The organism is Streptomyces populi (assembly GCF_002911015.1).
GTDB lineage: Bacteria > Actinomycetota > Actinomycetes > Streptomycetales > Streptomycetaceae > Streptomyces > Streptomyces populi.
Window position 1 is genome coordinate 1 of the sequence record NZ_KZ626863.1, and the last position, 57,671, is coordinate 57,671.

At 71.7% G+C, this 57,671-nt stretch carries 45 protein-coding genes and 1 tRNA gene (1 of these 46 running past the window's edge); 23 read left to right on the plus strand and 23 right to left on the minus strand.

Annotation, left to right across the window (positions count from 1 at the left end; translation table 11 throughout):
- Positions 1-59: 59 nt before the first annotated feature.
- On the minus strand, positions 60-1,559 hold the full coding sequence (gene rpsA, locus CW362_RS14745; protein WP_103549901.1) for a 30S ribosomal protein S1: 1,500 nt from the start codon (positions 1,557-1,559) through the stop codon (positions 60-62).
- Between the two features lie 320 nt (positions 1,560-1,879).
- On the opposite strand from rpsA, the gene CW362_RS14750 reads away from it, so the two are divergent.
- Entirely contained in the window at positions 1,880-2,740 is an 861-nt protein-coding gene (locus CW362_RS14750; RefSeq protein WP_103549902.1) for a class I SAM-dependent methyltransferase, read from the plus strand.
- 168 nt (positions 2,741-2,908) lie between these two features.
- A complete protein-coding gene (gene hrpB / locus CW362_RS14755) occupies positions 2,909-5,500 on the plus strand; it encodes an ATP-dependent helicase HrpB (protein WP_103549903.1) in 2,592 nt (863 codons plus the stop codon).
- Here hrpB and pgfA read toward each other — a convergent pair.
- From pgfA to CW362_RS14770, 3 genes are all read right to left on the minus strand, one after another.
- Positions 5,490-6,482 carry a cell envelope lipid trafficking protein PgfA gene (pgfA, locus tag CW362_RS14760; protein ID WP_103549904.1) on the minus strand — a complete coding sequence of 331 codons (993 nt, stop codon included), beginning with the start codon at positions 6,480-6,482 and terminating at the stop codon, positions 5,490-5,492. The genes hrpB and pgfA overlap by 11 nt on opposite strands.
- A 25-nt stretch (positions 6,483-6,507) precedes the next feature.
- The gene (locus tag CW362_RS14765; RefSeq protein ID WP_103549905.1) at positions 6,508-6,642 is read right to left on the minus strand and encodes an SPW_0924 family protein; all 135 of its coding nucleotides are present in this window, start codon (positions 6,640-6,642) and stop codon (positions 6,508-6,510) included.
- 166 nt (positions 6,643-6,808) lie between these two features.
- Positions 6,809-8,542 (minus strand): lytic transglycosylase domain-containing protein, encoded by a 1,734-nt coding sequence (locus tag CW362_RS14770; protein WP_103549906.1) that lies wholly within the window; start codon positions 8,540-8,542, stop codon positions 6,809-6,811.
- A 243-nt stretch (positions 8,543-8,785) separates the two neighbouring features.
- Between CW362_RS14770 and CW362_RS14775 the strand changes: the two genes are divergently transcribed.
- Entirely contained in the window at positions 8,786-9,640 is an 855-nt protein-coding gene (locus tag CW362_RS14775; RefSeq protein ID WP_103549907.1) for a DUF4184 family protein, read from the plus strand.
- Here the strand turns inward: CW362_RS14775 and CW362_RS14780 are convergent.
- Complete coding sequence (locus CW362_RS14780; protein ID WP_162684082.1) at positions 9,561-10,325, minus strand: hypothetical protein; 765 nt, start codon at positions 10,323-10,325, stop codon at positions 9,561-9,563. The genes CW362_RS14775 and CW362_RS14780 overlap by 80 nt on opposite strands.
- A gap of 152 nt (positions 10,326-10,477) precedes the next feature.
- Entirely contained in the window at positions 10,478-13,204 is a 2,727-nt protein-coding gene (gene polA / locus CW362_RS14785) for a DNA polymerase I (protein ID WP_103549909.1), read from the minus strand.
- 170 nt (positions 13,205-13,374) lie between these two features.
- Between polA and CW362_RS14790 the strand changes: the two genes are divergently transcribed.
- From CW362_RS14790 to CW362_RS14820, 7 genes are all read left to right on the plus strand, one after another.
- Entirely contained in the window at positions 13,375-15,654 is a 2,280-nt protein-coding gene (locus CW362_RS14790; protein WP_103549910.1) for an FdhF/YdeP family oxidoreductase, read from the plus strand.
- Positions 15,655-15,714: 60 nt separating this feature from the next.
- Complete coding sequence (locus CW362_RS14795) at positions 15,715-16,176, plus strand: PaaI family thioesterase (protein WP_103549911.1); 462 nt, start codon at positions 15,715-15,717, stop codon at positions 16,174-16,176.
- A gap of 1,608 nt (positions 16,177-17,784) precedes the next feature.
- On the plus strand, positions 17,785-18,993 hold the full coding sequence (locus CW362_RS14800; RefSeq protein ID WP_103549912.1) for a branched-chain amino acid ABC transporter substrate-binding protein: 1,209 nt from the start codon (positions 17,785-17,787) through the stop codon (positions 18,991-18,993).
- A gap of 196 nt (positions 18,994-19,189) precedes the next feature.
- A complete protein-coding gene (locus CW362_RS14805) occupies positions 19,190-20,122 on the plus strand; it encodes a branched-chain amino acid ABC transporter permease (protein WP_103549913.1) in 933 nt (310 codons plus the stop codon).
- Positions 20,123-20,127: 5 nt separating this feature from the next.
- Entirely contained in the window at positions 20,128-21,909 is a 1,782-nt protein-coding gene (locus tag CW362_RS14810; RefSeq protein WP_103549973.1) for a branched-chain amino acid ABC transporter permease, read from the plus strand.
- Positions 21,910-21,914: 5 nt separating this feature from the next.
- Positions 21,915-23,027, plus strand: coding sequence for an ABC transporter ATP-binding protein (locus CW362_RS14815; RefSeq protein WP_103549914.1), 1,113 nt, complete (start codon positions 21,915-21,917; stop codon positions 23,025-23,027).
- Complete coding sequence (locus CW362_RS14820) at positions 23,024-23,740, plus strand: ABC transporter ATP-binding protein (RefSeq protein ID WP_103549915.1); 717 nt, start codon at positions 23,024-23,026, stop codon at positions 23,738-23,740. The genes CW362_RS14815 and CW362_RS14820 overlap by 4 nt, the downstream gene beginning before the upstream one ends.
- Before the next feature lie 108 nt (positions 23,741-23,848).
- Here CW362_RS14820 and CW362_RS14825 read toward each other — a convergent pair whose 3' ends face one another.
- Positions 23,849-24,505, minus strand: a complete 657-nt coding sequence (locus tag CW362_RS14825; RefSeq protein ID WP_103549916.1) for an ANTAR domain-containing response regulator — start codon at positions 24,503-24,505, stop codon at positions 23,849-23,851.
- A 100-nt stretch (positions 24,506-24,605) separates the two neighbouring features.
- Between CW362_RS14825 and CW362_RS14830 the strand changes: the two genes are divergently transcribed.
- Both CW362_RS14830 and CW362_RS14835 read left to right on the plus strand, forming a co-directional pair.
- Positions 24,606-24,678, plus strand: a tRNA-Leu gene (locus CW362_RS14830).
- Positions 24,679-24,785: 107 nt separating this feature from the next.
- On the plus strand, positions 24,786-25,553 hold the full coding sequence (locus CW362_RS14835) for a transcriptional regulator (RefSeq protein WP_103549917.1): 768 nt from the start codon (positions 24,786-24,788) through the stop codon (positions 25,551-25,553).
- Between the two features lie 59 nt (positions 25,554-25,612).
- On the opposite strand, the gene pyk is transcribed toward CW362_RS14835, so the two are convergent.
- On the minus strand, positions 25,613-27,049 hold the full coding sequence (gene pyk / locus CW362_RS14840; RefSeq protein ID WP_103549918.1) for a pyruvate kinase: 1,437 nt from the start codon (positions 27,047-27,049) through the stop codon (positions 25,613-25,615).
- A gap of 241 nt (positions 27,050-27,290) precedes the next feature.
- Positions 27,291-28,091 (minus strand): SIMPL domain-containing protein, encoded by an 801-nt coding sequence (locus tag CW362_RS14845; protein ID WP_103549919.1) that lies wholly within the window; start codon positions 28,089-28,091, stop codon positions 27,291-27,293.
- Positions 28,092-28,229: 138 nt separating this feature from the next.
- Here CW362_RS14845 and CW362_RS14850 point away from each other — a divergent pair, with 138 nt between their 5' ends.
- Entirely contained in the window at positions 28,230-30,035 is a 1,806-nt protein-coding gene (locus CW362_RS14850; RefSeq protein WP_103549920.1) for a bifunctional metallophosphatase/5'-nucleotidase, read from the plus strand.
- A 148-nt stretch (positions 30,036-30,183) separates the two neighbouring features.
- On the opposite strand, the gene CW362_RS14855 is transcribed toward CW362_RS14850, so the two are convergent.
- The 5 genes from CW362_RS14855 to CW362_RS14875 form a co-directional block, all read right to left on the minus strand.
- Complete coding sequence (locus CW362_RS14855) at positions 30,184-31,635, minus strand: lysine N(6)-hydroxylase/L-ornithine N(5)-oxygenase family protein (RefSeq protein WP_103549921.1); 1,452 nt, start codon at positions 31,633-31,635, stop codon at positions 30,184-30,186.
- Positions 31,632-33,047: a pyridoxal phosphate-dependent decarboxylase family protein gene (locus CW362_RS14860; RefSeq protein ID WP_103549922.1), complete on the minus strand. Its 1,416-nt coding sequence runs from the start codon at positions 33,045-33,047 to the stop codon at positions 31,632-31,634. The genes CW362_RS14855 and CW362_RS14860 overlap by 4 nt, the downstream gene beginning before the upstream one ends.
- 267 nt (positions 33,048-33,314) lie before the next feature.
- The gene (pepN, locus tag CW362_RS14865) at positions 33,315-35,804 is read right to left on the minus strand and encodes an aminopeptidase N (protein ID WP_103549923.1); all 2,490 of its coding nucleotides are present in this window, start codon (positions 35,802-35,804) and stop codon (positions 33,315-33,317) included.
- Between the two features lie 135 nt (positions 35,805-35,939).
- Positions 35,940-36,284: a chorismate mutase gene (locus CW362_RS14870; protein ID WP_103549924.1), complete on the minus strand. Its 345-nt coding sequence runs from the start codon at positions 36,282-36,284 to the stop codon at positions 35,940-35,942.
- 151 nt (positions 36,285-36,435) lie between these two features.
- The gene (locus tag CW362_RS14875) at positions 36,436-37,218 is read right to left on the minus strand and encodes a serine protease (RefSeq protein WP_103549925.1); all 783 of its coding nucleotides are present in this window, start codon (positions 37,216-37,218) and stop codon (positions 36,436-36,438) included.
- Between the two features lie 219 nt (positions 37,219-37,437).
- Here CW362_RS14875 and CW362_RS14880 point away from each other — a divergent pair, with 219 nt between their 5' ends.
- The gene (locus tag CW362_RS14880) at positions 37,438-38,331 is read left to right on the plus strand and encodes a hypothetical protein (protein ID WP_103549926.1); all 894 of its coding nucleotides are present in this window, start codon (positions 37,438-37,440) and stop codon (positions 38,329-38,331) included.
- Positions 38,332-38,404: 73 nt separating this feature from the next.
- A complete protein-coding gene (locus CW362_RS14885) occupies positions 38,405-39,151 on the plus strand; it encodes an ankyrin repeat domain-containing protein (RefSeq protein WP_103549927.1) in 747 nt (248 codons plus the stop codon).
- Between the two features lie 302 nt (positions 39,152-39,453).
- On the opposite strand, the gene CW362_RS14890 is transcribed toward CW362_RS14885, so the two are convergent.
- Together CW362_RS14890 and CW362_RS14895 are read right to left on the minus strand one after the other, a co-directional pair.
- The gene (locus tag CW362_RS14890) at positions 39,454-40,368 is read right to left on the minus strand and encodes an SDR family oxidoreductase (RefSeq protein ID WP_103549928.1); all 915 of its coding nucleotides are present in this window, start codon (positions 40,366-40,368) and stop codon (positions 39,454-39,456) included.
- Positions 40,365-41,165 carry an SDR family oxidoreductase gene (locus CW362_RS14895; RefSeq protein WP_103549974.1) on the minus strand — a complete coding sequence of 267 codons (801 nt, stop codon included), beginning with the start codon at positions 41,163-41,165 and terminating at the stop codon, positions 40,365-40,367. Before CW362_RS14895 ends, CW362_RS14890 begins: the two co-directional genes overlap by 4 nt.
- Before the next feature lie 100 nt (positions 41,166-41,265).
- Between CW362_RS14895 and CW362_RS14900 the strand changes: the two genes are divergently transcribed.
- The 4 genes from CW362_RS14900 to CW362_RS14915 are packed head-to-tail and all read left to right on the plus strand — an operon-like array spanning position 41,266 to position 44,856.
- Positions 41,266-42,018 (plus strand): enoyl-CoA hydratase family protein, encoded by a 753-nt coding sequence (locus tag CW362_RS14900; protein ID WP_103549929.1) that lies wholly within the window; start codon positions 41,266-41,268, stop codon positions 42,016-42,018.
- On the plus strand, positions 42,015-42,878 hold the full coding sequence (locus CW362_RS14905; protein ID WP_103549930.1) for a CoA transferase subunit A: 864 nt from the start codon (positions 42,015-42,017) through the stop codon (positions 42,876-42,878). Before CW362_RS14900 ends, CW362_RS14905 begins: the two co-directional genes overlap by 4 nt.
- 44 nt (positions 42,879-42,922) lie before the next feature.
- On the plus strand, positions 42,923-43,762 hold the full coding sequence (locus tag CW362_RS14910) for a CoA-transferase subunit beta (RefSeq protein WP_240657797.1): 840 nt from the start codon (positions 42,923-42,925) through the stop codon (positions 43,760-43,762).
- Complete coding sequence (locus tag CW362_RS14915) at positions 43,762-44,856, plus strand: NAD(P)H-dependent flavin oxidoreductase (RefSeq protein ID WP_103549932.1); 1,095 nt, start codon at positions 43,762-43,764, stop codon at positions 44,854-44,856. Before CW362_RS14910 ends, CW362_RS14915 begins: the two co-directional genes overlap by 1 nt.
- 286 nt (positions 44,857-45,142) lie before the next feature.
- Here CW362_RS14915 and CW362_RS14920 read toward each other — a convergent pair whose 3' ends face one another.
- Genes CW362_RS14920 through CW362_RS14930 form a run of 3 tightly spaced genes read right to left on the minus strand, consistent with a single transcriptional unit; the run spans position 45,143 to position 47,754 of the window.
- Positions 45,143-46,300: an acetyl-CoA C-acetyltransferase gene (locus CW362_RS14920; RefSeq protein ID WP_103549933.1), complete on the minus strand. Its 1,158-nt coding sequence runs from the start codon at positions 46,298-46,300 to the stop codon at positions 45,143-45,145.
- Positions 46,301-46,329: 29 nt separating this feature from the next.
- Positions 46,330-46,947 carry a TetR/AcrR family transcriptional regulator gene (locus tag CW362_RS14925; protein ID WP_103549934.1) on the minus strand — a complete coding sequence of 206 codons (618 nt, stop codon included), beginning with the start codon at positions 46,945-46,947 and terminating at the stop codon, positions 46,330-46,332.
- Positions 46,948-46,962: 15 nt separating this feature from the next.
- Complete coding sequence (locus tag CW362_RS14930; RefSeq protein WP_103549935.1) at positions 46,963-47,754, minus strand: SDR family oxidoreductase; 792 nt, start codon at positions 47,752-47,754, stop codon at positions 46,963-46,965.
- 58 nt (positions 47,755-47,812) lie between these two features.
- On the opposite strand from CW362_RS14930, the gene CW362_RS14935 reads away from it, so the two are divergent.
- Positions 47,813-48,958, plus strand: a complete 1,146-nt coding sequence (locus CW362_RS14935) for an acyl-CoA dehydrogenase family protein (protein ID WP_103549936.1) — start codon at positions 47,813-47,815, stop codon at positions 48,956-48,958.
- Positions 48,958-50,073 carry an acyl-CoA dehydrogenase family protein gene (locus CW362_RS14940; protein WP_103549937.1) on the plus strand — a complete coding sequence of 372 codons (1,116 nt, stop codon included), beginning with the start codon at positions 48,958-48,960 and terminating at the stop codon, positions 50,071-50,073. Before CW362_RS14935 ends, CW362_RS14940 begins: the two co-directional genes overlap by 1 nt.
- Here CW362_RS14940 and qcrB read toward each other — a convergent pair.
- Together qcrB and CW362_RS14950 are read right to left on the minus strand one after the other, a co-directional pair.
- The gene (gene qcrB, locus CW362_RS14945) at positions 50,045-51,760 is read right to left on the minus strand and encodes a cytochrome bc1 complex cytochrome b subunit (RefSeq protein ID WP_103549938.1); all 1,716 of its coding nucleotides are present in this window, start codon (positions 51,758-51,760) and stop codon (positions 50,045-50,047) included. The genes CW362_RS14940 and qcrB overlap by 29 nt on opposite strands.
- 134 nt (positions 51,761-51,894) lie before the next feature.
- Positions 51,895-52,614, minus strand: a complete 720-nt coding sequence (locus CW362_RS14950) for a vWA domain-containing protein (RefSeq protein WP_103549939.1) — start codon at positions 52,612-52,614, stop codon at positions 51,895-51,897.
- A 213-nt stretch (positions 52,615-52,827) separates the two neighbouring features.
- Between CW362_RS14950 and CW362_RS14955 the strand changes: the two genes are divergently transcribed.
- Positions 52,828-53,748 (plus strand): rhomboid family intramembrane serine protease, encoded by a 921-nt coding sequence (locus tag CW362_RS14955; protein ID WP_103549940.1) that lies wholly within the window; start codon positions 52,828-52,830, stop codon positions 53,746-53,748.
- A gap of 125 nt (positions 53,749-53,873) precedes the next feature.
- The gene (locus tag CW362_RS14960) at positions 53,874-54,773 is read left to right on the plus strand and encodes a chitosanase (protein WP_103549941.1); all 900 of its coding nucleotides are present in this window, start codon (positions 53,874-53,876) and stop codon (positions 54,771-54,773) included.
- Between the two features lie 189 nt (positions 54,774-54,962).
- Here the strand turns inward: CW362_RS14960 and CW362_RS14965 are convergent, their stop codons facing one another.
- Together CW362_RS14965 and gltB are read right to left on the minus strand one after the other, a co-directional pair.
- Positions 54,963-56,423, minus strand: coding sequence for a glutamate synthase subunit beta (locus tag CW362_RS14965; RefSeq protein ID WP_103549942.1), 1,461 nt, complete (start codon positions 56,421-56,423; stop codon positions 54,963-54,965).
- On the minus strand, positions 56,416-57,671 hold the final stretch of the coding sequence (gene gltB, locus CW362_RS14970) for a glutamate synthase large subunit (RefSeq protein ID WP_103549943.1). It continues 3,337 nt past the right edge of the window; 1,256 of the gene's 4,593 nt are visible here — the last part of the coding sequence; the start codon falls outside the window, past its right edge; its stop codon occupies positions 56,416-56,418. Before gltB ends, CW362_RS14965 begins: the two co-directional genes overlap by 8 nt.

The window sequence follows — 57,671 nt, forward strand, 5'->3', positions numbered from 1 at the left end:
GGGCCCGCACCGAATCGGTGCGGGCCCGCTTCTCTCAGCTACTTGCTAGCGGTGAGCCTTCAGCTCTGGCCGCCGGCGAGCTTCTCGCGGAGGGCGGCGAGCGCCTCGTCCGACGCCAGGGCGCCGGAGTTGTCGTCCGACTCCGAGGAGTACGAACCGCCACCGGAGGCGGCCGGAGCCGCGCTCGCGGAGGTGGCACCCTCGGCCTCGGCCTGCGCGTCGGCCTCGCGGGACTTGATGACCTGAGCCTGGTGCTGCTCGAAGCGCTGCTGCGCCTCGGCGTACTGGTTCTCCCACACCTCGCGCTGAGCCTCGAAGCCCTCGAGCCAGTCGTTGGTCTCGGGGTCGAAGCCCTCGGGGTAGATGTAGTTGCCCTGGTCGTCGTACGACGCGGCCATGCCGTACAGGGTCGGGTCGAACTCGACCGAGGCCGGGTCGGCACCGAAGGACTCGTTGGCCTGCTTCAGCGAGAGGCTGATGCGACGACGCTCGAGGTCGATGTCGATGACCTTGACGAAGATCTCGTCGTTGACCTGGACGACCTGCTCCGGGATCTCCACGTGGCGCTCGGCCAGCTCGGAGATGTGGACCAGACCCTCGATGCCCTCGTCCACGCGGACGAACGCACCGAACGGAACGAGCTTCGTGACCTTACCCGGGACGACCTGACCGATCTGGTGCGTACGGGCGAACTGCTGCCACGGGTCTTCCTGCGTCGCCTTGAGCGACAGGGAGACGCGCTCGCGGTCCATGTCGACGTCGAGGACCTCGACGGTGACTTCCTGGCCGACCTCGACAACCTCGGAGGGGTGGTCGATGTGCTTCCAGGAGAGCTCGGAGACGTGCACCAGACCGTCGACGCCACCCAGGTCCACGAAGGCACCGAAGTTGACGATCGAGGAGACGACGCCGGAGCGGACCTGACCCTTCTGGAGGGTGGTGAGGAACGTCTGGCGAACCTCGGACTGGGTCTGCTCCAGCCAGGCGCGGCGGGACAGGACCACGTTGTTGCGGTTCTTGTCCAGCTCGATGATCTTGGCCTCGAGCTCCTTGCCCACGTAGGGCTGGAGGTCGCGGACACGGCGCATCTCGACGAGAGAAGCCGGCAGGAAGCCACGGAGGCCGATGTCGAGGATGAGACCACCCTTGACGACCTCGATGACGGTGCCGGTGACGATGCCGTCCTCTTCCTTGATCTTCTCGATGGTGCCCCAGGCGCGCTCGTACTGGGCGCGCTTCTTCGAGAGGATCAGGCGGCCTTCCTTGTCCTCCTTCTGGAGAACCAGGGCCTCGATCTCGTCGCCGACCTTGACGACCTCGTTCGGGTCGACGTCGTGCTTGATCGAGAGCTCGCGGCTCGGGATGACACCTTCGGTCTTGTAACCGATGTCGAGCAGGACCTCGTCCCGGTCGACCTTCACGATGACGCCGTCGACGATGTCGCCGTCGTTGAAGTACTTGATCGTCTCGTCGATCGCGGCGAGGAAGGCTTCCTCGTTACCGATGTCGTTGACCGCAACCTGCGGGGTGGTGGCGGTGGTCTCGGTGCTGCTCGTCATGTGGGAAAGGGCTCCGGTACGGACAGTGAGTCGTAGGTACTGCTTGCGCCGGGAGCCCGTTTCGCCCTGTAGAAGCCGGACAGCCAAGGAAGCGCCCGACCCGGCACAGCCGGAAGGCGCCTCGAGAACCGAGGGGACATACATACAGATGCGAGCACAGCCTGCTACGTCTGAGGAGCGCAGGCCCGCAGCGCAACTTGTAGCATACGGGGGCAGCCGGGCAGGGTCAATGCGCGAAGGCGCACACCCGGGGCGGATCGCCGCAATCCCGGCACAAGACCTGTCTCACAAGGCCACGCGGGCAGCAGGGCGCCTCTGTCGTGACACGCCCGAGACGGGTTGGACGGAAGAGTACGACGAGGGAGCCGATCATCCAAGAGCCCGAACCGTTCGAACCGGAAGCCACCCGGCGTGACGCGGATCTCATCGAGAGTTCCCGGGCGAATCGGGGCTGGTGGGACCGGAACGCGGACGACTACCAGATCGAGCACGGCACGTTCCTGGGCGACGACCGGTTCGTGTGGTGTCCCGAGGGTCTCGACGAGGTGGAGGCCGAGCTGCTCGGCCCCCCGGAGGACCTCAAGGGCAAGGACGTCCTGGAGATCGGCGCCGGCGCGGCGCAGTGCTCGCGGTGGCTGGCCGGACAGGGCGCGCGTCCCGTGGCCCTCGACCTCTCCCACCGCCAGCTCCAGCACGCGCTGCGCATCGGGGGCCCGGTGCCCCTCGTGGAGGCGGACGCGAGCGCGCTGCCGTTCGCGGACGGCTCCTTCGACCTCGCGTGCTCGGCGTACGGCGCGCTGCCCTTCGTGGCCGACCCGGTGCTGGTGCTCAGGGAGGTCCACCGCGTCCTGCGCCCCGGCGGCCGTTTCGTCTTCTCCGTCACGCACCCGGTCCGCTGGGCGTTCCCGGACGAGCCGGGCCCCGAGGGGCTGTCGGTGTCCGCGTCCTACTTCGACCGCACCCCGTACGTGGAGCAGGACGAGGAGGGCCGCGCGGTCTACGTCGAACACCACAGGACGCTCGGCGACCGGGTGCGTGACGTGGTGGCCGGCGGCTTCCGCCTGGTCGACGTCGTCGAGCCCGAGTGGCCCGCCTGGAACACCCAGGAGTGGGGCGGCTGGTCCCCGCTGCGCGGGAACCTCATTCCGGGTACGGCGATCTTCGTGTGCGAACGGGACTGACGTACGGGATCCGCGAAGAACGGCCCGTGACCAGGGCTGCGGACGAGGGGGAGCCGATCCGGCTCCCCCTTCGCCGTCCCGTGGCACGGTCGGCCCCTCCGTCCCGCGCGCGGAGGCCGTCCCCGGGCTCGTGCGCGGCCGGTTCGGCGCCCGTACGAGACTGGGGGCGTGATCCGTTACCAAGCCCTGGACGCGCTGCCCGTGCGCGGCGCCCTGCCCGCCGTGGACGACGCCCTGGAGGGGCACGGCGGCGTGGTGCTGGTGGCGCCGCCCGGCACCGGCAAGACGACGCTGGTGCCGCTGGCCCTGGCGGGCCTCCTGGACGGCGGGCGCCCCGCGCGGCGGGTGGTGGTGGCCGAGCCGCGGCGGATCGCGGCGCGGGCCGCCGCCCGGCGGATGGCGTGGCTGCTGGGCGAGGAGGTCGGACGGAGCGTCGGCTTCACGGTGCGCGGGGAGCGGGTGGTGGGTCCCCACGCGCGCGTGGAGGTCGTCACGACCGGGGTCCTGCTCCAGCGGCTACAGCGCGACCAGGAGCTCGCGGGCGTCGACGTGGTCGTGCTCGACGAGTGCCACGAACGGCATCTGGACGCCGACACGGTGGCCGCGTTCCTTTTGGACGTGCGGGCCGCGCTCCGTCCCGAGCTGCGGCTGGTGGCGGCGTCCGCGACGACGGACGCCGGGGGCTGGGCCCGGCTGCTGGGCGACGCGCCGGTGGTCGAGGCGGAGGGCGTCTCGTACCCGGTCGAGACGGTGTGGGCGCCGCCAGAGCGCCCCGTACGGCCGCCGCACGGGACGCGGGTGGACCCGGCGCTGCTGACGCACGTGGCGTCCACGGTGCGGCGGGCGCTGGCCGAGCGCCCGGGTGACGTCCTGTGCTTCCTTCCCGGGGTCGGGGAGATCGCGCGGGTGGCCGGGCAGCTCGGCGGTCTCGGGGACGTCGACGTCCTCCAGGTGCACGGGCGGGCTCCGGCGGCGGTGCAGGACGCGGTGCTCACGGCCGGCGCCCGGCGCCGGGTGGTCCTCGCGACCTCGGTGGCCGAGTCGTCGCTGACGGTCCCGGGGGTGCGGGTGGTCGTGGACTCGGGACTCGCGCGGGAGCCGCGGGTGGACCACGCGCGGGGGCTGAGCGCGCTGGCGACCGTACGGGCCTCGCAGGCTGCCGGGCGGCAGCGGGCGGGACGGGCCGGGCGCGAGGCGCCGGGCACGGTCTACCGGTGCTGGGCGGAGGCCGAGGACGGCCGTCTGACACGGTTCCCGGCTCCCGAGATCAAGGTGGCCGACCTGACGGCGTTCGCGCTCCAGGCGGCCTGCTGGGGCGATCCCGGGGCGACGGGTCTCGCCCTGCTGGATCCGCCGCCGGGCGGGGCGATGGCGGCGGCGCGGGCCGTCCTGTCGGCCGTGGGCGCGGTCGACGCCGCGGGGCGGGCCACGGAACGGGGCGTGCGCATGTCCCGGCTGGGCCTGCACCCCCGGCTGGCACGGGCGCTGCTGGACGCGGCCCCGCTGGTGGGCGCGGCGCGGGCCGCCGACGTGGTCGCCCTGCTCAGCGAGGAACCCCCGCGCGAGTACGGCGACGACCTGGCCGCGGCCTGGCGCGCCGCCCGGCGTGGCGGCGACGCCTACACGGCCCGCTGGCGCGCCGAGTCCCGCCGTCTCCGCTCCGCGGCGGCCGACCTCGTTCCCGCCTCCGCACCCGGCCGGGCAGCCCCCTCGGACTCCCCTTCTCCCCAGGGCGTGCGCGCCGGGGAGTCCTCCCGGGACGCGCGCGCCGGGGAGCCGGAGCCCGGGGACGACCGGGTGGCCGGGCTCGTCGCCGCGCTGGCGTTCCCCGAACGGGTCGCGCGTCTACGGGGCGGCTCCCACCTCATGACCGGCGGGACCCGCGCCGACACCGGTGAGGGATCCGCCCTGCGCGGTGCCCCCTGGCTCGCGGTCGCCGTCGCCGACCGTCCCGTCGGCAGGGGGCACGCGCGCGTGCGGCTCGCGGCGGTGATCGACGAGCCGACGGCACGGCGGGCCGCCGCCGGTCTGTACGGCGAGGGCGACGAGGTCCACTGGGACGGGGGCGACGTCGTCGCCCGGCGGGTGGAGCGGCTGGGGGCGGTGGAGCTGGCCGTGCGGCCGCTGCGGGACGCGGACCCGGGGCTCGTACGGGAGGCGCTTCTCGAGGGGCTGCGGGAGGAGGGGCTCGGGCTGCTGCGGTGGTCGCCGGACGCCGGGGTGCTGCGGCAGCGGCTCGCGTTCCTGCGCAGGCGGCTCGGCGACCCGTGGCCGGACGTCTCCGACGAGGCTCTCCACGCGCGCGTGACGGAGTGGCTGGAGCCGGAGCTGAGCCGTGCCCGGCGGCGGGCGGACCTGGCGCGGATCGACGCCGGGCAGGCGCTGAACCGGCTGCTGCCCTGGGCGACGGGCGAGGCGGCCCGGTTCGACGAGCTCGCGCCCGAGCGGATCGAGGTGCCGAGCGGGTCGAGGATCCGTGTCGACTACGCCGATCCGGCGCGGCCGGTGCTGGCCGTGAAGCTGCAGGAGATGTTCGGGCTGCAGGAGTCGCCCGCCGTCGCCGGCGTGCCCGTGCTCGTGCACCTCCTCTCCCCCGCGGGCCGGCCGGCCGCGGTGACCGCCGATCTCGCGTCCTTCTGGCGGGACGGCTACAAGGGCGTACGGGCGGAGCTGCGCGGCCGCTATCCCAAGCACCCGTGGCCCGAGGACCCGGCGACCGCCGAGCCGACGCGGTACACGAACGCGCGGCTCAGGCGGTGACGGGCTCGGGATCGGCCGCCGGGGCGGGCGCGGGTCCGCCCGGCCTGCGGCCGCGGGCCTCCACGTACAGGGAGAGGGACAGCAGGGCCGCGCCCAGGAGCAGGAAGCCCCAGGGGAGGTAGGAGGTCATCATCAGGACCAGGGTGCGGTTGGACTTGACGAGGTCGACGGTGTGCCGGATGTAGTCCTCGCGCATCTTCACGTCCCCGGAGAAGGCGGTCACCTTGTCCCGGCCGCCCAGGAGTGTGCCGCCGCGCAGTTCCTCCTTGTGGGTCTCCTCGCCGTAGACGGGCGCTCCGGTGACCGGCTCCACCCAGAATCTGCGGACGGTGGTGTACCAGCGGGTGGTGCCGGTCTTGGCGAGGGACTCGGGGGTGATGCCCGGGACGGGCATGATCTTGGGGAACTTCACCTTCGTCCAGGGGACGGTCTGCTCGAAGTAGTAGACCTCGACGCCCCGGAAGTTCCTGGTGCCCTTGTAGTGGATGGGCGCCGAGGTGCGGGTCTGGGCGTCGAAGTACTCGTAGTCCCGCTTCTCGGTCCTGAAGGGCCATTTGAACTCGATGCCCCGGCGGGTGACGGGGTCGCCGTCGACGGACTCGCCGGTGGCGTGGACGGGTTCCTGGCTGTGCGCGTCGAATATGTAGCGCTCGGGGAGCTTGGAGACCATCTTCCCGTCGGGGCCCTGGACGTAGGACAGGGAGTCCCAGACGACGACGTCGCGGCCCGCGGTCCGCTCGATCCTCTCGGAGGCCTCGACGTCACCCTTGAGGGTCTGGACGACGGTGACCTTGGAGACCTTCTTCGCCTTCATGGTGCCGTAGTCGAGGAGGGTCGCGCCCTTCGCCTCCAGCACCATGTCCTGGTACTGGCCCGCGGGGATCTTGGCCAGGCGCGGGAAGGCGTACCAGCGCAGCAGCGGGGACAGCGCCGCGAAGAACACGGCGAGCGCGAGCAGGATCAGGCTTGCCTTGCGGCGCATCTCGACGGCCCTCCCGGTGCGTGCGTCAGGGGTGCTTGGGGACGGTGGTGAGCAGCGGCTTCGGCGAGGTGTGGCCGGCCGGCGAGCCCATGGCCGTGACGGCCAGGACCAGCGCGAGGGCCGCGGCGAGACCGGTCGCGGCGGCGATGAGGGCACGCATGCGGGCCTCCCGGGGCCAGGAGCTGATGCATCGTCAGGTCCGGCACCGTAGCAACGGCGGGCCGAGATGAGAACACGTCGCGCACACGACGGATCAGGGCGCCCCCGCGGCGTGAGCCGGGAGGGCGCCCTGGAGGCTGACCGGGCCGCGCGGTGGCGGCTCCGTTCTAGGAAGCGGTGGGAGAGGCGCTCGGCGTGGCGGTGGCGGGCGCGGGGGTCACGGTCAGTTCGACGGTCAGGGTGGCGCCGCCGGTGGTGGTGATGCGGAGCAGGAAGGTGCCGGTGGTGTCGTCGGCGTACAGCTTGGGCAGCTTGATCAGGCCGTCGGCGTCGGTGGTCAGGGCGGCCAGGGTGCGCACGGGCTTGCCGTCGGCGTCCTTGAAGTAGGGGCCCTTGTCGTTCTCGCCCGTGTCGGTGGCGGACTTGATCAGGGTCGCGGTGGCGGCGACCTTGTCGGCGGCGGCGCCCTTGTAGGTGGCCTTGACCTCGACCTGGCCGGCGAACTCGCCGCCCGCGACGCAGGTCGGCGCGGTGTCGGTGGTGCGGGCCAGGGCGTCGGCCTGCCGCGCGGCGACCGTGGCCGTGTAGTCGAGGCCCGCCATGACGCGGCCCACGACGGTGACGCGGACGGTGAAGTCGCCCGTCTTCTCACCGGCCGTGAGCGCCGGCGCGGTGGCGATGCCGAGCTTGTTGGTGACCTGGGTGGCGACGGACTCGCCGCCGGCGAAGGTGGCGTCGGTGTCGCCGACGATGGTGAACCGCACCCGGACCTTGCCCATCGCCTTGCCGGCCTTGTCGTCGGTGCGCACCGCGATCTTCTGCGCGAACGTGTCCCCGGCCGTCGCCGTGAGCTTGCCCGCGCCCATGTTCGTCAGGTGGTCCACCGTCTCGGTGGGCGTCGGCGTGGGCGTGGCCGGCGGGGTCGGCGTGGCGGGCGGGGTCGGGGTGGCCGGCGGGGTCGGCTTCGGGGCGGGACTCGTCGGGCCGCCGCCGGGCCTGGGGCCGCTCGGCGGCGACGGCTGCACGGGCGGCGTGGGAGTCGGGGTAGACGTGGCCGGCTCGTCGCTGTGGTGCGAGGGCAGCGTGCCCGTGCCGTCCGGCACCTCGTGCGTGCCCTTGCGGTAGTACTCCAGCCACGACAGGACGGTGTTGAGGTACTCCGTCGACTTGTTGTAGCTGAGGATGGCGGCGTTCATCTGCGCCTGGACCGACATGTCGTGGTCGAAGCGGCACAGGTAGTGCCCGGCGGCCAGCGCCGCGTCGAAGATGTTGTTGGGATCCTTGCGGCCGTCGCCGTTGCCGTCCCGGCCCGCCCACTCCCAGGTGGAGGGGATGAACTGCATGGGCCCCACCGCCCGGTCGAACCGGCTGTCGCCGTCGAACGCGCCGTTGTCGGTGTCCTTGATGTTGGCGAACCCGTAGCCGTTCAGGACCGGACCCAGGATGGGCGACAGGGTGGTGCCGTTCGCGTCGACACGGCCGCCGCGGGCCTGGCCCGACTCGACCTTGCCGATCGCGGCGAGCAGCTGCCAGGGCAGGTTGCAGGTCGGCTTGGACTCGCGCAGCGACGCCTCGGCCTGCTTGTAGGCGGCCAGCACGGTCGCGGGGATGCCCGCCTCGGCCGCACCGGTGGCGGCGGGCGTGTCACTTCCGGTGGTGGGCGCGGGGTTCGGGCTCTGCAGCGGCGGAAGGTCCGTGAAGTAACGCGAGTTGCCGGTCGCGGTGCCGTCGCCCTCCGGGCTGTCGGCGCCCAGGCCGAGGTCGACGCCCGCCGACTGCCTGCCGTGGTCGTCGCCGACCGCTCCCGGCCCCTGGGAGGCGGACAGAGCCGCGACCGCGAGCGCGGCCACAGCGGTGGTCGCCGCGCCCTTGCGCAGCCTCCTGCCGAATTGCGCCGCCATCGACTGAACCCCTCCCACGAACGACCGACGTGACCTGTCGTCTCTCAGACCTGTGCGGTACCGCTGTTCCCCGCCGCGCGCCCCCGCACGGCAACCCAAGTGACCCTACGGCAACTTCCGTCGCCCGGGGACCCGTTCGCGTCCGATATTCACCAGTTGGCCATGTACCGCCGTCCCGCATACTGGCCTCCGGTGATCAATCGGCCGGACACGCCCGCCCAGCAGGGGACACAGGAGGACGATTTGCCCTTCACTCTCAGCCACGCGGCTGCCGTGCTGCCCGCGATCCGCGGTGACGGAAACGGTCGCGGCCGACTGGTTCCCGCCGTTCTCGTGGCGGGTTCCTTCGCGCCCGACATGACTTACTACGCGGCGAGCGTGGTGCCCGGGGCGATGGAGTTCGGCACGTTCACCCATGCGTTCACCGGCGTCCTCACCGTCGATGTGCTGATCGCATGGATGCTCGTGGGCGCCTGGCTGATGCTGCGCGAACCGCTGGTGGCGCTGATGCCCGCGGCACGGCAGGGGCGCACGGCACAACTCCTGCGCTGCGGCGCCGCGCGCGAGCCGGTGCGCGCGCCGACCGCTCTGTGGTGGTACGTCTCCGCGGCGCTCGGCGCGCTGACACATGTCGTGTGGGACGCGTTCACCCATCACGACCGGTGGGGGGTACGGCTCTTCCCCGTCCTCGGGAGGAACCTCGCGGGCTCGCCGCTCTACTGGTACGTCCAGTACGGCAGTTCGGCCCTCGCGGCCGTCGTGATCGCGGCCTTCGTGGTGCGCGCGCTGCGCCGCGCGCCGTACGGCCCCGCCGTCGGGGTGCCCGTCCTGTCCGCCGCCGACCGCCGGCTGGCCGTCGCGGTGATCGGCGGCCTCGCCCTGACCGCCGCGGTGCAGCGGGCGGTGCGCTGGTGGGCGTACTGGAAGTCCGTCGCGAAGCCGTGGGAGCTCATTCCGGCGCTGTGCTTCGGCGGGGGCGCCGGTCTGGCCCTCGGCCTCTGCCTGTACGTCACGGCGGTCAGGATCCGGCGTCCCGCTCCGGCTCGTCCCGGCCCCGGGGCGGCGCGTACCGAGCCGAGCCGTCCCGCCCCCCGCTGACCGCCCCGTCGTCGGCGAGACTCCGGAGCAGGGCGCGTCCCCGGCCGAGGCCGCGGTGCACGGCCCGGACGACCCGCTCGACGACGCGGGCACGGTAGGGCATCGTCGGATGGTCGTACGACAGGACGATGACGCGGTAGCTACGGGCCGGGCCGGTGAAGGAGCCGATGCCGTGGACGCGCCCGCCGTTCGCGGCCCGGGGCAGCCGGCCGGTCGAGGTGTGGGCCCCCAGTCCGCGCGGCAGGCCGAGGAACGCGTTCCGGTGCCCGCCGCCGCGGAGCCGGGTGAGCGCCCGGAGGCGGTACGCGCCCGTCCTCAGGAACGCGCGGGCGCCGATGGCCGCCGTCGCCGGTCGCACCCGGCCTCCGGCCCCGGCACGGTCCCGGCCGTCTCTCCCGCCGTCGTGCACCGACACCAGGACCGTACCCGGGCGTGCCGACAGCGCCGCCTGGAGATCGCGGGACAACCGGGCCCCGAAGTCCTCGTCCCGAGAAGAACCGCCGGGCTCCGGCCGCTGGACGGTGTCCGCTCCGGCCGCGACCGCGGACAGCGGCGCGAACAGCGCCGGGACGACGGCCGCGGCCACCGTCGCGGTCGCGACCACCACGGTCGTGGCCATGGCGGTCCGACGGTGGACGGTGCGTAAACCCAGGGCCGTACGGCGGTGCGGCGTGCGTATACCCATGCCCGCATCCTCACGGCACCCCGCGGACCGGGGCTCCCCGGGAGGGCCACGCGGGTGACGGCCCCGGGGCACGTTCCCGGGGCCGGGCGCGGGAGCGCGGACACCCGGCGCAGGTGGGGACACCCGGCCCTCCTGCTGACGCGGCGCGGTGCCTAGTGCGCCGCCGACTCCCAGTCCCTGCCCGCGCCGACGGAGACGTCCAGCGGGACGTCGAGCCGGACGGCGGACGCCATCTCGTGGCGCAGCAGTTCCTCGGTCCGCTCCCGCTCACCGGGAGCGATCTCCAGGACGATTTCGTCATGGACCTGGAGCAGCATGCGGGAGTCGAGCTTCGCCTCGCGCAGCGCCCGGTCCACGTTCAGCATCGCGATCTTGACGATGTCGGCCGCCGTGCCCTGGATGGGCGCGTTCAGAGCCATCCGCTCGGCCGCCTCACGGCGCTGGCGGTTGTCGCTGTTGAGGTCCGGCAGATAGCGGCGGCGCCCGAAGAGCGTCGCGGTGTAGCCCGTGGCCCGGGCCTCGTCGACCGCCCGGCGCAGATAGTCCCGTACCCCGCCGAAGCGCTCGAAGTACGTGTCCATCAGCGCGCGGGCCTCGCCCGCCTCGATGTTCAGCTGCTGCGACAGGCCGAAGGCCGACAGTCCGTAAGCGAGGCCGTACGACATCGCCTTGATCTTGCGGCGCATCTCGGCGTCGACCGCGGACCGCTCCACCGAGAACACCTGGGAGGCGACGGTGGTGTGCAGGTCCTCACCGGAGGTGAACGCCTCCAGCAGCCCCTCGTCCTCGGACAGATGGGCCATCACCCGCAGTTCGATCTGGCTGTAGTCCGCGGTCATCAGGCACTCGAAGCCCTCACCGACGACGAAGCCGCGGCGGATCGCGCGGCCCTCGTCCGTGCGCACCGGGATGTTCTGCAGGTTCGGATCGGTCGACGACAGCCGGCCGGTCGCCGCCACCGTCTGGTTGAACGTCGTGTGGATACGGCCGTCCGCCGCGATCGTCTTGATCAGGCCCTCGACCGTGGAGCGCAGCTTGGCCTGCTCACGGTGGCGGAGCATGATCACGGGCAGTTCGTTCTCGGTCTGCGTCGCCAGCCACGCCAGCGCGTCCGCGTCCGTCGTGTAGCCCGTCTTCGTCTTCTTCGTCTTCGGCAGGGCCAGTTCACCGAAGAGGACTTCCTGCAGCTGCTTGGGCGAACCGAGGTTGAACTCGTGCCCGGCCGCCGCGTGCGCCTCCTTCACCGCCTGCTGCACCGCGCCGGCGAACATCTGCTCCATGGCCTCCAGATGCGCCCGGTCCGCCGCGATGCCGTGCCGCTCCAGACGGGCCAGCAGGCTGGACGTGGGCAGCTCCATGTCGCGCAGCAGCTCCGCCGCGCCGACCTCCTGGAGCTTCTCCCCGAACGCCTCCCCCAGGTCGAGGACCGTCCGGGCCTGCACCATCAGCGCGTCGGCCTCGGCCTGCTCGTCCGCACCGAACGCGAGCTGCCCGTCCGCCGCGGCGGCGGGCCCGAGCTCCCGGCCCAGATACTCCAGGGACAGCGCGTCCAGCGCGAAGGAACGGCGGCCCGGCTTGACCAGATAGGCGGCGAGCGCCGTGTCCATGGTCACGCCCTCGATGCTCCAGCCGTGCTCGGCGAAGACCCGCATCGCGCCCTTGGCGTTGTGCATGACCTTGTGCCGCGCCGGGTCGGCGAGCCACGCGGCGAACGCGTTCTCGTCCGGCTCGTCCAGCCGCGCCGGGTCGAACCAGACCGCCGGCCCCTCGCCCGCCGCGAGCGCCACCTCGGTGACCGAACCCGAGCCCAGCGACCACGTGTCCACCGTGGACACGCCCAGCACCCCGGCACCGTGCTCGGCGAGCCACGGCTCCAGCTCGCCCGCGCCCAGCACCGTCCCGTCGATCTCGACGCCCTCGGCGGCCGGCCGCGTCTCCTCGGCCTCTCCCTCCCCCGGGTCCACGGCCAGAAGCCGCTCGCGCAGCGAGGGGTTACGGATCTCCAGCGTGTCCAGGACCATCGCCAGGGCCGTACGGTCGTAGGCGGCCCGTTCCAGGTCCGCCACCGTCCGGGGCAGCTCGACGTCCTTGACCATCTCCGTGAGACGGCGGTTGAGCTTCACCGCCTCCAGGTGGTCCCGCAGGTTCTGCCCCGCCTTGCCCTTGACCTCCTCGACCCGCTCGACCAGCTCCGCGAACGAACCGAACTGGTTGATCCACTTCGCGGCCGTCTTCTCGCCCACGCCCGGGATGCCCGGCAGGTTGTCCGACGGGTCACCGCGCAGCGCGGCGAAGTCCGGATACTGCGCCGGCGTCAACCCGTACTTCTCGAAGACCTTCTCCGGAGTGAACCGGGTCAGCTCGGAGACACCCTTCGTCGGGTACAGCACCGTCGTGTGCTCCGACACCAGCTGGAAGGAGTCACGGTCACCCGTGACGATCAGCACCTCGAAACCCTCGGCCTCCGCCTGCGTCGCCAGCGTCGCGATGATGTCGTCGGCCTCGAACCCGTCCACCGCGAACCGCTGCGCGCGCATCGCGTCCAGCACCTCGCCGATCAGCTCGACCTGCCCCTTGAACTCGTCCGGGGTCTTCGACCTGTTCGCCTTGTACTCGGGGAACTCCTCCGAACGCCAGGTCTTGCGCGAGACGTCGAACGCCACCGCGAAATGCGTGGGCGCCTCGTCGCGCAGCGTGTTCGCCAGCATCGACGCGAAACCATAGATGGCGTTCGTCGGCTGCCCCGTCGCGGTGGTGAAGTTCTCCGCGGGCAGCGCGAAGAACGCGCGGTAGGCCAGCGAGTGCCCGTCCATGAGCATCAGGCGCGGGCGGCCCGTACCTGCGGTTTTCTCGGTCTTCTTCGATGCTGTCTCTGCCACACCCCCGATCCTGCCACGGCCCGCTGACAACGCGGGCCCTCCCGGCCCGGCACACCCCCCTCCCGTCCCTGATTCCCACGACCCGTGACCGCCGCCGTCGGCCACGCGTGCGAGGATCGAAGGGGTACGAACACACGCACACCGACGTGCGCACGCGAAAGGGTTCAGCGATGGCCAGCAAGCCGCCGAAAAGCGATCCGGTCCAGGACGCTCCGCAGGTAGCCGAACCCAAGCACGCCGCGGCCGGGCTGCCCGCCATCGGACACACCCTGCGCATCGCCCAGCAGCAGATGGGCGTCCGCCGCACCGCGCTCACCCTCCTGCGCGTCAACCAGAAGGACGGCTTCGACTGCCCGGGCTGCGCCTGGCCCGAACCCGAGCACCGCCACACCGCGGAGTTCTGCGAGAACGGCGCCAAGGCCGTCGCCGAGGAAGCCACCCTGCGCCGGGTGACCCCGGACTTCTTCGCCGCGCACCCCGTCTCCGACCTCGCCGGCCGCAGCGGCTACTGGCTCGGCCAGCAGGGCCGCATCACCCACCCCATGTACCTCCCCGAGGGCGCCGACCACTACCAGCCCATCGGCTGGGACCGCGCCTTCGACATCGTCGCCGAGGAACTCGCCGCGCTCGGCTCCCCCGACGAGGCCCTCTTCTACACCTCGGGCCGCACCAGCAACGAGGCCGCGTTCCTCTACCAGCTCTTCGCCCGCGAACTCGGCACGAACAACCTCCCCGACTGCTCGAACATGTGCCACGAGTCGTCCGGCTCCGCGCTCAACGAGACCATCGGCATCGGCAAGGGCAGCGTCCTGCTGGAGGACCTCTACAAGGCGGACCTGATCATCGTCGCCGGGCAGAACCCCGGCACGAACCACCCGCGCATGCTCTCCGCCCTGGAGAAGGCCAAGGCCGGCGGCGCGAGGATCATCACCGTCAACCCGCTGCCCGAAGCGGGCATGGAGCGCTTCAAGAACCCTCAGACGCCCCAGGGCATGGTCAAGGGCGCCGCCCTCACCGACCTCTTCCTCCAGATCCGCATCGGCGGCGACCAGGCCCTCTTCCGCCTGCTCAACAAGCTGATCCTCGACACCGAGGGCGCCGTCGACGAGACGTTCGTCGCCGAACACACCCACGGCTTCGAGGACTTCGCCGAGGCCGCCCGCGCCGCCGACTGGGACGAGACCCTCACCGCGACCGGCCTCACCCGCGACAGCATCGACGAGGCCCTGAAGATGGTCCTCGCCTCGAAGCGCACCATCGTGTGCTGGGCCATGGGCCTCACCCAGCACAAGCACTCCGTCCCCACCATCCGCGAAGTCGTCAACTTCCTGCTGCTGCGCGGCAACATCGGCCGCCCCGGCGCCGGCGTCTGCCCCGTCCGCGGACACTCCAACGTCCAGGGCGACCGCACGATGGGCATCTTCGAACGCCCCGCCCCCGCCTTCCTCGACGCCCTGGAGAAGGAGTTCGGCTTCACGGCACCGCGCGAGCACGGCTACGACGTCGTCGGCGCCATCCGCGCCCTGCGCGACGGCGACGCCAAGGTCTTCTTCGCCATGGGCGGCAACTTCGTCTCCGCCTCCCCCGACACCGACGTCACCGAGGCGGCCATGCGACGCGCCCGCCTCACCGTCCACGTCTCCACCAAGCTCAACCGCTCGCACGTCGTCACCGGCGCGCGCGCCCTGATCCTGCCCACCCTCGGACGCACCGAGCGCGACCTCCAGGGCAGCGGCGAGCAGTTCGTGACCGTCGAGGACTCCATGGGCATGGTGCACGCCTCACGCGGCCGCCTGGAGCCCGCGAGCCCTCACCTGCTGTCCGAACCCGCCATCGTCGCCCGGCTCGCCCGCAGGGTCCTCGGCGAGGCCAGCACCACCCCCTGGGAAGAGTTCGAGAAGGACTACGCGGCCGTCCGCGACCGCATCGCCCGCGTGATCCCCGGCTTCCAGGACTTCAACGCGCGCGTGGCCGACCCCGCCGGCTTCGCCCTCCCCCACGCCCCCCGCGACGAACGCCGCTTCCCGACGGCCACCGGCAAGGCCAACTTCACCGCCGCGCCCGTCGAACACCCCGAACTCCCCGAAGGGCGCCTGCTGCTGCAGACCCTGCGCTCCCACGACCAGTACAACACCACCATCTACGGACTCGACGACCGATACCGGGGCATCAAGAACGGCCGCCGCGTCGTCCTCGTCAACCCCGACGACGCCCGCGAGCTGAAGATCGCCGACGGCTCGTACGTCGACCTCGTCGGCGAGTGGAAGGACGGCGTCGAACGGCGCGCGCCCGGCTTCCGCGTCGTGCACTACCCCACCGCCCGCGGCTGCGCCGCCGCCTACTACCCCGAGACCAACGTCCTGGTTCCCCTCGACTCGACCGCCGACACCAGCAACACCCCTGCCAGCAAATCCGTGGTCGTCCGTCTGGAACAATCGGCAGCCGACTGAGCGTTCGCTCAGCGAGGAGACCCACGACGAAGTGGTCCACGACGAACGGAGCCGGGCGCCATGGGCGAACAGCACACCCCGAAGTTCCCGCAAGGAGTCATCGACGAGTACGCCGCACTCGGCGTCGACCTGCCCGCGCTCTTCTCCGCGGGCCACCTCGGCAACCGCATGGGCGTCCAGATCATCGAGGCCTCCGCGGACCGCGTCGTGGGCACCATGCCCGTCGAGGGCAACACCCAGCCCTACGGACTGCTCCACGGAGGAGCCTCCGCCGTCCTCGCCGAGACCATCGGCTCCGTCGGCGCCATGCTCCACGGCGGCAGCACCAAGATCGCCGTCGGCGTGGACCTGAACTGCACCCACCACCGCGGCGTCCGCTCCGGCCTCGTCACCGGCGTGGCCACCCCCGTCCACCGCGGGCGCACCTCGGCGACGTACGAGATCGCCATCACCGGCGAGGACGGCAAGCGCGTCTGCAGCGCCCGCCTCACCTGCATCCTCAAGGACGCACCCCAGAGCTGACGCCGGGGAGCGTCCCGGAGAGCGTCCGGGCGCTTCCGGGCTTCCGAGGCACGCTTCGGACCTCCGGGGCGCGCTCCGGGCCTCCAGGGCACGCTCCGGACCCCCCGGGCACGCTCCGGGGCACCCAGGGTCTCCGGGGCGCCCGGATCGCCCGTGGCTCGCCGAACCCCTCCGGGACGGGCCAGCCGCGCCGGGCCCGCCGAGGCCCACGAGCGATCGCTCCCTGATCCGCCGGGTCCCCCGGAGGCCCCGTGCCGCGAAAGCGCCCGCCGGGCCGCCGGGGCCCACCGGCGCCCACGCCCCTCGTCGGGCACGCCCCTCGTCGGGCACGCCGAGGAGCCGCCCCGCCCCCGAGGACTTCCGGGCCCTCCCCGCCCCCTGTCGCTCCCTGGCAGAAGGAAAAGGCGCCCCCGCCCCCTCTCGGGGTTCCGCGCGGCCCTCGCGGACCGGGAAGCCGCCCCCGCCGGCAGGGGGCGCGCCGGGCATCACCGGATGTGGGCGCCTTCCGGACCGCAGACCCTCCGCAGGCCCTCCCGAAGCCCTCCCGAAGCCCTCCGGAGACCCGAACTCCCGCTCCGCACGGATCCGCTGGCGGGCGTACACCCCGGACCGGGCAGAGGATCCGGTGGTACCGGGCCCGCCGACACCCGGCCCCGCGCTCCCGGGCACCCGCCGGGTCACGCTCCCCCGGCCGCACCCGCCCCGAGCCCTCGTCGCGATCGCAACCGGCGCCCCGCCGCCCCGCGCCCCGCTCCACCCCGGGCGCCGCCCGCGATCGGCCGTACCGCCGCCGCCCGCCCCCAACAACCCCGGACACGCGGCCACTTGCTTCCGCTTCGCCGTCGGCGCCGCCACCGCCACGGCCGCCGCTGCCCGCCAAGTAGGCTCCGGGCCGCACGAGTTGGGCCCGACAACCCATCCCCGCTGCCACTGTCAGTGAGGGCCGGAAACCCCCGCCTCATCGCCTTGCGCGGTGCCGTATACAACCGCGCCGCCCCGCCTCCCGCCACCGAGGCCCCCCGTCCCGACCTGCCCGTCCGCGGCGACAACGCACAGCGACCGCAAAGCCTCACTTCGGCGGCCCCGGACCGTACGCCCCCGGGCTCCGTCCGCACGCGCCCGGGTTCCCCAACAGGCCCGCTCCCACACCCACTTCACCCGGCCAGGACACCGGCAGCCGCCTCATACGGCGGTAACAGTGGGTTACCTCTGCCGCAATAAAGCAATCCCCGCGCCACGGGCCGTACCGCACCACGCCCCCGACGGCGTCCCGGACCGCCTCCGGGTCCACGGGTTCCGGTATCCGCCATCAACCCGGATCAGCGCGTTCTCACCATGCGAACACGCAGCCGCTCCCGGGCCGCACGCCGAAATGCTCCGATCGTCCGCCCCACGCCCCGCGAGGAGCCCCCCGGATAACAAGAGCGTCACAGCCTTCCCCACGCTCCTCCCCACCCCCCCGACCTGCGCCTATAGTCACGGCCAGTCACCGCGCCGCCGGGCGCGTAACTGCACGGCCCTGCTTCATCCAGTACGGCCCGGCGAGAAACACGGCCCCCACCCTGGGGTGCCGCGCCAGGGAGAGGATTCAACGTGCGACAGCGTTCCATGGTCATACTCACCGCCGTGCTCACGACAGGAGCACTCACGCTGACCGCCTGCGGCTCGCGCGACGACAGCGGCGACAGCAAGGACAGCGGCAAGAAGACCGAGATCATCATCGGCGTTGACGCCCCGCTGACCGGCCAGAACTCGGCCACCGGCCTCGGCATCCAGGGCGGCGTCCAGATCGCCGTCGACGACGCCAACAAGAACAACACCGTTCCCGGCGTGACCTTCAAGGTCAAGGCGCTCGACGACAAGGCCATCCCGGCCTCCGGCCAGGCCAACGCCACCCAGTTCGTCCAGGACGAGAAGGTCCTCGGCGTGGTCGGCCCGCTGAACTCCGGCGTCGCCACCCAGATGCAGCAGGTCTTCGCCACCGCCAACCTGGTCGAGATCTCGCCGTCCAACACCGCCCCCGAGCTCACCCAGGGCAAGAACTGGCAGACCTCCAAGTCCCGCCCGTTCAAGACCTACTTCCGTACCGCCACCACCGACGCCCTCCAGGGCGGCTTCGCGGCCGACTACGCGTACAACACGCTGAAGAAGCGCAAGGTGTACGTCGTCGACGACAAGCAGACCTACGGCGCCGGCCTCGCCAAGCTCTTCAAGGCCGGCTTCACCAAGGCGGGCGGCAAGCTCGCGGGCGAGGACCACGTCAACACCGGCGACACGGACTTCAACGCCCTCGTCACCAAGATCAAGAACTCCAAGGCCGACCTGGTCTACTACGGCGGCCAGTACGACGAGTCCGAGAAGCTCACCAAGCAGCTCAAGGACGGCGGCGTCAAGGTCCCGCTGTTCGGCGGTGACGGCATGTTCTCCGACACCTACATCCAGACCGCCGGCGACGCCTCGAAGGGTGACCTGGTCACCTCCGTCGGCCAGCCCGTCGACTCCCTGCCCTCCGCCGCCGACTTCATCAAGAAGTACAAGGCCTCCGGCCTCAAGGGCGACTACGGCACCTACGGCGGCTACTCCTACGACGCCGCCACGGCCATCATCAAGGCCATCGGCGCCGTCGTGAAGGACGGCAAGATCCCGGACGGCGCCCGCGCCAAGATCGTCGACGAGGTCCAGAAGACCAAGTTCGACGGCATCGCCGGCCCCGTCTCCTTCGACGAGTACGGCGACACCACCAACAAGCAGCTCACCGTCTACCAGGTCGTCGACGGCAAGTGGAAGGCCGTCAAGAGCGGCACGTTCAGCGGCTGACCAGCAACACCCGGGCCACTCCGGTGGATCGGTCCACAACCAGGCGACAGCGCCCCGAGCGGCACGACACGCCCGGTCCGATCCACCGGTCAGGCCCTCAGCACAACCTCAGGGCCGCGCGGCCACGACCACACGTCACCGCGCGGCCCGATCCATACGCCCTGCTCAACTCTCCCCACCACATGGAGGCCACGCGGTGAACACCCTGCCGCAGCAGCTGGCCAACGGGCTGTTCCTCGGCTCGATGTACGGGCTGATCGCCATCGGCTACACGATGGTGTACGGCATCGTCCAGCTCATCAACTTCGCCCACGGCGAGATCTTCATGACCGGCGGCTTCGGCGCACTCTCGGTCTACCTTTACGTTCTGCCAAACGGCACATCCATGTGGATCGCCCTCCCGGCGATGCTGATCGGCGGCGGAATCGTCTCCGTCCTCATCGCCGTCGGGGCCGAACGCTTCGCCTACCGGCCCCTGCGCGGAGCACCACGCCTCGCCCCCCTCATCACCGCCATCGGTCTGTCCCTGGCCCTCCAGCAGATCGTCTTCAACACCTACCCCGACGCCAAGACCGACCTGAAGTTCCCCCAGCTCCCCTTCGGTCCCTGGCACATCGGCTCCGTCAGCATCCAGAGCGGCTCGGTCTTCGTCATCGTCGCCGCGCCCCTGTGCATGGCGGCCCTCGCCCTCTTCGTCAGCCTCTCCCGCACCGGCCGCGCCATGCAGGCCACCGCGCAGGACCCTGACACCGCGCAGCTCATGGGCATCGACACCAACCGCATCATCGTCATCGCCTTCGCCATCGGCGGCTTCTTCGCCGCCGTCGCGGCCGTCGCCTACGGCCTGCGCTACGGCACCGTCAAGTACGACATGGGCTTCCAGATGGGCCTCAAGGCCTTCACCGCGGCCGTGCTCGGCGGCATCGGCAACATCTACGGCGCCATGATCGGCGGCCTCGTCCTCGGCCTCGCCGAGACCCTGGCCACCAGCTACATCGACGGCATCCCCGGCATGGAGCAGCTCGGCGGCGGCGGCTGGTCCTCCGTCTGGGCCTTCGTACTCCTCATCCTCGTACTGCTGTTCAGGCCGCAGGGCCTCGTCGGCGAACGCGTCGCGGACAGGGCGTGAGCACCATGGCAACCACCGAGACCACCACTCCCGAGCGCGGCCTGATCGCACTCCCCGAGAGCGCGGCCCGCGTCCTCATCGCGATCGGCGCCGTCGCCACCATCGCCAGCACCTTCATGTCCTGGACCTACACGTCCGACTTCCCCGGGGACCTCACCTACTACGGCTCCCCGGCCGGACTCCAGGTCCTCGACATCGTCGCCGGCGCCCTCACCCTCCTCTTCGCCCTGACCCTCTGGAACGTCCGCGGCCTCGGCTGGCTCAACCCGGCGGGCGCCACCCAGCCCGTCGTCCTCGCCGCCGCCTCCGCGTTCGCCGTCAGCTGGTTCAGCGCCATCGCCATCGCCGTCGACCTCAAGGGCCTCATCGCGCTCGACCCCGGCGCCTACCTCGCCGCCGTCGGCTCCCTCGTCGCCCTCCTCGGCACCCTGGCGCTCCCCAAGCCCGGGGACACCTTCAAGGACTACGTCACCAAGCCCGAACTCATCCCGCCGGCCGCCAAGCTGCCCGGCTGGGGCGAGCGCCTCGTCATCACCGGCGCCACCGCCGTGGCACTGATCGTCTTCAACTACGGCATCGGCGTCGACCCCGACGCAAGCGAAACGTTCCTGGGCTACCTGCTCCTCGTCGTCTTCGGCGCCTGGGCCCTGCTCACCGCCGGGCTCTTCGACCGCTTCGCGCAGCTCAACGCCCGCCACAAGGGCTTCGCCACCAGCATGGCGTTCCTCGCCGCGGCGATCTTCCCGTTCGTCGCGAACAACGAGCACAACTCCAACCTCGGCGTCAACATCCTCGTCGTCGCCACCGTCGCCCTCGGCCTCAACATCGTCGTCGGCCTCACCGGACTCCTCGACCTCGGATACGTCGCCTTCCTCGGCGTCGGCGCCTACGCCGCGGCCCTCGTCTCCGGCTCCGAGTTCTCCCGCTTCGCCGGCGTCCAGTTCCCCTTCTGGGCCGCCATGCTCACCGGCATGGCCGCGTCGCTGGTCTTCGGCGTCCTCATCGGTGCCCCGACCCTGCGCCTGCGCGGCGACTACCTCGCCATCGTGACCCTGGGCTTCGGAGAGATCTTCCGTATCGCCGTCAACAACATGGACGGGACCTCCGGCCCCAACCTCACCAACGGCCCCAACGGCATCTCGATGATCCCGGACCTCGACATCTTCGGGTTCAACTTCGGCGCCGAGCACAACATCCTCGGCTTCGTCCTCGGCCGGTTCGCGAACTACTTCCTGCTGATGCTCCTCATCACCGGAATCGTGGTCGTGGTCTTCAACCGCGCCGCCGACTCCCGCATCGGCCGCTCCTGGATCGCCATCCGCGAGGACGAGACCGCCGCCACCGCCATGGGCATCAACGGCTTCCGCGTCAAGCTCATCGCCTTCGCCCTCGGCGCCTCCCTCGCCGGCCTCGCCGGCACGGTCAGCGCCCACGTCGGCTACAGCGTCAACCCGGCGCCGTACCAGTTCGCCGGCTCCGTGCCCCCGAACTCCGCCTTCCTCCTCGCGGCGGTCGTCCTCGGCGGCATGGGCACCGTCAACGGACCCATCCTCGGCGCCACCCTGCTCTACCTCCTCCCCGAGAAGCTCAGCTTCCTCAAGGAGTACGAGCTCCTCGCCTTCGGCATCGCGCTCATCATCCTCATGCGCTTCCGCCCCGAGGGCATCATCGCCAACCGCCGCCGTCAGCTCGAGTTCCACGAGAGCGACGACAGCGACAAGGCCGTCCACATCCCCGAACAAGGCCTGCCCGACTCCACCGTCGGCGTCACCAAGGCAGGGGCGTAACCAACATGACCACCACCACAGCCCCCAGCCCCGTCCTCGAAGCCACCGGCGTCACCATGCGCTTCGGCGGCCTCACCGCGGTCCGCAACGTCGACCTCACCGTCAACGCCGGAGAGATCGTCGGCCTCATCGGCCCCAACGGCGCGGGCAAGACCACCTTCTTCAACTGCCTCACCGGCCTCTACGTCCCCACCGAGGGCAAAGTCGCCTACAAGGGCACGGTGCTGCCGCCCAAGCCGCACCTCGTCACCAGCGCCGGCATCGCCCGCACCTTCCAGAACATCCGGCTCTTCGCCAACATGACCGTCCTGGAGAACGTGCTCGTCGGACGCCACACCCGCACCAAGGAAGGCCTCTGGTCGGCCCTCCTGCGCGGCCCCGGCTTCCGCAAGGCGGAAGCGGCCTCCCGCGAACGCGCCATGGAACTGCTGGAGTTCATCGGCCTCGACCACAAGGCCGACCACCTCTCCCGCAACCTCCCCTACGGCGAGCAGCGCAAGCTGGAGATCGCCCGCGCCATGGCCAGCGAGCCGGGCCTGCTCCTCCTGGACGAGCCCACCGCCGGCATGAACCCGCAGGAAACCCGCGCGACCGAAGAACTCGTCTTCGCCATCCGCGACCGCGGCATCGCCGTCCTCGTCATCGAGCACGACATGCGCTTCATCTTCAACCTGTCCGACCGCGTGGCCTGCCTCGTCCAGGGCGAGAAGCTCGTCGAAGGCACCTCCGACGTCGTCCAGGGCGACGAGCGCGTCATCGCCGCCTACCTCGGCACTCCGTTCGAGGGCGCCCCCGGCGCGGAGGAACTCGCCGAGGTCGAGGCCGCCGAGGCGGCCGGAACCACGGCGGCCCCGGCCGACGACACGGCGGAAGCCCCCGCCGCCGAGGAAGCCGAGGAGACCCCGGCGGCCGGGACCGGCACGGACACCGACGAAGCCCCCGCGGCCGAGGAGACGTCCGCCGCCCCCGAGGCGACCGACGACTCCGACGCCCCGGAAGCCGACGAGGCCGCCGAGGAGACCGAGGACGCCACCCCGTCGGACGACTCCGACGCACCCGCCGCGTCCGACGACTCCGACGCGCAGGGCAGCACCACCAAGGAAGGAACCGCCCAGTGACCGCACTGCTCGAGGTCGAAGACCTCAAGGTCGCCTACGGCAAGATCGAAGCCGTCAAGGGCATCTCCTTCACCGTCGAAGCCGGCCAGATCGTCACCCTCATCGGCACCAACGGCGCCGGCAAGACGACGACCCTGCGCACCCTCTCCGGGCTCCTCAAGCCCAGCGGAGGCCGCATCCTCTTCGACGGCCAGCCCCTCGCCAACATCCCCGCCCACAAGATCGTCTCCCTCGGACTCGCGCACTCCCCCGAGGGACGGCACATCTTCCCGCGCCTCACCATCGCGGAGAACCTCCAGCTCGGAGCGTTCCTCCGCACCGACAAGGCGGGCATCGAGAAGGACATCCAGCGCGCCTACGACCTCTTCCCCATCCTGGGAGAACGCCGTAAGCAGGCCGCCGGCACCCTCTCGGGCGGCGAACAGCAGATGCTCGCCATGGGACGCGCCCTCATGTCCCAGCCCAAACTGCTCATGCTCGACGAACCCTCCATGGGCCTCTCGCCGATCATGATGCAGAAGATCCTCGCCACCGTCGCCGAACTCAAGGCGGACGGCATGACCATCCTGCTCGTCGAGCAGAACGCCCAGGCGGCGCTCTCGCTGGCCGACCAGGCCCACGTCATGGAGGTCGGCAGCATCGTCCTCTCCGGCACCGGCCAGGACCTCCTCCACGACGAGTCCGTCCGCAAGGCGTACCTCGGCGAGGACTGACCCTCCCGCGACCCCGGTCGCACGAAAAGGCCCGCACCTCCGTCAGGGGTGCGGGCCTCTTCCGTCCGCCGCTTCGTCGCGGACCGAGCTCTGCTGCGGGGCTCGGGACTAGCCCTTCGCCGCCTTCTTCTCCGCCGCGTCCTCGATGACCGCCTCGGCCACCTGCTGCATCGACATACGACGGTCCATCGACGTCTTCTGGATCCACCGGAACGCCGCCGGCTCCGTCAGCCCGTACTCCGTCTGCAGCACCGACTTCGCGCGGTCCACCAGCTTCCGCGTCTCCAGGCGCTGCGTGAGGTCCGCGATCTCACCCTCCAGCGCCTTCAGCTCCGCGAACCGCGACACCGCCATCTCGATCGCCGGCACCACGTCGCTCTTGCTGAACGGCTTCACCAGGTACGCCATCGCACCCGCGTCACGCGCGCGCTCGACGAGGTCGCGCTGCGAGAACGCGGTCAGCATCAGCACCGGGGCGATCGACTCCTCGGCGATCTTCTCCGCCGCCGAGATGCCGTCCAGCTTCGGCATCTTCACGTCGAGGATCACCAGGTCGGGCTTGTGCTCCCGGGCCAGCTCGACGGCCTGCTCACCGTCGCCCGCCTCACCGACGACGCTGTAGCCCTCCTCCTCCAGCATCTCTTTGAGGTCGAGACGGATCAGCGCCTCGTCCTCGGCGATGACGACACGGGTCGTCAGCGGAGGCACGTGCGACTTGTCGTCGTCGGGCGCGTCTACGGGCTGGGGCGACTCGGGGGCGGTCACGGGGGCTCCTCGTTCAGGGCGGGGTACTGCTCCCAAGAGCCTACCTAGCTGCGGTAAGGTGGGGAGACAGCGGGTGACCGCTGATCTTCGTTTCGAAGGAGCCCCGGTAGCCCAGCGGTAGAGGCAATGGATTCAAAACCCATATAGCGTCGGTTCGAATCCGACTCGGGGTACTTTTCCTTGGATGCCAAGGTTGTTCCACAAAAGCGGATGTTCCCATTCTGGTGAACATCCGCTTTTTGCTGCGTGTCACATCTCCATCATCCACAAAGTGGGCCACATGTACGACATGGGCACACGCAAGCGGGCGCTGGCGCTCGTTGCACAGGGACGCAGTCTCAACTCGGTGAGCAAGGAGATGCACATCTCCCGCCACGCGATCACCTGCTGGCAGCGCAGACTGGAGCCGCTGCTCCGGATCCCGCCCTGCATCCGTTGCCAGGAGACCCCGGGCGTACCCGAAGACCTTGAGGCGTACGCCTACCTGCTGGGTCTCTACCTGGGCGACGGCTACATCATCTCCAAGCCCCGACAGCACTACTTGATGGTCACCTGCACCGCTTCCTGGCCAGGCCTCATCGATGCCGCCGAGGAAGCGATGCGCAGGGTCCTCCTCGAACCAAGCGTCAAACGCATTCAGCGGACGGGGTGCGTCGACGTCAAGTCCTTCAGCAAGCACTGGCCCTGCCTGTTCCCCCAGCACGGTCCCGGCAAGAAGCACGAGCGGGCCATCGTGCTCGAAGGCTGGCAGCAGGAGATCGTCGACGCCCACCCCTGGGAGTTCGTCCGGGGGCTGATCCACTCGGACGGCTGCCGTATCACCAACTGGACCACCCGCGTCATCGGCGGGGAGCGCAAGCGTTACGAGTACCCCCGGTACTTCTTCACCAATGTCTCCGACGACATCCGGCAGCTCTTCACCGGCACCCTGGACAGGCTCGGCGTCGGCTGGACGCACTGCACCCGCCGCGGGAACCCGTACAACATCTCCGTCGCCAGGAAGGCCTCCGTGGCCCTCATGGACACCCATGTGGGCCCCAAGTACTGACCGGCGGCGGGGGCGCAGCCCCTCTGCCGGCCCGTAGGGGCCCGTCGGGCGTGGCGCGGCTACTTGGGGCTGTCGTCCTCGCCGATGTGGTGGACGCGGACCAGGTTCGTGGAACCGGAGACCCCGGGCGGTGAGCCTGCGGTGATCACGACGATGTCGCCCTTGGCGCAGCGGCCGTACTTGAGGAGGAGTTCGTCGACCTGGTCGACCATGGCGTCGGTGGAGTCGACGTGGGGGCCGAGGAAGGTCTCGACTCCCCAGGTGAGGTTGAGCTGGGAGCGGGTGGCGGGGGTGGGGGTGAAGGCGAGGAGGGGGATGGGTGAGCGGTAGCGGGAGAGGCGGCGGACGGTGTCGCCGGACTGGGTGAAGGCGACGAGGAACTTGGCGCCGAGGAAGTCGCCCATCTCGGCCGCGGCCCGGGCGACGGCGCCGCCTTGGGTGCGGGGCTTGTTGCGTTCGGTCAGCGGGGGCAGCCCCTTGGCGAGGATGTCCTCCTCGGCCGCTTCGACGATCTTCGCCATCGTCCTGACGGTCTCGATGGGGTACTTCCCGACGCTGGTCTCGCCGGAGAGCATGACGGCGTCGGTGCCGTCGATGACGGCGTTGGCGACGTCGGAGGCTTCGGCGCGGGTGGGGCGGGAGTTGTCGATCATCGAGTCGAGCATCTGGGTGGCGACGATGACCGGCTTGGCGTTGCGTTTGGCGAGTTTGATGGCGCGCTTCTGGACGATGGGGACCTGTTCGAGGGGCATTTCGACGCCGAGGTCGCCGCGGGCGACCATGATGCCGTCGAAGGCGGCGACGATGTCGTCGATGTTGTCGACGGCCTGGGGTTTTTCGACCTTGGCGATGACGGGGAGGCGGCGGCCTTCCTCGTCCATGATGCGGTGGACGTCGTGGATGTCCTTGCCGCTGCGGACGAAGGAGAGGGCGATGACGTCGAAGCCGGTGCGCAGGGCCCAGCGGAGGTCGTCCTCGTCCTTGTCGGAGAGGGCGGGGACGGAGACGGCGACGCCGGGGAGGTTGAGGCCCTTGTGGTCGGAGACCATGCCGCCTTCGACGACGGTGGTGTGGACGCGCGGGCCGTCGACGTCGGTGACTTCGAGGCAGACTTTTCCGTCGTCGACGAGGATGCGTTCACCGGGAGTGACGTCGGTGGCGAGTCCGTCGTAGGTGGTTCCGCAGGATTCGCGGTCTCCTTGGACGCCTTCCTCGACGGTGATGGTGAAGGTGTCCCCGCGTTCGAGGAGTACGGGTCCTTCGGTGAAGCGGCCGAGGCGGATCTTCGGGCCTTGAAGGTCGCCGAGGATCCCGACGCTGCGACCGGTTTCGTCGGAGGCTTTCCGGACGTGTCGGTAGCGCTCTTCGTGGTCGGCGTGGGTGCCGTGGCTGAGGTTGAAGCGGGCTACGTCCATTCCGGCTTCGACCAGGGCTTTGATCTGGTCGTACGTGTCGGTGGCGGGGCCCAGTGTGCAGACGATTTTCGCTCGGCGCATGATTCGAGCCTAGGCCTTACCGGTCGGTAGAGAATTGGTCACGCATGACTACTCAACAACCTTTGCGTGAAGGGCTATTGACAACTGTTGAATTGTGCGCCGCACCGCTCCGATGAGCAGGGAGTTGTCCTTCGTGCGGTCGGCGCGTTCTTCCGCCGGTGTCCGTCCGGGGTGCGCCGGGCTGCGGAGTGGGTGCGCGGAAGAGTCTTGTGTTGACTTTCCGTGATGCAGTCAGGTGCGGCTAGAGCCGTGGTGGGGCCATGGTGAAGCGGGCGTCGACCCGGGCGTGGACGTGCTGGCGCTGGGGTTCGAGGTCGAGGGGCGCCGGTTCGTCCTCGGCGGGGCCGGCGTCGCGGGCGGCCCGGCTGAGCGCGCGGGTGTTCCGGGGGGCTCGGGGGTGGGTGTCCTCGGTGCCGGTGTCGGCGAGTTCGACGAGTGCGGTGAGGGTGGTGCCGAGGGCTTCGGCGTATTCGCGGGCGCGCCGGACGGCTTCGTGGACGGCTTGCCGGCGTGCCGTGCGATGGGCGGGCGAGTCGGGCCGGAGGGTCCACCAGGGGCCGTCGACGCGGGTGAGGTCGAGGTCGGCGAGGGCGGTGGTGAGTTCGCCGAGTGCGGTAAAGTCGCTGAGTTCGGCGGTGATGTGGACGTGGCCGTGGTGGGTGCGGAGGCGTTCCGTGCGGCCGCGTGGGCTGAGCTCGGGGGTGATGGTGAGGGCGCCGGTTTCGAGGTGTTCGACGGCGTCGCCGTGGGTTTTGACGAGGTCGAGGGCTCGGGTGTTGCGGCGGGTGAGGTCGGCGAGGGTCTGGCGGCGGTCCTTGCCGCGGGCGGTGACGGTGATGGTGATGCGGGCGATCTCGGGGTCGACCTCGAGGTCGGCTTCGCCGCGGACGGTGAGGCGGGGTGTGCCGGGGGTGCCGTAGGGGACGGCGGGTTCGGCGCGTCCGGCGGCGGGCGTGGTGGCCGGGGTGTGTTCGCCGGCGGGTGCGGTGGCCGGGATGTGCCGGCCGACGGGGTCGGTGTCGGTGTCGGTGTCAGGGGTCATACGTCCCACTCTGTCACCGGGTGGGGGGTCCGTGGCGCCGCCCGGCCACCAGATGGAAACCTCCAGGGTCTTTTGCGGGGGCGGGTGTTGGGTCAGAATCTACGCGCGTTGTTGGCCTATTCCCGAGGAGTTCGAGCAATGCCGTTGAATCGCCGGAAGTTTCTGAAAGAGTCCGCCGTGACGGGTGCGGGGGTGGCGCTCGCGAGTGCGGGCGCGGCTCCGGTGGCACAGGCCGCGGAGGGGGCGAAGGGGGGCCGGCCGGTGAAGCGGTACGAGCTGACGGTGATGGGGACGACCGATCTGCACGGTCATGTCTTCAACTGGGACTACTTCAAGGACGCGGAGTACGCGGACAAGGCGGGCAACGCCCAGGGGCTGGCACGGATCTCGACGCTGGTGAACCAGATCCGCGCGGAGAAGGGGCGGTGCAACACGCTGCTGCTGGACGCGGGTGACACGATCCAGGGCACGCCGTTGACGTACTACTACGCGAAGGTGGACCCGATCACCGCCAAGGGCGGTCCGGTGCACCCGATGGCGCAGGCGATGAACGCGATCGGGTACGACGCGGTGGCGCTCGGGAACCACGAGTTCAACTACGGGATCGAGACGCTGCGGAAGTTCGAGTCGCAGTGCCGTTTCCCGCTGCTGGGTGCGAACGCGCTGGACGCGAAGACGCTGAAGCCGGCGTTCCCCCCGTACTTCATGAAGGAGTTCCGTGTTCACGGGGCTCCGCCGGTGAAGGTGGCGGTGCTGGGGCTGACGAATCCTGGTATCGCGATCTGGGACAAGGCGTACGTGCAGGGGAAGCTGACGTTCCCGGGCCTTGAGGAGCAGGCGGCGAAGTGGGTGCCGAAGCTGCGGTCGATGGGTGCGGACGTGGTGGTCGTGTCGGCGCATTCGGGTGCGTCGGGGACGTCGTCGTACGGTGACCAGCTGCCGTACGTGGAGAATTCGGCGGCGTTGGTGGCCCAGCAGGTGCCGGGGATCGACGCGATCCTGGTGGGTCACGCGCATCTGGAGATCCCGGAGCTGAAGGTCACGAACACGGCGACGGGCAAGACGGTGGTGCTGTCGGAGCCGCTGGCGTACGCGGAGCGGCTGTCGGTGTTCGACTTCGGGCTGGTCTTCGAGAAGGGCCGCTGGCACGTCGAGTCGGTGGCGGCTTCGGTGCGCAACGCGAACTCGGTGGCGGACGATCCGAGGATCACGCGGCTGCTGAAGGACGAGCACGAGGCCGTGGTGACGTACGTCAACCAGGTGGTCGGGCAGGCGACGGACACGCTGACGACGGTGGAGGCGCGTTACAAGGACGCTCCGATCATCGATCTGATCACGAAGGTGCAGGAGGACGTGGTGCGGGCGGCGCTGGTGGGGACGCAGTACGCGTCGCTGCCGGTGATCGCGCAGGCGTCACCGTTCTCGCGGACGTCGGAGATCCCGGCGGGCGATGTGACGATCCGGGATCTGTCGAGCCTGTACGTGTACGACAACACGCTGGTGGCGAAGGTGCTGACGGGTGCGCAGGTGCGGGCGTACCTGGAGTACTCGGCGAACTATTTCGTGCAGACGCCGGTGGGTGCGGTGGTCGACACGGAGAAGCTGACGAACGCGAACGGCCGCCCGGACTACAACTACGACTATGTGTCGGGGCTGCGGTACGACATCGACATCGCGCAGGCGGAGGGTTCGCGGATCAAGAACCTGACGTACGGCGGTGCGCCGTTGGACGACGCGCAGCAGTTCGTGTTCGCGGTGAACAACTACCGTGCCAATGGTGGCGGTGCGTTCCCGCACGTCGCTTCGGCGACCGAGGTGTGGTCGGAGTCGACGGAGATCCGGACGCGGATCGCGGAGTGGGTCACGGCGAAGGGTGTGCTGGACCCGAAGGAGTTCGCTTCGGTGGACTGGAAGCTGACGCGTGAGGGTGTGCCCGTGTTCTAGGGCGTGGGTGGTTCGGGTGGGCGGCGTCGGCGCGGTTCTCGCGTCGGCGCCGTTACGTTTTCGGCGGGTGTGGGGCGATCGGACGGTTACGGCCGGTGGGTGAACCGATCGGTGGGGCTGATCCGATGAGGAGATGCGGGGGTGGTTCTCATCGTCCGTCGACGAGCGGGATGAGCGGGACGAGGGGGGTGAGGGTCCGGGGTTCTCGGCGGGCGGCGGGGACGCGGGGGGTGTGGTCGAGGCCGAAGGTGGTGAAGGCGGTGCGGCCGGGGAGGGGGTAGGGGTCCTTTCCGGTGAGGGAGTTGAGGATGGTGGCGCTGCGCCAGGCGGCGAGGCCGAGGTCGGGGGTGCCGACGCCGTGGGTGTGGAGTTCGGCGTTCTGGACGTAGACGCGGCCGGTGACGGTGGGGTCGAGGACGAGGCGGAACTGGTCGTCGATGTCGGGGCGTTCGGCGTTGTCGCGGCGGAGGTAGGGGTCGAGTCCGGCGAGGAGGGGGGCGATGGGGCGTTCGCGGTAGCCGGTGGCGAGGACGACGGCGTTGGTGGTGAGGCGGGAGCGGGTGCCTTGCTGGACGTGTTCGAGGTGGAGTTCGATCTTGGTTGTGGCGATGCGTCCGGCGGTGCGGACGGTGACGGCGGGGGTGAGGACGGCGTCGGGCCAGCCGCCGTGGAGGGTGCGGCGGTAGAGCTCGTCGTGGATGGCGGCGATGGTGTCGGCGTCGATGCCTTTGTGGAGTTGCCATTGGGCGGCGAGGAGGCGGTCGCGGACGGGTTCGGTGAGGGCGTGGAAGTAGCGGGTGTAGTCGGGGGTGAAGTGCTCGAGGCCGAGTTTGGAGTACTCCATGGGCGCGAAGGCCTCGGTGCGGGCGAGCCAGTGGATCTTTTCTTTTCCGGTGGGGCGGTTGCGGAGGAGGTCGAGGAAGACCTCGGCTCCTGACTGGCCGGCGCCGATGACGGTGATGTGGTCGGCGGTGAGGAACCGGTCGCGGTGTTTGAGGTAGTCGGCGGCGTGGATGACGGGGGCGTCGGGGGCGTCGACGAGGGGTTTGAGGGGTTCGGGGATGTGGGGGGCGGTGCCGACGCCGAGGACGATGTTGCGGGTGTGGGTGCGGCCGAGGGCCTGGGCCCGGCCGTCGGTGTCGAGCTGGGTGAAGTCGACTTCGAAGAGTTCGTGTTCGGGATTCCAGCGGACGGTGTCGACCTGGTGGGCGAAGCGGAGTCCGGGGAGGTTGTCGGCGACCCAGCGGCAGTAGGCGTCGTACTCGGCGCGTTGGATGTGGAAGCGCTCGGCGAAGTAGAAGGGGAAGAGGCGGTCGCGGGCCTTGAGGTAGTTGAGGAAGGACCAGGGGCTGGTGGGGTGGGCGAGGGTGACGAGGTCGGCGAGGAAGGGGACCTGGAGGGTGGCGCCGTCGATGAGGAGCCCGGGGTGCCAGTCGAAGCCGGGGCGTTGTTCGTAGAAGACGGTGTCGAGTTCGGTGAGGGGGTGGGCGAGGGCGGCGAGGGAGAGGTTGAAGGGGCCGATGCCGATGCCGACGAGGTCGCGGGGTGTTTCGGCGGTGGGGTACTGGGGGTGGGGGTGCGGGTGGGGTGTCGGTCTCATCGGGGGGTGTGTCCTTCCACCAGTTTCAGGAGCGTGGCCAGGTCGCCGGGCCGGGTGTGGGGGTTGAGAAGGGTGGCCTTGAGCCAGCGGCGGCCGTCGAGGGTGGCGCGGCCGAGGACGGCGCGGCCTTGGTCGAGGAGGGTGCGGCGTACGGCGGCGACCGTGTCGTCGGTGGCGCCGCGGGGCCGGAAGAGGACGGTGCTGATGGCGGGGTGGTCGTAGAGCTCGAGGCCGGGGTGTGCGGCGATGAGGTCGGCGAGTTCGTGGGCGTGGGCGCAGACCTGGTCGACGAGGTGGCCGATGCCGTGGCGTCCGAGGGTTTTGAGGGTGACGGCGATCTTGAGGATGTCGGGGCGGCGGGTGGTGCGCAGGGAGCGGCCGAGGAGGTCGGGGTGGCCCGCTTCGGTGTCGTCGTCGGCGTTGAGGTAGTCGGCCCGGTGGGCGAGGGGGGTGAGGTCGGCGGGGTCGCGTACGGCGAGGAGTCCGGCGGCGACGGGCTGCCAGCCGAGTTTGTGCAGGTCGAGGGTGACGGTGTCGGCGTGGGCGAGTCCGTCGAGTCTGGTGCGGTGCCGGTCGCTGAAGAGGAGGCCTCCGCCGTAGGCGGCGTCGATGTGGAGGCGGGCGCCGTGGGTGGCGCAGAGGTCGGCGATGTCGGGCAGGGGGTCGATGAGTCCGGCGTCGGTGGTTCCGGCGGTGGCGGCGACGAGGAGGGGGCCGCGCAGGTCGGTGAGGGCGCTGTCGAGGGCGGCGGGGTCGAGGATGCCGGCGGGGGCGGGGACGACGACGGGTTCGGGGAGGCCGAGGAGCCAGGCGGCGCGGTGCAGGGAGTGGTGGGCGCCCGCTCCGCAGACGAGTTGGACGCCGTGGTGTTTTTCGCGGGCGAGGAGGAGGGCGAGTTGGTTGGACTCGGTGCCGCCGGTGGTGACGAGGGCGTCGGCCCGGATGTCCTGCGTGCCCCGCGCACCTGAGGCGCCCGGGGTGTCCGGGGTGTCCGGGGTGCCGTAGACGAGGTGGGCGAGGGCCTGGGCGACGAGTGCTTCGAGTTCGGAGGCCGCGGGGGCCTGGTCCCAGGAGTCGAGGGAGGGGTTGAGGGCGGATGCGGCGAGGTCGGCGGCGGTGGCGACGGCCAGGGGCGGGCAGTGCAGGTGGGCCGCGCACAGGGGGTCGGCGGGGTCGGCGGCGCCTTCCGCGAGGGCGCGTACGAGGGTGTGGAGGGCGTCGGGGCTGCCGTGGTGGGGCAGGGGGTCACCCAGGGCTGTGCGCAGGCGCTGGGCGACCTGTCCGGGTCCTCCGGCGGGGAGGGGTCCTCCGCGGGCGGCGGTGCCCTCGGCGAGGGCGTCCAGGACGGTGTCGAGCAACGGCCGCAGTGCGTCGGGGCCTTCCGGGCCTGAGGCGAGGGGCGGCGTGCTCATGGGTGTCCTCCGGTGGACGTGCGGCGGGGTCCTTCCCGGCGTGTACGTGTTTTGGGCAGGTGCGCCCGCCAAGGACAACGATTCGGCCCCGGCGGGGGTACTGCCGTACGGAGGATTTGTGTGGGCGGGGCCGGACGCGCCGGACGCCGGACGGCTGCGGGGCAGCCGTCCGGCGTCCGGGTTCGTCTCCGGTGTCCGGACTCGGGTGCGGGGTCCCGGTGTCCGGGGCCGGTGTCCGGGGCCGGTGTCCGGGTGTCCGGGTGGTGTCTAGGCCTGCCTCACCCGCAGCGCGCGTGCGAGGTCGTCGAGCTGGTCGGCGAGTTTGCGGCGCAGGGCCGGGATGGGTCCGGCGTCGCGCAGGCAGGTCTCGCCGAGGGCGAGGGTCTCGGGGGTGACGGCGCTGGCGGGGAAGGCGTAGCGGCCGGCGGCCTCGGCGATGGCGGGGCCGCGCCGTTCGGCGACGGCCACGGCGTCGGGCCAGTAGCGCTCGACGTACTCGTGGAGGAGGTCGGCCTGTTCGGGCTGCCAGAAGCCCTGGGCGGTGGCGGTGAACAGGTAGTTGGAGAGGCCGTCGCCGGCGAACATCGCGTCCCAGGCGGCGCGTTTGGCCTCGGGGTCGGGCAGCGCGGCGCGGCAGCGGGCGGCGCCTTCCTGGCCGGTGGCGCTGGGGTCCTGGACGAGTTCGGCGTCGATGACGGCGTCGTCGACGGCGCCGAGGACGCTGAGCCGGCCGAGGATGCGCCAGCGCAGTTCGGGGTCGAGTTCGGGGCCGCCGGGGACGGTGCCCTCGGAGAACCAGGCGCTGATGGTGTCGGGGTGGACGGCGACGCCGATGAGGTGGCGCACTGCGGTCAGGCGCAGGCCGGGGTGGGAGCCGTCCTCGGTGCGGCGGATGAGGTCGCGGCACAGGTCGGTGAGGGTGGTGAGGGCGGCCGGCCGCTGCTCGGGGCTCAGGTACCGGTCGGCGACGTGGGCGGTGGCGAAGGTCAGGACGCCCTGGACGACGGCGAGGTCGGTCTCGCGCGGCAGGTGGGTGCGGGCGGTCTCGATGTAGGCCGTGGCGGGCAGTTCGCCGTCGCGCACGGCGTCGCGCAGGGCGTTCCAGACGACGGCCCGGGTGAGGGGGTCGGGGAGGCCCCCGAGGGCGGCCCGTACGGTCTGGAAGGACTTGGTGTCGAAGCGGACCTTGGCGTAGGTGAGGTCGCCGTCGTTGAGGAGGAGCAGGTCGGGTCGGCGGCCGGTCCTGTGGGTGGACTCGCCCTGGGGGACGTCGAGTTCGAAGCGCTCGCGCAGGGTGAGCCGGTCGCCCTCGCCGGGGACGGTGTCGTAGGCGCCGACGGCGATGCGGTGGGGCCGGCTGCCCTGGTGGCCGACGGTGAGGTGCCACTGGCCGCCGGCTTCGGTGATCTCGGGGGTGAGGGTGTCGACGCCGGTGGTGCGCAGCCAGGCGTCGGCCCAGGCGTGGACGTCGCGTTCGGTGGCGGAGGCGAGGTTGTCGATGAAGTCGGCGAGGGTGGCGTTGGCGAACTTGTGGCGGGCGAAGTGGGTGTTGATGCCGGCCAGGAAGTCCTTCTCGCCGAGCCAGGCGACGAGCTGGCGCAGGGCGGAGGCGCCCTTGGCGTAGGAGATGCCGTCGAAGTTGAGCATGGCGGACGCGGTGTCGGGGACGGCGTCCGGGTCGGGGGCGACGGGGTGGGTGGAGGGGCGCTGGTCGGCGTCGTAGCCCCAGGACTTGCGGGCGACGCCGAAGTCGACCCAGGTGTCGGTGAAGCGGGTGGCTTCGGTGAGGGTCTGGTAGCCCATGTACTCGGCGAAGGACTCGTTGAGCCAGATGTCGTCCCACCAGCGCAGGGTGACGAGGTCGCCGAACCACATGTGGGCCATCTCGTGGGCGATGACCATGGCGCGGGTCTGTCGCTCGGTGTCGGTGACGGCGGAGCGGTAGACGAATTCGTCGCGGAAGGTGACGAGTCCGGGGTTCTCCATGGCGCCGGCGTTGAACTCGGGTACGAACGCCTGGTCGTAGGAGTCGAAGGGGTAGGGCTCGTCGAACTTCTCGTGGTAGCGGTCGAAGCAGGCGCGGGTGACCTCGAGGATCTCGTCGGCGTCGGCGTCGAGGTAGGGGGCGAGGGAGCGGCGGCAGTGCAGGCCGAAGGGCAGGCCGGCGTGTTCGGTGCGCACCGAGTGCCAGGGGCCCGCGGCGACGGCGACGAGGTAGGTGGAGATCAGGGGGGTGGGGGCGGCCTTCCAGCGGCCGTCCCCGAGGTGTTCGGTGACGCCGTTGGCGAGGACGGTCCAGCCTTCGGGGGCGGTGACGGTCAGTTCGAAGACGGACTTGAGGTCGGGCTGGTCGAAGGCGGCGAAGACGCGCTGGACGTCTTCCATGAACAGCTGGGTGTAGAGGTAGGTCTCACCGTCGGTGGGGTCGGTGAAGCGGTGCATGCCCTCCCCGGTGCGGGAGTAGCGCATGGAGGCGTCGACGCGCAGTTCGTGCTCGCCGGCGGTGAGTCCCTTGAGGGGCAGCCGGTTCTCGTCCAGGGTCTCCGGGTCGAGGGGCCGGCCGTCGAGGGTGACGGAGCGCAGTTCGGCGGGCTTCAGCTCGACGAAGGTGTCCGCGTCGGCACGGGCGGTGAACCGGATGACGGTGAGGGAGTCGAAGGTCTCGTCCCCTCCGGTCAGGTCGAGTTCGATCCCGTAGTGGTGGACGTCGAGGAGCTTGGCACGGGTCTGCGCTTCGTCGCGCGTCAGTACGGACATGAGGCCATGCTGCCCGATGGTGAGGTCAGGACACAGGGGTGGTCCGGTATGTACGCTTTGGGGCCGTCCGGTCACGGGCTGTGGCCGAAGGGGGTGTTCGGGGGGATGCGCCGGGGTGTGCGTGTCCCGCCGCGGTCACTCGGACGGGTCGGCCGCGGCGGCGCCCGCGTCGTCCGCGATGCGCTCGTGGTGGCGGATGACCTCGGCGATGATGAAGTTCAGCAGCTTCTCGGCGAAGGCCGGGTCGAGCTTGGCGCTCTCGGCGAGGCTGCGCAGCCGGGCGATCTGGTGGGCCTCGCGGGAGGGGTCGGCGGGCGGCAGGTGGTGGGCGGCCTTGAGGTGGCCGACCTGCTGGGTGCATTTGAAGCGTTCGGCGAGCATGTGGACGACGGCGGCGTCGATGTTGTCGATGCTGTCGCGCAGCCGGGCGAGTTCCGCGCTGACGTCGAGGCCGGCTTCCTGGGGCTTGCTGGTGGTCATGGCAGCCAACCCTACGTGGCTCGCGGAGGGGACGATCTCGACGGGACGGCGCCCGGTGGCGCCCGCGACCGGGGTCGCGGGCGCCGTGTGCGCGGGTCGTGCGGGTCTCGCGTGCCGTTCGTGCGGGTGCCCCGGCCCGCCGGGGCGGGGGTCAGAGACCGGCGGCCGCTCTGGCTATGTCGGCGGCGAAGGTCGAGACCTCGCTGTACACGCCGGGGTATCCGGGCCGGGCGCAGCCCTCGCCCCAGCTCACGATGCCGACCTGGATGTAGGCGCCGGTGTCGTCCTTGCGGAACATGGGTCCGCCGGAGTCGCCCTGACAGGTGTCGACGCCGCCCTGGGCGACGAATCCGGCGCAGATCTCGTCGCCGGGGACGAGGTCGCTGCCGTACGCCTGCTTGCAGGTGGCGTCGTCGACGAAGGGGACGGTGGCCTTGAGCAGGTAGCGCTGCTGTCCGCCGCCTTCCCGGGCGGCGCCCCAGCCGGCGACGGTGAAGTCGCCGTTGTTGTAGGCGGTGTTGGTGGCGATCTTCAGGGTGGGCAGGGCGATGGGCCGGGCGAGCTTGATGAGGGCCCAGTCCTTGCCCTTGCCGTTGTAGCCGGGCGCCTGGAGCACCTTGGTGGACTTGACCTTGACGGCGCTGCTGCTCTGGAGGTCCACGACGCCGGCGGTGGCGGTGATGGAGGTGTTGGTGCCGGAGCCGTTCACGCAGTGGGCGGCGGTCAGGACGATGCTCTGGGTGTAGAGGGCGCCGCCGCAGCCCATGGAGAGGCGGACCATGAAGGGGAATTCGCCCTGGGCGGCGCGCGTGCCGCCGACGACGGGCGCGGGGGCGGCGAGCGCGGACAGCGGCTGGAGGGACACGGCGGCGAGCGCGACCGCGCCGACGGCGAGCAGTCTTCTGATCACGCCGTACTTCCTGGGAGACTTCAACGTGGTTCCTTTCGTGGGGGGTTGTCCGCAGGGCGGGCGCACGGGGAACAGTGAATGGCATGCACCTGCCAAGCTGGTGGGGATTATGAGGACCGGCTGCCGCACCGGGCAAGAGCCGCATTCCGGCCAGGCGCCGTCCCACCCGCCCCGCTCCCCCGCCACCGGACGGGACCCCGCTTACAGTGGAGAGGAGTTCCGGCGTCTTCTGGGGGTGCGGACGTGGCGAACGGCGGACCCGTCGAGCACGGCTACCCGCATCTGGACACGGTGCGGGCGTCGGTCACCGCGCTCTACAAACGGCTCTCGTACGACACCGTCCACACCTTCGCGACCAGCGTGGCCCCCGCCGACGTGGCCTTCGCCGACGTCGACGACCTGCACCTGGGCGCCCAGCGCGTCGCCCGTGAGATGGTGCGGCACTACCGGCTGCCCGACGCCCGGATGGTCGTCGGCTTCCGCGAGATGACCCACGCGGCGCACGTCGAACTCGCCGCGGGGCCCGAGTACTTCATCGAGCTCAACGACCGCTTCCGCACCCACCGCAGGGACATCGGGGCCGCCCTCGCCCACGAGGTGATGCACGTCTACCTGCACCGCCTGGACCTCTCGTTCCCCGGCACCCGCGACACCGAGATCCTCACCGACACGGCCGCGGCCTACCTCGGCGCGGGCTGGCTCCTGCTCGACGCCTACCGCGAGGACGGCGCGTCCTCGCAGAAGCTCGGCTATCTGACACCCGAGGAGTTCGGGTACGTCCTCGCCAAGCGCGCCCTGGTCTTCGGCGAGGACCCCTCGGTGTGGTTCACCAGCCCGCAGGCGTACACCGCGTACACCAAGGGCATGGAGCTGGCCCTGCGGGACGGGCGGCAGCCCCCGCTGACCGCGGCGGGCTGGGCGGGCCGCCGCCGCTACGCCCGAGACCGGCGCCACGCGCAGGACCACCGCGCTCCCGACCGCTCCGACGTCTCCTACGCCTTCACGCCCGACGACCGCGGGCCGTTGCGCGTCTCCTTCCCGTGCCCGACCTGCCACCAGCGCATCAGGGTGCCGGTCCGGGGCCGGGTACGGGCCCGGTGCGCGCTGTGCCGGACGGTGCTGGAGTGCGACACCTAGCGGACGGGCCGGGTGAGGCAGAACACCCCGAAAGCCTTTGCCTCGCGCGTCCGTGTCGGGCGAGGGTCGGAGGATGAGTACGAACGACCCCGCCGCACTCCTCTTCCCCGCCGTGTACGAGGGGGACGAGGACGCGGTCGTGCGGCTGCTGCGTGCCGGGGCGAGCCCCGAGGCGGTCGACGAGGAGGGCGAGAGCGCCCTGTACCTGGCGGCGGTGAGCGACCGGCCCGCCGTCGTACGGCTGCTGCTGGTCGCCGGGGCCGAGCCCGACCGGCTCAGCCGGGGCACGGACGCCCCGCTGTGCGGCGCCGCCTGCGGCGGTCACACGGAGGTGGTCCGCGCCCTGCTCGCGGCGGGGGCGCACCCGGACATCGTGGAGGAGTTCGGCTTCACCGCGCTGACCTGGGCCCTGCGCCGGGGGCACACCGCCGTGGCGGAGGCGCTCCTCGAGGCGGGCGCGGACCCCGGCCGACCCGGACCGGCGGGCGAACCCCCACTGGTGACGGCCGCGCACCGGGGCTCGGCCGGCTGTGTACGGGCCCTGCTGGCACATGGGGCGGGTGCGCGGGGCGAGGCGCTGGCGGAGGCCCGTCGGCTGCTCGGCGTCGGCGTCGAGGCCGAGCTGCGGGAAGGCCTGGCCCGCACGCACGGCGCCGGCCACGCCTCGGTCACCCACCGGCACACGTCGCCCGAGGGCGTCACCGTCGAGGTCCAGTTCCTGGACGAGCGGGGCAGGCCGTTCGCGGGCGACGACCTGGAGACCGGCCACGCGGAGATCGTCGCCCTGTTGAAGGCGAGCACGACCCGCCCCGGGCACTGAGCCCCGACGCCTCCGGAAGCGGTACGGGCGCACGCGCACCGGGTCCCGTGCCCCACGCCCGGAACCGCCCCGAGACCGCCGCCCCCTCCCCGGAAGTCCCCGCTCCTCCGCGCCCGTGCCACGGCGGGGTGCGCCGGCCTCCGGCACCGGCACCGGCAGCGGCAGCGGCAGCGGCAGCGGCGGAACGCGTCGGCCCCTCCGTCCCGGCGCCGCCACCCGCGACGGGACGCCCGGCTCCGAGGATCCCGCCGCCGGACCGACGGGCCACCGGACCGACGGGCCGCGTCCGGACGGCCATGGCCCTACCGCGCCCCGTACACCGTCCCCGGAGTGTCGGCCCGCGCCAGCAGTCCGCGGGCGGTCTCCCCGGCCTCCGCCGGGGTCCAACGAGCTCCCTTGTCGACGCTCGGGCCCGGCCGCCAGCCCTCCATCACCGTGATCCGGCCGCCCTCGGTCTCGAAGACGCGGCCGGTGACGCCGGCGCTGGCGGCCGATCCGAGCCAGACGACCAGCGGCGAGACGTTGCCGGGGTCCATGACGTCGAACCCCTCGGCGGGGGCCGCCATGGTGTCGGCGAAGGCGCGCTCGGTCATCCGGGTGCGGGCGGCCGGGGCGATGGCGTTGACCTGGACGCCGTAGCGTGCCGTCTCGGCCGCCGCGACCAGCGTCAGAGCGACGATGCCGGCCTTGGCGGCGCTGTAGTTGCCCTGCCCGACCGACCCCAGCAGGCCCGCCCCGCTGCTGGTGTTGACGACCCTGGCGTCGGGCACGCGGCCCGCCCTCGCCTCCGCGCGCCAGTGCGCCGCCGCCTGCCGGAGCGGCAGGAAGTGCCCTTTCAGATGGACCCGCATCACGGCGTCCCAGTCGTCCTCGCCGAGGTTGACGAGCATCCGGTCGCGCAGGAACCCGGCGTTGTTGACGAGGGTGTCGAGCCGCCCGTACGTCTCCAGCGCGACGCGGACGAGGGACGCGGCGCCCTCGGTCGTCGCGATGTCACCGCCGTGGGCCACCGCCTCGCCGCCCGCCGCGCGGATCTCCTCGGCCACCTGCCGGGCCGGACTGTCGGCCGCGGGGGTGCCGTCGAGGCCGACACCGAGGTCGTTGACCACGAGGCGGGCTCCCTCGGCGGCGTACGCCAGCGCGTGCGCCCGGCCGAGTCCGCGGCCGGCGCCCGTGATGATCACGACCCGTCCCTCGCACAGCGGTGGTGCGCTCATCGGGTTCCTCCCTGCTGGTGCCGGCCGGCGGTGGCCTGCCGGTCCTGGTCGGCGGTGGCGGCGTCGAGGAAGGCGGGGCGCTCCCCGCCCCCGTGGACGAGGAGGGAGGCCCCGCTGACGTAGGCGGCGGCGTCGGAGGCGAGGAAGACGGCGGCGGCACCGACGTCGGAGGGCCGGGCGAGGCGGCCCAGCGGGACGGTGCGGGCGACGGCGGCGAGACCGTCCTCGCCGCCGTAGTGCAGTTGGGCGAGTTCGGTGCGGACCATGCCGACGACCAGGGTGTTGACCCGGATCTCCGGCGCCCACTCGACGGCCATCGAACGGGCCAGACTCTCCAGCCCCGCCTTGGCCGCGCCGTAGGCGGCGGTGCCGGGCGAGGGGCGTGAGCCGCTCACACTGCCGATCATCACGATCGAGCCCCGGGCCCGCCTGAGGTGTTCGCGGGCCGCGATCGACGCGGTGAGCGGGGCGGTGAGGTTGAGCTCGATCACCCGGGCGTGCCGTTCGGCGTCCGCCTCGGCCAGCGGACGGTAGGGGGTGCCGCCCGCGTTGTTGACCAGGACGTCCAGCCGGGGCAGGGCGTCGAAGAAGGCCTGTACCGCGACCGGATCGCGCAGGTCGAGAGGGACGAAGTCGGCCTTGCCGAGGGGGACTTCGGGCGGCCGTCGGGCGCAGACCACGACCTGGGCGCCGGCCCGCTCGAAGGCGCGGGTGATACCCGCCCCGACGCCTCGGGTGCCGCCGGTGACGACGACGGTCCGGCCGCCGAGGTCCGGGGCGGCGCCCGGCCCGTCCATGGTGTCCGCGTTGTCCACAGGGCCTCCCGCGCGGCCGCGATCGCTGCTAGCTTCGCATCACACCTAACAAACGTTTGGTGGAAAGGTAGCTGATGTGCCCATGGGTGTCTCCACCTCGTCCCCGGAAAAGGGGATTTCCGTCGTCACGGTCGACTTCCCGCCGGTGAACGCGCTGCCGGTACGGGGCTGGTTCGACCTCGCCGGTGCCGTGCGCGCGGCGGGCGAGGACCCCGGGATCCGCTGCGTCGTCCTGAGAGCGGAGGGACGCGGGTTCAACGCGGGCGTCGACATCAAGGAACTGCAGCGCGATGCCACCGGTCACGACGCGCTGATCGGCGCGAACCGCGGCTGCGCCGAGGCCTTCGCCGCGGTGTACGAGTGCGAGGTGCCCGTCGTGGCGGCGGTGCACGGTTTCTGTCTGGGCGGCGGCATCGGGCTCGTGGGGAACGCGGACGCGATCGTGGCGAGCGAGGACGCCGTGTTCGGGCTGCCCGAGCTGGACCGGGGCGCGCTCGGCGCGGCCACGCATCTGGCCCGTCTCGTCCCCCCGCATCTGATGCGCGTCCTGTACTACACCTCGCGCACGGCGACCGCGGCCGAGCTGCACGCCCACGGATCGGTGTGGAGGGTCGTGGCGCGGGAGGACCTGCGGTCGGCGGCACTGGAGCTGGCGCGGGAGGTGGCGGCGAAGGACGGGCGGCTCGTGCGGCTCGCCAAGGCCGCGATCAACGGCATCGATCCCGTCGACGTGCGCCGCAGCTACCGCTTCGAGCAGGGCTTCACCTTCGAGGCCGCGCTCGCCGGGGTGGCGTCCCGTGTCCGCGACACCTTCGGCAAGGAGGCCCCCCGATGAGCGACAAGACCATGTCGGCGCAGGACGTCGTCGGCCGGCTGGAGAGCGGGATGACGCTCGGCATCGGCGGCTGGGGCTCGCGCCGCAAGCCGATGGCCCTGGTGAGAGCACTGCTCCGCAGCGAGATCACCGATCTGACGGTCGTGTCGTACGGCGGCCCGGACGTCGGGCTGCTGGCCGCCGCCGGCCGGATCCGCACCCTGGTCACCGCGTTCGTGACGCTCGACTCCGTCCCGCTCGAACCGCACTACCGCGCGGCCCGCGAGCGCGGCGCGTTCGAGCTGAGGGAGGTGGACGAGGCGATGTTCATGTGGGGGCTGCACGCGGCGGCGAACCGGCTGCCGTTCCTGCCGGTGCGGGCGGGACTCGGCTCGGACGTGATGCGCGACCCGGGCCTCAGGACGGTCACTTCGCCGTATCCGGACGCGGTCTCGGGGAGACGGGAGGAGTTCGTCGCGATGCCGGCGCTGCGCCTGGACGCGGCCCTGGTCCACATGAACCGGGCGGACCGGGCGGGCAACGGCCAGTACCTGGGCCCCGATCCGTACTTCGACGACCTGTTCTGCGAGGCGGCGGACGCGACGTACGTCTCCTGCGAGCGGATCGTCGACACGGCGGAGCTGACGAAGGAGGCGGCGCCGCAGACCCTGCTGCTCCAGCGGTCGTCCGTGACCGGGGTGGTGGAGACGCCGAACGGCGCGCACTTCACCTCGTGCGTCCCGGACTACGGACGGGACGAGGCCTTCCAGAGGCTGTACGCGACCACGCCGTACGCCGAGTTCGCCGAGCGGTTCCTCGGCGGCGGCGAACACGCCTATCAGAGCGCCGTGCACACCTGGCGGAAGGAGCGGGAGCGGTGAACACGAAAGGAGCGGGGCCGGTGGACGCGGAAGGAGCGGGGCCGGTGGACGCGACTCGTGCCGAGTACTGCGTGATCGCGTGCGCCGAGGCCTGGCGGGGCGACGGCGAGGTGCTCGCCAGCCCGATGGGCCTGATCCCGTCCGTCGGCGCCCGGCTGGCCCGGCACACCTTCTCGCCGGATCTGCTGCTGACCGACGGGGAGGCGCTGCTCGTCGGTCCCGACGGCACCCCGGAGGGCTGGTTGCCGTACCGCAGGCATCTGACGACGGTGACCGGCGGGCGGCGGCACGTGATGATGGGCGCGAGCCAGATCGACCGGTTCGGCAACCAGAACATCGCGTGCGTCGGTGACTGGTCCCGGCCCCGGCGCCAGCTCCTCGGCGTGCGCGGCGCGCCGGTCAACACGCTCAACAATCCGACCAGTTACTGGATCCCCAGGCATTCTCCACGGGTGTTCGTGGAGCGGGTCGACCTGGTGTGCGGGGTGGGGTACGACCGGGCCGGCGCCGCGGGCCCGAGCGCCACCCGCTTCCATCGTCTGCCCCGCGTGGTGACCGATCTCGCCGTCCTCGACTTCGCGACGCCCGACCACTCGATGCGGCTGGTGTCCGTCCACCCGGGTGTCACCGTCGAGCAGGTCGAGGGGGCGACGGGTTTCGCGCTGGCGGTCCCGGACGAGGTGCCGTTCACCCGTGAACCGACCGCGGAGGAACTGGAGCTGATCCGCACGGTGATCGATCCGGACGGTCTGCGCGAGCGCGAGGTGCCCGATCCACGGGACGGCGGGACACGGGGTGGCGGGGCGCGGGAGAGGGACGTCCCCCGGGCGGGCGGGACGCGGGGTGGGAAGGCACCCGCGGGTCCGGGCGGGGGCGGGCGCTGATGGAGACCGCGCTGACCCGGCTCGTCGGGGTCCGGCATCCCCTCGTACAGACCGGCATGGGCTGGGTGGCGGGACCCCGGCTGGTCTCGGCGACGGCCGACGCGGGCGCGCTGGGCATCCTCGCCTCGGCGACGATGACGCTCGACCAGCTCCGTGACGCCGTGCGGGAGGTCAAGTCCCGTACGGACCGGCCCTTCGGTGTGAACCTGCGCGCCGACGCCGGGGACGCGGGCGACCGGGTGCGGATCATCGTCGACGAGGGCGTGCGCGTCGCGTCGTTCGCGCTCGCTCCCTCGCGCGAGCTGATCGCCGGGCTGAAGGAGGCGGGCGTGATCGTCGTGCCGTCCGTCGGCGCCCGGCGGCACGCCGAGAAGGTGGCCGGCTGGGGCGCCGACGCGGTGATCGTGCAGGGCGGCGAGGGCGGCGGCCACACCGGGGAGGTGGCCACGAGCGTGCTGCTGCCCCAGGTGGTGGACGCCGTGGACATCCCGGTGGTGGCGGCGGGCGGCTTCCACGACGGGCGGGGGCTCGTGGCGGCGCTGGCCTACGGGGCGGCGGGCGTCGCGATGGGCACGCGTTTCCTGCTGACCTCCGACTCGACGGTCCCCGACGCGGTGAAGGCGAGATACCTGGCGGCGACGGTGAAGGACGTCACCGTGACGACGGCCGTCGACGGGCTGCCGCACCGCATGCTGCGCAGTGAGCTCGTCGACTCCCTGGAGAGGGCGGGGCGCGCCGGGGCGCTCGTCCAGGCGGTGCGCCGGGCCGCCGGGTTCCGGCGGATCTCCGGTCTCTCCTGGTCCCGGATGATCCGCGACGGGCTCGCCATGAGACACGGCCGGGACCTGACCTGGAGCCAGGTCCTGCTCGCCGCCAACACCCCGATGCTGCTGAGGGCGTCGATGGTGGACGGCCGGACGGACCTGGGGGTGATGGCGTCGGGGCAGGTGGCGGGGGTGATCGAGGATCTTCCGTCGTGCGCGGACCTGGTCGAACGGGTGATGGCGCAGGCCCACGCGGTCCTGGACGCCCTTGCCGGGCCGGACGGGGCGGAGCCTCCGTGGACCGAGGCCTGTGGCGGACCGGACGGCTGAGTTCCCACGCGCCCCGCGGGCCCGGCCCGTCCGGCCGCGTCCGGACCCCGAATGCTGTTCCCGTCCGGACCTGAGGTCCCCCTTGTCCGAACCCAGGGCACCCGCCCAGACCCGGGACCCGCCCCGCCCGGACCCCGGGCCGGCTCCGTCCGGACACGGGAGCAGGTCCCGTCAGACCCCGGGCCGGCTCCGTCCGGGCCCGAGGACAGGTCCCGTCCGGGCACGGGGGTCGGCCCCGTCCGGACCCGGGGCTCGTACCGGGTCCGGGTGCGTGGACGGTGGCGGCTCAGATCCGTTCGATGATCGTCACGTTCGCCTGGCCGCCGCCCTCGCACATCGTCTGGAGTCCGAACCGGCCGCCGGTGCGCTCCAGTTCGTGCAGGAGGGTGGTCATGAGGCGGACGCCGGTGGCGCCGAGCGGGTGGCCGAGGGCGATCGCGCCGCCGTTGACGTTGACCTTCCCGGGATCTGCGCCGGTCTCCTTGAGCCAGGCGAGGACGACCGGGGCGAACGCCTCGTTGATCTCGACGAGGTCGATGTCGCCGATGGACATGCCCGTCTTCTTCAGGGCGTACGCGGTGGCGGGGATGGGGGCCGAGAGCATGCGGATGGGGTCCTCGCCGCGCACGGAGAGGTGGTGGACGCGGGCACGGGGGGTCAGGCCGTGTTCACGCAGTGCCCGTTCCGAGGCGAGCAGCATCGCGGCGGCGCCGTCGGAGACCTGGGAGGAGCAGGCGGCGGTGATGTTGCCGCCCTCGACGACCGGGTTCAGGGCCGCCATCTTCTCCAGGGTGGTGTCGCGGCGCGGCCCCTCGTCGGCGGTGACGTCGCCGAGGGGGACGGTCTCGCGGGCGAAGCGGCCCTCGTCGGCGGCGCGGACGGCCCGCCGGTGCGAGCGGAGGGCGAACTCCTCCTGGTCGCGGCGGCTGATGCCCCATTTGGCGGCGATGAGTTCGGCTCCGTGGAACTGGTTGACCGGGCGGTCGCCGTAGCGGGCCCGCCAGCCCTCGCTGCCCGCGAAGGGGCCTTCGGTGAGGCCGAGCGGTGCGGCGGCCTGGCGGGAGGCGAAGGCGATGGGGATCTGGCTCATGTTCTGCACGCCGCCGGCGACGACGAGGTCCTGGGTGCCGGACATCACGCCCTGGGCGGCGAAGTGCACGGCCTGCTGGGAGGAGCCGCACTGCCGGTCGACGGTGACCCCGGGCACCTCCTCGGGCAGTCCGGCCGCCAGCCAGCTGGTGCGGGCGATGTCCCCGGCCTGCGGTCCGACGGTGTCCAGGCAGCCGAGGACGACGTCCTCGACGGCCGCCGGGTCGACGCCGGAGCGTTCGACGAGGGCCTTGAGCACATGCGCGCCGAGATCGGCGGGGTGGACCGTGCTCAGTCCTCCCCCGCGTCGCCCGACGGGGGTGCGGACCGCTTCGACGATGTAGGCCTCGGCCATGACGGCTCCTCGGGGTGTGAGTTGTTCGCTTACGTCTCCTCGCGCACGGAGATGCCGTCGAGGACCATCGACAGGTACTGCCGGGCGATCTCCTCGGGGCTGTGCCGGCCGCCGGGCCGGTACCAGGAGGCGGCGACCCAGACGGTGTCGCGGACGAAGCGGTAGGTGAGGCGGATGTCGAGGTCGGCCCGGAAGACCTCGGCGTCGACTCCGCGTTCCAGGGTGCTCAGCCAGGCCTTCTCGAAGTTGCGCTGGGACTCGGCGAGGAAGGCGAAGCGCTCCTGTGCGGCGAGGTGGCGGGACTCCTTCTGGTAGATCGCGACGGCCGCGCGGTGCCGGTCGATCTCCCGGAAGGATTCGGTGACCAGGGCCTCCAGGGTCTCCCGGGGACCGAACCCGGCGCCGAGGACGGTGTCGTAGCCGTCCCAGAGCTCGTCGAGGAAGGTCCGCAGGATCTCCTCCAGCATCGATTCCTTGGAGTCGAAGTGGTAGTAGAGACTGCCGGCGAGCATTCCGGCCTCGTCCGCGATCCTGCGGACGGTGGTGGCGTTGTAGCCCTGCTCGGCGAACACCTCGGCGGCGGTGCCGAGGAGTTCGCGGCGGCGCTCGGGAGTGGCGGTCACCTGGGGCTTCTTCTTGGTAGGCACCGGGTCATTGTCGTCCTACGCGTGCTGGCTGCTCACGGACACGACCTCGCCGGTGAGGTACGAGGAGTAGCCGGAGGCGAGGAACACGATCGCGTTGGCCACCTCCCAGGGCTCGGCGTGGCGGCCGAACGCCTCGCGGGCGGTGAGCTCTTCGAGCAGTTCGGGAGTGGTGACCTTCACCAGGTGGGGGTGCATGGCGAGGCTGGGCGCGACGGCGTTGACGCGGACGCCGTAGGCGGCGGCCTCGACGGCGGCGCAGCGGGTGAGGGCCATGACGCCCGCTTTCGCGGCGGCGTAGTGGGCCTGTCCGGCCTGGGCGCGCCAGCCGACGACGGAGGCGTTGTTGACGACGACCCCGCCGTGGCCACTCGCCTTGAGGCGCCGCAGTGCGGCCCGGGTGCAGCGGAAGGTGCCGTTCAACGTCACGTCGAGGACGGTGGACCACTGGCCGTCGGTCATGTCGACGAGGGGTGAGGTGCCGCCGAGGCCCGCGTTGTTGACGACGATGTCCAGTCGGCCGTGGAGGTCGGTGGCGGTGTCGAAGAGGGCCTGGACCTGGTCCTCCGAGGTGACGTCGCAGGGCAGTGCGGCGACCTGGGCCGGGCCGAATTCCGCGGCCAGGGTCTCGGCGCTCTCCTTGAGCCGGCGGGTGTGGGCGTCGCTGATCAGGACGCGAGCGCCCTCCTCCAGGAACCGTCGTGCCGTGGCTCCGCCGATGCCGGCGCCCGCGGCGGCGGTGATGACGGCGCTGCGGCCCTTCAGCAGTCCGTGGCCGGGTACGTACGCCGGGCTCTCGACGTCGCTCATGCCTCCAAGCTAACCTACCAAACACTTGTTAGGGAAGCTCCGCCGGAAGGTGCAGCCGATGGATCTCACCCCCTCCCACGCCGACGAGGCGTTCCGCGCCGAGGCCCGCGCCTGGCTCGAGGTCCATGTGCCGAAGGTGCCGCTGCCTTCCCTGGAGACCGCGGAGGGCTTCGCGGCGCATCGCGCGTGGGAGGCCGAACTGGCGGCGGACCGCTGGTCGGTGGTGTCGTGGCCGGCACGGTACGGCGGCCGGGACGCGGATCTCGTGCGCTGGCTGGCGTTCGAGGAGGAGTACCACGCGGCGGGCGCGCCGGGCCGGGTCGGGCAGAACGGTGTCAGCCTCCTCGCGCCGACCCTCTTCGAGCACGGCACCGCCGAGCAGCGCGCGCGGGTGCTGCCGTCGATGGCCACGGGCGAGGTGGTCTGGGCGCAGGCCTGGTCCGAGCCCGAGGCGGGGTCGGACCTGGCCTCGCTGAGGTCGCGGGCGGTTCGGACGGACGGCGGCTGGCTGCTGCGGGGGCACAAGACGTGGTCGTCGCGGGCCGCGTTCGCCGACCGCGCCTTCGGCCTGTTCCGCAGCGAGACGGGCCTGGCGAAACCCCACCAGGGCCTGACGTACCTGATGTTCGACCTGCGCGCGCCGGGGGTGACGGTCCGCCCGATCGGGCGGCTGGACGGCAGGCCGGCGTTCGCGGAGCTGTTCCTGGACGACGTGTTCGTGCCCGACGAGGACGTGATCGGGGAGCCCGGCCGGGGCTGGCGGGTGGCGATGTCGACGACGGGCGACGAACGGGGGCTGACGCTGCGTTCGCCGGGCCGTTTCCTGGCCGCCGCGGACCGGCTGGCCGCGCTGTGGCACGACCGGGGCGACCCGTCCGACACGGCCCTGCGCGAGCGGGTGGCCGACGCGGTGATCGGGGCGCGCGCCTACCAGTTGTTCGCGTACGCCCACGCCTCTCGGCTGCTCGAAGGGGAGAGCACCGGGCCGGAGTCCAGCCTGAACAAGGTGTTCTGGTCGGAGCTCGACATCGCGCTGCACGAGACGGCTCTCGATCTGCTGGGCGCCGAGGGCGAGGTGGCGGACACCGAGTGGTGCGAGGGGTACGTCTTCTCGCTCGCGGGCCCGATCTACGCGGGCACCAACGAGATCCAGCGCGACATCATCGCCGAGCGGCTGCTCGGCCTTCCGAAGGGCCGCCGCTGATGCGCTTCCTCCTCGACGCCGAACAACGCGCCTTCGCCGCCTCCCTGGACGCGATGCTGGCGTCCGCGGACACGCCGTCGGCGGTGCGGGCGTGGGCGGACGGCGACCACGCGCCGGGCCTGGCCCTGTGGTCTCGGCTGGCCGGGGCAGGCGTGTTCGCGCTGGCGGTCCCGGAGGCGTACGAGGGGGTGGGACCGCTGCCGGTGGAACTGGCGGTGGCGTTCGTGGAGCTGGGGCGGCACGCGGTTCCGGGTCCGGTGGTGGAGACGGCCGCCGCGGCCGCCCTGCTGGGCGAGCTGAGCGCGCTGGGCGAACCGGGGCCGGCCGAACGGCTGCTGCCGGGGCTGGCCTCGGGCAAGAGCCTCGCCACCCTGGTCCTGCCCGGCGGCCGCATGCCCACGGCGGGCGCTCCGGCACCGTCCGGCGGACAGGCACCCGACACGACGACGGCACCGTCCGACGGCCACGCGTCGGCCCCGGACCCGGCTGCCCGGTCCGGCGGTCACGCGCTCGACGCGGACGCTGCGGCGGTGTCGCTCGTGGTGGACGGTGACGGGCTGCGGCTCGCGTCCGGTCACGGGCCGGTGCGGGCGTCCGTGGACCCGGCCCGTCGGCTCGCCCGTCCGGAGGGCGGCGGTGAACTCCTGGCCGCCGGACCGCAGGTCGCCCGCGCCGCGCTCCGGGCGCTGACCTGGGCCCGGCTGGCCACCGCCGCCCAGGCCCTCGGGGTGGGGCTCGCGCTGCTCGGCCGTACCGTGGAGTACGTCGGGCGGCGGACCCAGTTCGGTGTCCCCGTCGCCTCGTTCCAGGCGGTCAAGCACCGGCTCGCGGACGCGATGACCGCCCTGGAGTTCGCGCGCCCGCTGCTGCTGGGGGCCGCGCTGTCGATGGCACCGGCGGACGTGGCCGCCGCGAAGGTCAGGGCGTGCGAGGCCGCGTACGCCACGGCCAGGGCCGCGTTGCAGCTGCACGGCGCGATCGGCTACACGGCCGAGTACGACCTGTCCCTGTGGTTCACCAAGGCCCGCGCCCTGAGGGCGGCCTGGGGCACCCCGGCCGAGTGCAGGGCCGAGGCGCTGGCCGGCCTCAGTGGTGGTGGTCGTCCCCGCTCGTGAGCGCCCGGTACTCCTCGGCCGTCGGCTTCGGGATCCGGGTGCCGGGCCCGTAGAGGGCACGCGCCAGCCGGGCGCGCAGCCGTCGGCCGGGGCCGGCGCGGCGGGCCACGCCGTTCGCGTCGACGAGCGGTCCCAGCTCGTAGGGCGGCGCCTGTTCGTGCTGGGTGAGGGTGAACCGCTGTGCCGGGGTGAGGGGTTCGTGGACCTCGATGTACTCGCCGTGCGGCAGCATCTTGATCGTTCCGGACTCGCGTCCGTGGAGCACCTTGTCCCGGTCGGCGCGCTGGAGTCCAAGGCAGATCCGTTTCGTGAGGACGTAGGCGAGGGCGGGCCCGGCGAAGACGGCGACGCGGACGAACCAGGTGATCGCGTTGATCGACAGGTGGAAGTGGGTGGCCCACAGGTCGTTGCCGCCGCCGACCAGCAGAACGGCGTACAGCGTCAGCCAGGCGACGCCGAGCGCGGTGCGGGTGGGCGCGTTGCGCGGCCGGTCCAGGATGTGGTGCTCGCGCTTGTCTCCGGTGACCCAGGCCTCGACGAAGGGGTAGACGGCGATGGCGGTCATGACGATCGGGAAGAGCGCGAAGGGGATGAAGACGCCCAGTTGGAGCGTGTGGCCGAAGGCGTTGATCTCCCATCCCGGCATCACGCGGATGAGTCCTTCGGAGAAGCCGAGGTACCAGTCGGGCTGCGCGCCGGTGGTCACCAGGTCGGGGCGGTAGGGCCCGAACGCCCACACGGGGTTGATGGTGGCGACCGCGCCCATGATCGCCAGGACTCCGAAGACGAGGAAGAAGAACCCGCCGGCCTTGGCCGTGTAGACGGGCAGGAGGGGCATGCCGACGACCGACTTCTGGTCCTTTCCGGGCCCGGGGTACTGCGTGTGCTTGTGGTAGAAGACCAGGACCAGGTGGGCGACCACGAGTCCCAGCATGATGCCCGGCAGCAGCAGGACGTGGATGGGGAAGAACCGCGGGATGATGTCGTGCCCCGGGAACTCCCCGCCGAAGAGGAAGAAGGAGAGGTACGTGCCGACGACGGGGATCGACAGGATGGCGCCGTCGGCGAAGCGGACGCCGGTGCCGGAGAGCAGGTCGTCGGGGAGCGAGTAGCCGGTCAGTCCGGTGATGAGGCCGAGCATCAGCAGGGTCCAGCCGAAGAGCCAGTTGACCTCGCGCGGCTTGCGGAACGCGCCGGTGAAGAACACCCGCATCATGTGCACGAGCATCCCGGCGAGGAAGACGAGCGCGGCCCAGTGGTGGATCTGGCGGATGAGCAGTCCGCCGCGCACGTCGAAGCTGATGTCGAGCGTGGACTCGTAGGCCCGTGTCATGACGATGCCGTTCAGCGGCCCGTAGGAGCCGTGGTAGACGACCTCGACGCCGCTCGGCTCGAAGAACAGGGTGAGGTAGATGCCGGTGAGGATCAGGACGAGGAAGCTGTAGAGGCAGACCTCGCCCAGCATGAACGACCAGTGGTCCGGGAAGACCTTGCGCATGTTGGCCTTGGCCAGCGAGTAGAGGCCGAGGCGTCCGTCGGCCCAGTCGGCGAGCCGCTCGCCCTTGCCGGTCTCCGGAGCGCGCCGGGCGCGCAGGGTCCCGTCCGGGGCCCGCGAAGTCCCGCCCTCGGCTGCCCCGTTCACCGAAGTCCCCGTGGTCCGGCTGGAGTCGATCTCTCGTGCGTCCATTCGCCGCTCCCCTCGGCCCACCAGGGTGGCACGTCGGCCGACCGAAGCCAACGGGGCGTCATGGAGGGGAAGCCGGGGCGGAGCCGGGCCGGGGCGTGGGGGTCCGCGCCGCGGCCACGCGGGGAAAGGGCGGGTCAGGCCAGGATTCCCCGGGCCCGTGCCGCCGCCAGCCACTGCGGGAACTCCGCCACCATCCGGTCGTACAGCTCCGCGTCGCTCACCTCGCGCGGATCCGGTCCGGCGTGGAAGAAGCCCGCGTTGTCGACGACCCGCTTGTGCGGCACGGCCAGTTCGTCGAGTCTGCGCAGGAAGTCGAACTGCTTGCTGCCGCGGTCGCCGAACCCTATGAACTGCCAGAACATCGGCAGCTCGGCCGCCTTGCACAGGTACCGTTCGGCGGCGAGCTTGTTGATCGGCCCCCCGTCGGTCTGGAAGACGACGAGGGCCGGGGCGTCCGAGCCGCTGTCGAGGTAGTGGTCGATGACGGCGTCCATGGCGAGGTGGTAGCTGGTCCTGCCCATGTGCCCGAGCCCGGCCACGATCCGTTCGATCCGCCCCCGGTGGTCGTCGAGCGTGATGTCGGTGACCGCGTCGACGTCCGTGGAGAAGAAGACGACCGGGACGGTGCCGTCGTCGTCGAGGTGGGCGGACAGGCCGAGCACCCGGTCGGCGAGGGCCTGCACACTGCCGTCGTCGTAGTACGGCTTCATCGACCCCGAATAGTCCACGACCAGGCACACGGCGGCGCGTTGCCCGCCCAGCCCGTGCTTGGTGAGGCTGACCCCGGCGCTCTTGTAGGGGCCCACCAGCGCGGGCGCGGTCTCCTCGATCTTCGTGAGGCTGATTCCGGCCATGCGGGCGCTCCCGTCGCGCGAGGACTGCGGAACGACGAGATTACGTCACGGCGTCGTCCCGTCCGGTGCCCGGGCACCGGCGTCCGCCCGCGGCGGCCACGGAGATCACGGCCCTGCCGTTCCCCGTTGTCGGAGGCGTTGGATAGTTTGATCACCGCCGTCCCCACCGGCTCATCTTCCCCCCTTTTTCCCGTGCGTTCCTAGGAGCCGGCCGTGGAGTCCGAGTCCGCCGTCACCACCTGTTACCGCCACCCCAAGGTGGAGTCGCATGTGCGCTGCACCCGATGCGACCGCTACATATGTCCGAACTGCATGCGTGAGGCGGCCGTCGGCCACCAGTGCGTGGAGTGCGTGAAGGAGGGCGCGAGGTCGATCCGGCAGGCCCGCACGGCCTTCGGCGGCCGGATATCCACGGTGCCGGTGGTGACGTACGTCCTCATCGGTCTGAACGTGCTGGCCTATCTGGCCGAACTGCTGCGCTCCTCGGTCGTGGACCGGTTCGCGATGCTCGGCGCGGGCCTGGCGGACTCGGAAGGGGGTCACTACCTCTGGGACTTCCCGTACCCCTCGGTCCTCCACGCGGAGGGCCTCGTCGACGGGGAGTGGTACCGGCTGCTGACCGGTGCGTTCCTGCATCTGCCGCCCACCGAGGGCACGTTCGGGATCGCCCACATCGTGATGAACATGTTCGCGCTGTGGAACATCGGGCGGATCGTCGAGGCCCAGCTCGGCCGGGTCCGCTACCTCGCGCTGTACCTGCTGTCGGCGCTCGGCGGCTCGGTCCTCGTGCTGCTGATCGTGCCGGACGAGCAGACGATCGGCGCGTCGGGCGCGATCTTCGGCATCGGCGCCGCGTACTACGTGATGGCCCGCCGGCTCGGCATGGACATGAGCGGCGTCAACCGGTTCATGGCGGGACTGCTGATCTGGCTCCTGATCTCGGCGGGGCTCACCTCCTGGCAGGGTCACCTGGGCGGACTGCTGGCGGGCGGGCTCGTGACGGCGGCCTACGCGTACGCTCCCCGCGGCCCCCGTCGGCCACTGGTCCAGGCGGCCGTCTGCGTGGGGCTTCTCGCACTGCTGGTGGTCCTCGCGGTGCTGAAGGTGTCCGCGCTGAAGACGGGCGCGGTGTGACGGGCGGGATGTGACGTGCCACCCGGGGCGACACGGGTCCGGGGTGTGACGGCCGGACCTGGGGTTGTGGGTCCGGTGCGCCCGGCCTCCCCGCCCGCGGGCCCACGCGGCCTACCCTGTCCGTCATGAAACGTACGGGTTTCCTGTTGTTCGCCCTCGCTCCCGTGCTGATCACGGCGGCGGTCTACGGCGCCACGTCCGAGCACGCCGCGGCCGACGCCGAGGGCGGCCGGTCGCCGGCGTCGCAGTCCCGGGCGGCGGACGGCCGGGCCGCGGCGGAACGGACGGCCGACGACGCGGCCGTCGCCGCCAGGCCGGCCGGCCTCGCCGCCCCGGCGAAGAAGGAACTCGCCCAGAAGATCGTGGCGAGTGCCGAGAACTCCACGCTGAACTGGCGCGAGGCGTACGGCTACATCGAGGACATCGGTGACGGCCAGGGCTACACGGCGGGTGTCATCGGCTTCTGCACCGGCACCCACGACCTGCTCACCCTCGTCGAGCGCTACACGAAGGCGCACCCGGGCAATGGGCTCGCCCGCTATCTCCCGGCCCTGCGCGAGGTCGACGGCACGGACTCCCACGAGGGCCTGGATCCGGGCTTCGTCGCGGCCTGGCGGCACGAGGCCGGCGTCGCCGCGTTCCGTGAGGCCCAGGACTCCGAGCGCGACCGGGTCTACTTCGGCCCGGCGGTCCGGCTCGCCAAGCTCGACGGTCTCGGCACGCTCGGCCAGTTCGTCTACTACGACGCCATGGTGCTGCACGGTCCGGGGACCGACGGCGACGGCTTCTACGCCCTGCGCGAGCGCGCCGTGCGCGAGGCGGACCTGCCCTCCGAAGGAGGCGACCAGAAGACGTACCTCAGCGCCTTCCTGGACGTCCGGCGCGCGGCCATGAGGTCCGAGGACCCCGATCGCGACACCACCCGCGTCGACACCGCCCAGCGCGCGTTCCTCGACGACGGGAACCTCGGCCTGGACACGCCGCTGCGGTGGAAGGTGTACGGCGAGACGTACCACGTGCCGTAGGCGCCGGACCTCGTTCCCCGCGCCCGTGCCCGTGCCCGTGGAGAGCCTGGCCCCCGGCTGTGCGCGGACATGCGGCGGCGCCTGCCAGGGCGTCCGGTCGGGGACAGTGAGGCAGGCGCCGTCTCGTGTTCCGCACGCCTTTGTGCGGGACGTTCTCGAGTGACCGTCGTCAGGTCACGCATCCATGGGTCAGACCGTCAGCGAACGGTCCGTCGGGCGGATCGGGGCCGGCAGGTCGCTCGCTCCGGTGAGGAAGCGGTCGACACCGCGGGCGGCCGAGCGGCCCTCCGCGATGGCCCAGACGATGAGGGACTGGCCGCGGCCCGCGTCACCGGCGACGAACACACCGGGGACGTTGGTCGCGAAGTCGGCGTCGCGGGCGATGTTGCCGCGCTCGTCGAGCTCCAGGCCGAACTGGGAGACCACGCCGTTCTCGACGTCCGTGCCGGTGAACCCCATCGCCAGCGTCACCAGCTGGGCGGGGATCTTGCGCTCCGTGCCCGGCTTCTGGTTCAGCTTGCCGCCGGTGAACTCTACCTCGACCAGGTGCAGCCACTGGACGTTGCCGTCCTCGTCGCCCTCGAAGTGGGTGGTGGAGACCGCGTAGACGCGCTCGCCGCCCTCCTCGTGCGCGGAGGTGACCTTGTAGAGCATCGGGAACGTCGGCCAGGGCTGGTTCGCGTTCCGCTCCTCGCCCGGACGCGGCATGATCTCCAGCTGCGTGACCGAGGCCGCGCCCTGGCGGTGGGCGGTGCCCACGCAGTCCGCGCCCGTGTCGCCGCCGCCGATGACCACGACGTGCTTGCCCTCGGCGGTGATCGGGGGCGCCACGTAGTCGCCCTCCTGCACCTTGTTGGCCAGCGGCAGGTACTCCATGGCCTGGTGGATGCCGTTCAGCTCCCGCCCGGGGACGGGCAGGTCACGGGCGGTCGTGGCGCCGGCGGCGATGACCACGGCGTCGTACCGCTTGCGCAGGTCCGTCGCCTTGAGGTCGCGGCCGATCTCGATGCCCGTGCGGAAGCGGGTGCCCTCCGCGCGCATCTGCTCGATGCGGCGGTTGATGTGCCGCTTCTCCATCTTGAACTCGGGGATGCCGTAGCGGAGCAGACCGCCGATGCGGTCGGCGCGCTCGTACACCGCGACCGTGTGACCGGCGCGCGTGAGCTGCTGGGCGGCGGCGAGACCGGCGGGACCGGAACCGATGACCGCGACGGTCTTGCCGGAGAGGCGCTCGGGAGCCTGGGCCGCGACGGAGCCGCTGTCCCACGCCTTGTCGATGATCGAGACCTCGACGTTCTTGATGGTCACGGCGGGCTGGTTGATGCCCAGCACGCACGCGGACTCGCACGGCGCGGGGCACAGCCGCCCGGTGAACTCCGGGAAGTTGTTCGTGGCGTGCAGCCGCTCGGAGGCGGCCTGCCAGTCCTCGCGGTACGCGTAGTCGTTCCACTCGGGGATCAGGTTGCCCAGCGGACAGCCGTTGTGGCAGAACGGGATGCCGCAGTCCATGCAGCGCGAGGCCTGCTTGGAGATGATCGGGAGCAGCGAGCCCGGAACGTAGACCTCGTTCCAGTCCTTGAGACGCTCCTGGACCGGCCGGGACCTGGCGACCTCACGGCCGTGGTTCAGAAAGCCCTTGGGATCAGCCATTGGTCGCCGCCTCCATCATCTTCTCGGTGATCGCGGACTCGTCGAGTCCGGCTCGCTCGGCGGCGTCCTTGGCGGCGAGCACTGCCTTGTAGGTGCTGGGAATGATCTTGCTGAAACGCTCCACGGCGGCGGGCCACTCGGCGAGCAGCTTCTCGGCGACCGTCGAACCGGTCTCCTCCGCGTGCCGCGGCACGACGGCGTGCAGCCACGGCTTGTCGGCCTCGTCGAGCTGCTCGACGGCGTCGACGCTGGCGACGTTCACGTTGTCGCGGTCGAGGTCGATGACGTAGGCGATGCCGCCGGACATGCCGGCCGCGAAGTTGCGGCCCGTCTCGCCGAGGACGACCGCGTGACCGCCGGTCATGTACTCGCAGCCGTGGTCGCCCACGCCTTCGGAGACCACCAGCGCGCCGGAGTTGCGGACGCAGAAGCGCTCGCCGGTGCGGCCGCGCAGGAACAGCTCGCCGCCGGTCGCGCCGTAGGCGATGGTGTTGCCCGCGATCGTCGAGTACTCGGCGAGGTGGTCGGCGCCGCGGTCGGGGCGGACGACGATCCGGCCGCCGGAGAGGCCCTTGCCGACGTAGTCGTTGGCGTCGCCCTCCAGGCGCAGCGTGACACCGCGGGGGAGGAAGGCGCCGAAGGACTGGCCCGCCGAGCCGGTGAAGGTGATGTCGACGGTGTCGTCGGGCAGGCCCGCGCCACCGAACTTCTTGGTCACCTCGTGGCCGAGCATGGTGCCGACCGTGCGGTTGATGTTGCGGATCGCGACCTGGGCGCGGACCGGCTGGGCGTCGGTCGCGGAGTCCGCGGCCAGGGCGTCGGCGGCGAGCTTGATCAGCTCGTTGTCGAGCGCCTTCTCCAGGCCGTGGTCCTGCTCGACGACTTGGTGGCGCACCGCGCCCTCGGGCAGTTCGGGCACGTGGAAGAGCGGGGTCAGGTCCAGGCCCTGCGCCTTCCAGTGGGTGACGGCGCGCTCCACGTCGAGGTTCTCGGCGTGGCCGACGGCCTCCTCGATGCTGCGGAAGCCGAGCTCGGCGAGGATCTCGCGGACTTCCTCGGCGATGAACTTGAAGAAGTTCACGACGTACTCGGCCTTGCCGGCGAACCGGTCGCGCAGCACCGGGTTCTGGGTGGCGATGCCGACCGGGCAGGTGTCCAGGTGGCAGACGCGCATCATGACGCAGCCGGAGACGACGAGCGGCGCGGTCGCGAAACCGAACTCCTCGGCGCCGAGCAGCGCGGCGATGA

Excerpts from the sequence above, each read along its gene's own strand:
- qcrB (WP_103549938.1), bottom strand. The coding sequence starts at position 51,760 with ATGGACGCACGAGAGATCGACTCCAGCCGGACCACGGGGACTTCGGTG.
- CW362_RS14890 (WP_103549928.1), bottom strand. The coding sequence starts at position 40,368 with ATGAGCGCACCACCGCTGTGCGAGGGACGGGTCGTGATCATCACGGGC.
- rpsA (WP_103549901.1), bottom strand. The coding sequence starts at position 1,559 with ATGACGAGCAGCACCGAGACCACCGCCACCACCCCGCAGGTTGCGGTC.
- CW362_RS14915 (WP_103549932.1), top strand. The coding sequence starts at position 43,762 with ATGGAGACCGCGCTGACCCGGCTCGTCGGGGTCCGGCATCCCCTCGTA.
- CW362_RS14895 (WP_103549974.1), bottom strand. The coding sequence starts at position 41,165 with ATGGACGGGCCGGGCGCCGCCCCGGACCTCGGCGGCCGGACCGTCGTC.
- CW362_RS14870 (WP_103549924.1), bottom strand. The coding sequence starts at position 36,284 with ATGACCACCAGCAAGCCCCAGGAAGCCGGCCTCGACGTCAGCGCGGAA.
- CW362_RS14885 (WP_103549927.1), top strand. The coding sequence starts at position 38,405 with ATGAGTACGAACGACCCCGCCGCACTCCTCTTCCCCGCCGTGTACGAG.
- CW362_RS14905 (WP_103549930.1), top strand. The coding sequence starts at position 42,015 with ATGAGCGACAAGACCATGTCGGCGCAGGACGTCGTCGGCCGGCTGGAG.
- CW362_RS14930 (WP_103549935.1), bottom strand. The coding sequence starts at position 47,754 with ATGAGCGACGTCGAGAGCCCGGCGTACGTACCCGGCCACGGACTGCTG.
- CW362_RS14855 (WP_103549921.1), bottom strand. The coding sequence starts at position 31,635 with ATGAGACCGACACCCCACCCGCACCCCCACCCCCAGTACCCCACCGCC.
- CW362_RS14845 (WP_103549919.1), bottom strand. The coding sequence starts at position 28,091 with ATGACCCCTGACACCGACACCGACACCGACCCCGTCGGCCGGCACATC.
- CW362_RS14900 (WP_103549929.1), top strand. The coding sequence starts at position 41,266 with ATGGGTGTCTCCACCTCGTCCCCGGAAAAGGGGATTTCCGTCGTCACG.
- pyk (WP_103549918.1), bottom strand. The coding sequence starts at position 27,049 with ATGCGCCGAGCGAAAATCGTCTGCACACTGGGCCCCGCCACCGACACG.
- CW362_RS14770 (WP_103549906.1), bottom strand. The coding sequence starts at position 8,542 with ATGGCGGCGCAATTCGGCAGGAGGCTGCGCAAGGGCGCGGCGACCACC.
- pgfA (WP_103549904.1), bottom strand. The coding sequence starts at position 6,482 with ATGCGCCGCAAGGCAAGCCTGATCCTGCTCGCGCTCGCCGTGTTCTTC.
- CW362_RS14810 (WP_103549973.1), top strand. The coding sequence starts at position 20,128 with ATGGCAACCACCGAGACCACCACTCCCGAGCGCGGCCTGATCGCACTC.
- CW362_RS14940 (WP_103549937.1), top strand. The coding sequence starts at position 48,958 with ATGCGCTTCCTCCTCGACGCCGAACAACGCGCCTTCGCCGCCTCCCTG.
- CW362_RS14935 (WP_103549936.1), top strand. The coding sequence starts at position 47,813 with ATGGATCTCACCCCCTCCCACGCCGACGAGGCGTTCCGCGCCGAGGCC.
- CW362_RS14960 (WP_103549941.1), top strand. The coding sequence starts at position 53,874 with ATGAAACGTACGGGTTTCCTGTTGTTCGCCCTCGCTCCCGTGCTGATC.
- pepN (WP_103549923.1), bottom strand. The coding sequence starts at position 35,804 with ATGTCCGTACTGACGCGCGACGAAGCGCAGACCCGTGCCAAGCTCCTC.
- CW362_RS14965 (WP_103549942.1), bottom strand. The coding sequence starts at position 56,423 with ATGGCTGATCCCAAGGGCTTTCTGAACCACGGCCGTGAGGTCGCCAGG.
- CW362_RS14765 (WP_103549905.1), bottom strand. The coding sequence starts at position 6,642 with ATGCGTGCCCTCATCGCCGCCGCGACCGGTCTCGCCGCGGCCCTCGCG.
- CW362_RS14815 (WP_103549914.1), top strand. The coding sequence starts at position 21,915 with ATGACCACCACCACAGCCCCCAGCCCCGTCCTCGAAGCCACCGGCGTC.
- CW362_RS14795 (WP_103549911.1), top strand. The coding sequence starts at position 15,715 with ATGGGCGAACAGCACACCCCGAAGTTCCCGCAAGGAGTCATCGACGAG.
- CW362_RS14790 (WP_103549910.1), top strand. The coding sequence starts at position 13,375 with ATGGCCAGCAAGCCGCCGAAAAGCGATCCGGTCCAGGACGCTCCGCAG.
- CW362_RS14780 (WP_162684082.1), bottom strand. The coding sequence starts at position 10,325 with ATGGGTATACGCACGCCGCACCGCCGTACGGCCCTGGGTTTACGCACC.
- CW362_RS14850 (WP_103549920.1), top strand. The coding sequence starts at position 28,230 with ATGCCGTTGAATCGCCGGAAGTTTCTGAAAGAGTCCGCCGTGACGGGT.
- CW362_RS14950 (WP_103549939.1), bottom strand. The coding sequence starts at position 52,614 with ATGGCCGGAATCAGCCTCACGAAGATCGAGGAGACCGCGCCCGCGCTG.
- CW362_RS14920 (WP_103549933.1), bottom strand. The coding sequence starts at position 46,300 with ATGGCCGAGGCCTACATCGTCGAAGCGGTCCGCACCCCCGTCGGGCGA.
- CW362_RS14800 (WP_103549912.1), top strand. The coding sequence starts at position 17,785 with ATGGTCATACTCACCGCCGTGCTCACGACAGGAGCACTCACGCTGACC.
- CW362_RS14860 (WP_103549922.1), bottom strand. The coding sequence starts at position 33,047 with ATGAGCACGCCGCCCCTCGCCTCAGGCCCGGAAGGCCCCGACGCACTG.
- CW362_RS14835 (WP_103549917.1), top strand. The coding sequence starts at position 24,786 with ATGTACGACATGGGCACACGCAAGCGGGCGCTGGCGCTCGTTGCACAG.